At 43.8% G+C, this 57,671-nt stretch carries 37 protein-coding genes and 1 pseudogene (1 of these 38 running past the window's edge); 15 read left to right on the top strand and 23 right to left on the bottom strand.

Annotation, left to right across the window (positions count from 1 at the left end; all coding sequences use genetic code 11):
* Window positions 1–75 precede the first annotated feature (75 nt).
* The 3 genes from AAFP11_RS15590 to AAFP11_RS15600 all read right to left on the bottom strand — a co-directional run bounded on the left by AAFP11_RS15590 (window position 76) and on the right by AAFP11_RS15600 (window position 4,181).
* Window positions 76–891, bottom strand: coding sequence for a hypothetical protein (locus AAFP11_RS15590; RefSeq protein ID WP_341737897.1), 816 nt, complete (start codon window positions 889–891; stop codon window positions 76–78).
* A 23-nt stretch (window positions 892–914) separates the two neighbouring features.
* A complete protein-coding gene (locus AAFP11_RS15595) occupies window positions 915–1,910 on the bottom strand; it encodes a hypothetical protein (RefSeq protein WP_341737898.1) in 996 nt (331 codons plus the stop codon).
* A 333-nt stretch (window positions 1,911–2,243) separates the two neighbouring features.
* Window positions 2,244–4,181: a hypothetical protein gene (locus AAFP11_RS15600; RefSeq protein ID WP_341737938.1), complete on the bottom strand. Its 1,938-nt coding sequence runs from the start codon at window positions 4,179–4,181 to the stop codon at window positions 2,244–2,246.
* A gap of 301 nt (window positions 4,182–4,482) precedes the next feature.
* Between AAFP11_RS15600 and AAFP11_RS15605 the strand changes: the two genes are divergently transcribed.
* Window positions 4,483–5,673 carry a hypothetical protein gene (locus tag AAFP11_RS15605; protein WP_341737899.1) on the top strand — a complete coding sequence of 397 codons (1,191 nt, stop codon included), beginning with the start codon at window positions 4,483–4,485 and terminating at the stop codon, window positions 5,671–5,673.
* Between the two features lie 150 nt (window positions 5,674–5,823).
* On the opposite strand, the gene AAFP11_RS15610 is transcribed toward AAFP11_RS15605, so the two are convergent.
* Window positions 5,824–7,293, bottom strand: a complete 1,470-nt coding sequence (locus AAFP11_RS15610; protein ID WP_341737900.1) for a tetratricopeptide repeat protein — start codon at window positions 7,291–7,293, stop codon at window positions 5,824–5,826.
* Window positions 7,294–7,806: 513 nt separating this feature from the next.
* On the bottom strand, window positions 7,807–11,166 hold the full coding sequence (locus AAFP11_RS15615) for a hypothetical protein (RefSeq protein ID WP_341737901.1): 3,360 nt from the start codon (window positions 11,164–11,166) through the stop codon (window positions 7,807–7,809).
* A 189-nt stretch (window positions 11,167–11,355) separates the two neighbouring features.
* Here AAFP11_RS15615 and AAFP11_RS15620 point away from each other — a divergent pair, with 189 nt between their 5' ends.
* A complete protein-coding gene (locus tag AAFP11_RS15620) occupies window positions 11,356–11,580 on the top strand; it encodes a hypothetical protein (protein ID WP_341737902.1) in 225 nt (74 codons plus the stop codon).
* 578 nt (window positions 11,581–12,158) lie between these two features.
* Here AAFP11_RS15620 and AAFP11_RS15625 read toward each other — a convergent pair.
* On the bottom strand, window positions 12,159–12,782 hold the full coding sequence (locus AAFP11_RS15625) for a siphovirus Gp157 family protein (RefSeq protein WP_341737903.1): 624 nt from the start codon (window positions 12,780–12,782) through the stop codon (window positions 12,159–12,161).
* A gap of 2 nt (window positions 12,783–12,784) precedes the next feature.
* The gene (locus tag AAFP11_RS15630) at window positions 12,785–12,958 is read right to left on the bottom strand and encodes a hypothetical protein (RefSeq protein ID WP_341737904.1); all 174 of its coding nucleotides are present in this window, start codon (window positions 12,956–12,958) and stop codon (window positions 12,785–12,787) included.
* A gap of 65 nt (window positions 12,959–13,023) precedes the next feature.
* Between AAFP11_RS15630 and AAFP11_RS15635 the strand changes: the two genes are divergently transcribed.
* Both AAFP11_RS15635 and AAFP11_RS15640 read left to right on the top strand, forming a co-directional pair.
* Window positions 13,024–14,169: a hypothetical protein gene (locus AAFP11_RS15635; protein WP_341737905.1), complete on the top strand. Its 1,146-nt coding sequence runs from the start codon at window positions 13,024–13,026 to the stop codon at window positions 14,167–14,169.
* Between the two features lie 74 nt (window positions 14,170–14,243).
* A complete protein-coding gene (locus AAFP11_RS15640) occupies window positions 14,244–15,290 on the top strand; it encodes a Fic family protein (RefSeq protein WP_341737906.1) in 1,047 nt (348 codons plus the stop codon).
* A 640-nt stretch (window positions 15,291–15,930) separates the two neighbouring features.
* Here AAFP11_RS15640 and AAFP11_RS15645 read toward each other — a convergent pair.
* From AAFP11_RS15645 to AAFP11_RS15660, 4 genes are all read right to left on the bottom strand, one after another.
* On the bottom strand, window positions 15,931–16,269 hold the full coding sequence (locus tag AAFP11_RS15645; protein ID WP_341737907.1) for a hypothetical protein: 339 nt from the start codon (window positions 16,267–16,269) through the stop codon (window positions 15,931–15,933).
* 287 nt (window positions 16,270–16,556) lie between these two features.
* Window positions 16,557–18,146 carry a relaxase/mobilization nuclease domain-containing protein gene (locus AAFP11_RS15650; RefSeq protein ID WP_341737908.1) on the bottom strand — a complete coding sequence of 530 codons (1,590 nt, stop codon included), beginning with the start codon at window positions 18,144–18,146 and terminating at the stop codon, window positions 16,557–16,559.
* 65 nt (window positions 18,147–18,211) lie between these two features.
* Window positions 18,212–18,613 (bottom strand): plasmid mobilization relaxosome protein MobC, encoded by a 402-nt coding sequence (mobC, locus tag AAFP11_RS15655; RefSeq protein ID WP_341737909.1) that lies wholly within the window; start codon window positions 18,611–18,613, stop codon window positions 18,212–18,214.
* Window positions 18,614–18,864: 251 nt separating this feature from the next.
* Window positions 18,865–19,011: a hypothetical protein gene (locus AAFP11_RS15660; protein ID WP_341737910.1), complete on the bottom strand. Its 147-nt coding sequence runs from the start codon at window positions 19,009–19,011 to the stop codon at window positions 18,865–18,867.
* Window positions 19,012–20,270: 1,259 nt separating this feature from the next.
* Here AAFP11_RS15660 and AAFP11_RS15665 point away from each other — a divergent pair.
* The gene (locus AAFP11_RS15665; protein ID WP_341737911.1) at window positions 20,271–20,687 is read left to right on the top strand and encodes a hypothetical protein; all 417 of its coding nucleotides are present in this window, start codon (window positions 20,271–20,273) and stop codon (window positions 20,685–20,687) included.
* Between the two features lie 312 nt (window positions 20,688–20,999).
* The gene (locus AAFP11_RS15670) at window positions 21,000–21,227 is read left to right on the top strand and encodes a hypothetical protein (protein ID WP_341737912.1); all 228 of its coding nucleotides are present in this window, start codon (window positions 21,000–21,002) and stop codon (window positions 21,225–21,227) included.
* 1,421 nt (window positions 21,228–22,648) lie between these two features.
* Here AAFP11_RS15670 and AAFP11_RS15675 read toward each other — a convergent pair.
* The 3 genes from AAFP11_RS15675 to AAFP11_RS15685 form a co-directional block, all read right to left on the bottom strand.
* Entirely contained in the window at window positions 22,649–24,487 is a 1,839-nt protein-coding gene (locus AAFP11_RS15675) for a DUF1998 domain-containing protein (protein ID WP_341737913.1), read from the bottom strand.
* Window positions 24,488–24,731: 244 nt separating this feature from the next.
* A complete protein-coding gene (gene drmA, locus AAFP11_RS15680; protein ID WP_341737914.1) occupies window positions 24,732–28,163 on the bottom strand; it encodes a DISARM system helicase DrmA in 3,432 nt (1,143 codons plus the stop codon).
* Between the two features lie 76 nt (window positions 28,164–28,239).
* The gene (locus AAFP11_RS15685) at window positions 28,240–28,944 is read right to left on the bottom strand and encodes a hypothetical protein (protein WP_341737915.1); all 705 of its coding nucleotides are present in this window, start codon (window positions 28,942–28,944) and stop codon (window positions 28,240–28,242) included.
* A 340-nt stretch (window positions 28,945–29,284) separates the two neighbouring features.
* On the opposite strand from AAFP11_RS15685, the gene AAFP11_RS15690 reads away from it, so the two are divergent.
* Both AAFP11_RS15690 and AAFP11_RS15695 read left to right on the top strand, forming a co-directional pair.
* Window positions 29,285–29,974, top strand: a complete 690-nt coding sequence (locus AAFP11_RS15690) for a HipA family kinase (protein WP_341737916.1) — start codon at window positions 29,285–29,287, stop codon at window positions 29,972–29,974.
* Between the two features lie 29 nt (window positions 29,975–30,003).
* Complete coding sequence (locus AAFP11_RS15695) at window positions 30,004–30,834, top strand: DUF3037 domain-containing protein (protein ID WP_341737917.1); 831 nt, start codon at window positions 30,004–30,006, stop codon at window positions 30,832–30,834.
* Between the two features lie 72 nt (window positions 30,835–30,906).
* On the opposite strand, the gene AAFP11_RS15700 is transcribed toward AAFP11_RS15695, so the two are convergent.
* Window positions 30,907–35,112 carry a DNA methyltransferase gene (locus AAFP11_RS15700; protein ID WP_341737918.1) on the bottom strand — a complete coding sequence of 1,402 codons (4,206 nt, stop codon included), beginning with the start codon at window positions 35,110–35,112 and terminating at the stop codon, window positions 30,907–30,909.
* 278 nt (window positions 35,113–35,390) lie between these two features.
* On the bottom strand, window positions 35,391–38,681 hold the full coding sequence (drmD, locus tag AAFP11_RS15705; protein WP_341737919.1) for a DISARM system SNF2-like helicase DrmD: 3,291 nt from the start codon (window positions 38,679–38,681) through the stop codon (window positions 35,391–35,393).
* A 321-nt stretch (window positions 38,682–39,002) separates the two neighbouring features.
* Here drmD and AAFP11_RS15710 point away from each other — a divergent pair, with 321 nt between their 5' ends.
* The gene (locus AAFP11_RS15710; protein ID WP_341737920.1) at window positions 39,003–39,650 is read left to right on the top strand and encodes an AAA family ATPase; all 648 of its coding nucleotides are present in this window, start codon (window positions 39,003–39,005) and stop codon (window positions 39,648–39,650) included.
* Window positions 39,647–40,078: a hypothetical protein gene (locus AAFP11_RS15715; RefSeq protein ID WP_333275274.1), complete on the top strand. Its 432-nt coding sequence runs from the start codon at window positions 39,647–39,649 to the stop codon at window positions 40,076–40,078. The genes AAFP11_RS15710 and AAFP11_RS15715 overlap by 4 nt, the downstream gene beginning before the upstream one ends.
* Window positions 40,079–40,090: 12 nt before the next feature.
* Here AAFP11_RS15715 and AAFP11_RS15720 read toward each other — a convergent pair whose 3' ends face one another.
* Entirely contained in the window at window positions 40,091–41,038 is a 948-nt protein-coding gene (locus AAFP11_RS15720; protein WP_333275272.1) for a patatin-like phospholipase family protein, read from the bottom strand.
* A gap of 236 nt (window positions 41,039–41,274) precedes the next feature.
* On the opposite strand from AAFP11_RS15720, the gene AAFP11_RS15725 reads away from it, so the two are divergent.
* Both AAFP11_RS15725 and AAFP11_RS15730 read left to right on the top strand, forming a co-directional pair.
* Entirely contained in the window at window positions 41,275–43,041 is a 1,767-nt protein-coding gene (locus AAFP11_RS15725) for a hypothetical protein (RefSeq protein ID WP_341737921.1), read from the top strand.
* Window positions 43,028–44,716, top strand: a complete 1,689-nt coding sequence (locus AAFP11_RS15730) for a hypothetical protein (RefSeq protein ID WP_341737922.1) — start codon at window positions 43,028–43,030, stop codon at window positions 44,714–44,716. The genes AAFP11_RS15725 and AAFP11_RS15730 overlap by 14 nt, the downstream gene beginning before the upstream one ends.
* 1,370 nt (window positions 44,717–46,086) lie before the next feature.
* On the opposite strand, the pseudogene AAFP11_RS15735 reads toward AAFP11_RS15730, so the two are convergent.
* The 5 genes and pseudogenes from AAFP11_RS15735 to AAFP11_RS15755 form a co-directional block, all read right to left on the bottom strand.
* Window positions 46,087–46,362: pseudogene (locus AAFP11_RS15735) on the bottom strand (pirin-like C-terminal cupin domain-containing protein); the annotation flags it as partial.
* 180 nt (window positions 46,363–46,542) lie between these two features.
* Window positions 46,543–48,027: a hypothetical protein gene (locus AAFP11_RS15740; protein WP_341737923.1), complete on the bottom strand. Its 1,485-nt coding sequence runs from the start codon at window positions 48,025–48,027 to the stop codon at window positions 46,543–46,545.
* Window positions 48,024–50,381, bottom strand: a complete 2,358-nt coding sequence (locus tag AAFP11_RS15745; protein WP_341737924.1) for a Piwi domain-containing protein — start codon at window positions 50,379–50,381, stop codon at window positions 48,024–48,026. The genes AAFP11_RS15740 and AAFP11_RS15745 overlap by 4 nt, the downstream gene beginning before the upstream one ends.
* Window positions 50,382–50,953: 572 nt before the next feature.
* Window positions 50,954–51,169, bottom strand: coding sequence for a hypothetical protein (locus AAFP11_RS15750; protein ID WP_341737925.1), 216 nt, complete (start codon window positions 51,167–51,169; stop codon window positions 50,954–50,956).
* Between the two features lie 701 nt (window positions 51,170–51,870).
* On the bottom strand, window positions 51,871–52,821 hold the full coding sequence (locus AAFP11_RS15755) for a tyrosine-type recombinase/integrase (RefSeq protein WP_341737926.1): 951 nt from the start codon (window positions 52,819–52,821) through the stop codon (window positions 51,871–51,873).
* Window positions 52,822–53,051: 230 nt separating this feature from the next.
* On the opposite strand from AAFP11_RS15755, the gene AAFP11_RS15760 reads away from it, so the two are divergent.
* The 3 genes from AAFP11_RS15760 to AAFP11_RS15770 all read left to right on the top strand — a co-directional run bounded on the left by AAFP11_RS15760 (window position 53,052) and on the right by AAFP11_RS15770 (window position 55,884).
* Window positions 53,052–53,987 (top strand): GIY-YIG nuclease family protein, encoded by a 936-nt coding sequence (locus AAFP11_RS15760; protein WP_341737927.1) that lies wholly within the window; start codon window positions 53,052–53,054, stop codon window positions 53,985–53,987.
* A gap of 432 nt (window positions 53,988–54,419) precedes the next feature.
* Window positions 54,420–54,704: a hypothetical protein gene (locus AAFP11_RS15765; RefSeq protein ID WP_341737928.1), complete on the top strand. Its 285-nt coding sequence runs from the start codon at window positions 54,420–54,422 to the stop codon at window positions 54,702–54,704.
* 319 nt (window positions 54,705–55,023) lie between these two features.
* A complete protein-coding gene (locus tag AAFP11_RS15770; protein ID WP_341737929.1) occupies window positions 55,024–55,884 on the top strand; it encodes a DUF1614 domain-containing protein in 861 nt (286 codons plus the stop codon).
* Between the two features lie 424 nt (window positions 55,885–56,308).
* Here AAFP11_RS15770 and AAFP11_RS15775 read toward each other — a convergent pair whose 3' ends face one another.
* Window positions 56,309–57,671, bottom strand: the 3' portion of a protein-coding gene (locus AAFP11_RS15775; RefSeq protein ID WP_341737930.1) for a hypothetical protein. It continues 2,819 nt past the right edge of the window; 1,363 of the gene's 4,182 nt are visible here — the last part of the coding sequence; its start codon lies off the right edge, out of view; it ends in the stop codon at window positions 56,309–56,311.

Here is a 57,671-nt window from a genome sequence, read left to right on the forward strand (position 1 = left end):
CACTCTTTGAGTCTCGGATGGATGTTTTTCAAGATATTCTCGGAGCTGGCTCATGTTTTTTGAGGTAAAATTCCATTATAATTTAAGAGCGATCGGCAAACTATTTCTTTTTGGGAGATGTCTAATCGGCCCGAATAGAGCTGTTAGCAACAATGCTGCTTCTAAAATATTGACAAATGCCCACTGTACTGATCTAAGAATTAAGCGAATGATGGGCAAGATAGTAGACCTAAAAACTTGTCCTGCAAAATCGCCATTTCCTATATCCTGAAGATTGGCAACATTGCCTAAGTTTTCGACAAATCGCTGCAAGCTTTTGAGAGGTCCTCCATTTTGCTGTTCGGCTGCCTGAAGTATTTGTTGAGCTGGCTGTTTTTTGCTGTTCCAGCATTCCACTAAAGCTGCTCCAACTTTGCCCTGACATTCGCTGTAGAGTTTTTCAATCTCTTCTTTGCCAGCACTGGTAAGGTTAACGTCGCTCAGGGCCGTTCTGAAGGTCATTTCTCCGACTTGAATCTTCATAATTTCTTGAACTTGAGTGCTGCCTACAGCTTTGATGAATTTGACGCTTTCAGCTAAGACTTTACCGTTGTTGCTGAGAAATACTACAATTACGAGTGGCCAGATAAACATGGCTACTAGCTCTGACCAAGACTGTTTTTCGATGATTTCTTTGCCACTGGTGACAGCGAGGTAAGTAACAGATATTCCCGCCAGAATTAGTCCGAGCTTAACTAAGGCAATCCAGAGAGAAGATTCTTGAGTATTGAAGGTGTTAAACCAAACTAAATTCCAAGATTCGATGGTTTTTTGAGAGACTTCTATGGCATCAGAAAGAGTGTCCAGGGCTTGTCCTGCTGTGCTAGTTTGGGCAATAAATTGTGTCAGCATCGCGGTGTCTCCTCGTTGTAATTTCAGTCTTCGCTTGCCCCCAGGGTGATGCCTCCCGGCATTTGAAACAGTCCGGCTTGAGTAGAAGAAGCGGTAGCAGCCGCAGCATCCTGCCGTCTCTGGGCTGTGTTAATTTCGTTAAGTTCTTCAGCCTGTTGAGCGTTGAGAATGTTGGCAAAACTGCGATCGATTTGAGCTTGCTGAGCCTGCATGACTAAAGCACTTTGATTTTCTGCTGATAAGGCTGCTTGCTTAGCTGCGATCGCACTTTGTTGAGATATGTTTCTCATAATGTTCTGTGTGACATCTTGACCTTCTGAATCAGCACCCAATTCCATTGAATTTTGGCTCTCGCGATTAGTTTGCTCTACGTTTTGCTGGACAATTTCTTTCATCTGAGCTTGCTTTTGTTGAGCATATGAGCTGAGAGTGGCTTTATTGGCTTCACTGACAGCACTTTCTCTTTCTGCGAGTTCTGCGGTATTCTCTTTGAGGCTGTAAGAATCTTGCGGTCTCTTCTCTAAAGCAGCGGATAGTTTTGTCCCTTCGCTTTCGGAGGTGTTGCCGTCCATTATGCTTTTAACTGCTTCTTTTAGGTCTGGAACTTTCAATTCTCCCAGGAATGAAGAGAGGGTTGACTCTATTTCACTGCTAAATTTTTCGACTTTATTTAACAAATTGTCCCAGATGCCTGAGATGCTGTCGGAGATGGTGGAGATGGTATCTGAAATTTCGCCTGTTATGCCGTTAATTGTGTTTTCTATACCTCCTATTTCTTTCGGGTTGCTCAAGAAGTTATTAGCTGATTGTTGGATTTGGCTTTCTATTTGTTGATTGGGAACTGTGAAGCTGGAGCGGCTGAAAGTGCTGCTGTTAGGATTGTTTGAGGTGGGAAGCTGTGTTGCAGTCGGATTGCTGTCAGAGGTTTGAGCTTTTGCTTCAACAGAATTCAGTATTAAGCTCAGCCAAATTGCAGGAATACTGAGGGCAAGTTTGACAAGAAATTTCGGTGATTTCATCGGTTTTTCTCCGTTATGCGTGCAGTGATTCGAGGAGTGGTAATTAGTAATTGAGTTAAGGAACGATAAGGGAAAGGCAATTATTGCTCCTATTTCGATTTAAAAACAGCACTCAGTTATCAGTTATAAACCCCTTTTTATCTCTCTCTTTTCATACTCTGTGTCCTCTGTGCCCTCTGTGGTTCAAAAAAAAATGTTCATAAATCTTCGCTCTGATTGCCATAGCTGGTTTCATTAGTCAGGTTTGAGCAAAAATTGTCATCACTTTAATTCAACCAATTCCCACAGAATTTAAATGGCAAAAATCAACTCACTTTTCAATCCCCAAACGTTCTAGCTAGCCATGAGGTCTTGAGGGAATTTGTGTTCCTTGATATCGGTGACTGCATTCTTGCCAATATTGGCTAATGAACGTCCTTCTTTAACGGCTTGTACATATTCAGAGGCAAATTGTTTGAGTGCTAGCAGTTGCCCTTTTAACGTATTGGGATATTGAGCCATCACTCGTGCGCGAGCCATCAATTCAGCTTGATTGTTAGCCACACTTGCTAATATCATTTCGCCGGGATAGTATCGGCTTTGCCAGAAACGACCTCCTTTTTCAATTAGCCAATTGGAATAAAGGTCGGCAGCTCGGGGAAGGAAAGCTTCTGTGGCATTTTGGCTAATAATTTCAGCCGGATATCCCAAACGTTTGATCCAAGAAGTTGCTCCGTTTGATGTCAATCTTCCGGTAATTCGATACACCATGTTTTGCATAATCATAGTTCCCGCACTACAGTCACAAATACTGTCGATATCTTGGGCTAGCAAGAGCACTGAAATGCCATTCTTTCTACCCACTGCACAGAGTTCGCCTACTACTTCAGCAAATCCATCTTTTTTAAACAAAATCGAAAGTTCGTCTCCGATAAATAGGCTTTTAGGGTGAGAAAGTGCGTTGCGGATGCAAGCAGCGTGGGCGTTAATGGCCATTAAATACTGGTCTTGTTCGTTGCCCAGACCGCTAAGAGCAAAAAACTTAACAGCGGGTTCGGGTGAAAATGTACTCGGTCTGCCAATTGCTTTCCCTAAAGGTGAGGCGAGTAATGCGTTGCATTGAGTGATAATTTGGTTGATGGCAATGCGGTCGAAGTCGGTAAAGTTTTGTAGGTTTAGTTGCTCTTTTGTGCAGAATTTCAGGAGGTTTGTGAGGGTTGGCATTTCTTGCCACGCGGTCGATTTCCAGCCTTTTTCAAATGCCGTATTGTAGCGCTCGATAATGTCTGGGTCTTCCAGAAATTTTTTCAGAGTTAGCAGCAAAATGGCATCGACTCGCTGCGCTAATTTTGGGTCGCGGACTTTACCCATGCTGATAATAGTCAGCGCTTTTCTGATAAACTCTTTCCATTGGTCTAGTCGGCGCGATCGCTCTTCTCGATCAAAACGCCTCAAATCGGGTATTTCGAGTAGATTCGAGCTGCCAGAGGTGATGTCGTAGTACGCACCGTCGTCGCCTAACAGTTTCACTGCTGTCTCAAAGGTACTGCCGCTTCCTGCTGAGATATCCATGCCGACTACTGGGATATTAGCGGCTAAAGCATCGACCGCAAATCGCCATCCTACAACGCTTTTACCGCAACCGGATTCACCTGTTATAACGGCGCGGCTAGTTTGGTTGTGCATGAGGTCAACGTACACGGGTTTGCCGCCTTTGGTGATGAATTCAACTCCTTTTGAGTCGATGTCCCTTACAGCAGTTAAGGGCAAAATACCGGGGACAGTTTCGGTGTCTAAGGTGAGGCGGCGTTCGTTAATTAGCGAACTGCTGTGCAACAGCCAGCTTACAGTAATGGGCAAAGTTTCTAGCCACAGTTGCCAAGCAATGTTGCGCTCTATTAATACCTTGGCAGAGCCGAAGCTGTGGGAGAGCATTTGGCAAGCGTGTGTTAGTTGCTCCGGCGTTGGTCGGTAAACTAAGAAGGTGACAGCAGCGTGAATTGCTCTTGCACCTTTGTACATTTTTTTCTGGGCTTCAAAGGATTCTTCCTGTTTGACTTCGGCTCCTACATCGCGACCTTGACCTTTTTCTAAAGCGCGTTTTTTGGCAGTTTTAGATTGTTTAGCTTGCCTTGCTAAGTTGTCTTGAATAATAAAGTTGGGAGCGGCGCTAATTTCGACAACGGCTTCAGTATCGCGGACGTAGCTGTTGCTCATAATTTTCCAGAGCCATTGCAAAAGAATTTTCAATCCCCCAATGGCTGCGGACTGATTCACCAAGCTTTTGAGCATTATTTGGTAAACTACTAACGAACTCTGATTAAATGTTTGGTAGGTCCTCAATAATTATTCTCCAATATACCAGCAATACTTCGGACAGTTTTTTAACGGCCCTGTAAGCTTTACGGAGGAAGCCCTGCCATTTTTAACGGATTTTCTGAAACTTAGCGCTGAACTTAAACCTTGAAAAAATAGTCCAGCATATAGCCAGCAAGGGTTTAGGACACTAGACTAGATCTAAAACTGTCCGAATTATTGATACCAGGTTATGCTAACATAAGATTTAGATGCGTTCGCCCTGGAGGCAAGAATTGTGGTTACAGAAAGGGAACTTATTTGTCAGTTGAATTACGGAACTGAAACTGTTATGGCGGATGTGGTTATTTCCCAGTCCGACGACTGCTCTGTTATTGCCACCATAACTCCGCATCAACAGATTAGTTTGATTTCTTCAAACGTAGATTGTTTTATAGAAAGTATTCCTAATGGTTTATCTTCACTTTTGCTCAAAAAAACACCCATTACAATTTCAGAACAAAATATCCAGTTAGAAGCGAAGTTAGGTTTAGCAGAGCTTGAATTGCAGAATCTTCCCCAAGATAGAGAAATAGTTTCAGTCCGAATGTATTTAACTAACCTCTTTGATCCATATTATTACAAAAATAATATCAAATTTGATATTAATATTCCAGGGCAGCCACAAGTTGTATTATCTGCTCACACAGAAGGAACAATATCGCATATTGCTGAAGTTTCTCAAATCCCATACTCTGATTTAGAGAAGATCAAAAAGTTGGTTGATTCAATATGCTGGCTTTGTTCTTTCGCGTCTGGACGGCTTTCCGCAGTTGCCAGAATGGAGGTACTACGTAACGAAGAACTTATCTACCAGGAACTTACATCTGTTGATCCCACACTAAACAAAGGGCCTAAAGTCATCTTTGATGTAGACGATCTAACCCAGTTCATTGAACACAGCTATAAATACTATCAGCAGATTGCTACTACATACAATCTGAAGAATTTAATTAACTTAGGTCTTCTGGCTAAGCATACACCTTATACAGAGGTTCAAACTCTATTAATGTGTAACTTTCTGGAAGTCTTGCGTTATAATTATGCACTAAAAGTTGGCTGTCCATCTGGAGTTTTTCGTCATCGTCAAACTCAGGATGATTTTTATTGGGATCGTAATTTAAGTAAGAGCGGTAAAGCTTTTTTTGAGGATATCCTGACACACTTCGTTGAAGCCAATATGCTCAGTGGTTGGAGTAGTGATTTCAAAAATATTCGCAATGAGATCGTACATACTGGGAATATAACTGCCTCAGATCATCGGGAAAAAATCCAAAAATATCAAGACTTACACCATTTCTGCGATCGAGTGATACTTGCTCTTCTTCAATGGGATTTAGTCTCAGGTCACTACATACCCAGAAATAGCCCTACGAATCCGAATCCAGAAGTAATTGTAGGAGTTAATCGGGTGCTATTTACTAAATAAGGCAAGAAGTTTACAAACGAGTTATGGGCAGCGAGGAGTTACATAAATGTAGAGCGGAAAAGTTGTATGAAAGTAGGAAAAGCAGAAAATTGCATATTTCACAATAGAAGTGTTAACTCTATTGGAAAGCAGGTTTTGCCTGATGTAATTTCAGATACTCTGCCATAAAAAACAAGCTAATCCGAGACAAATTAGAGCTATAAACCAGATTCCAGAAAGTAAGAGAACTGCGCCTAAAGATCCAACCCCTAAAGCAATCAGTTTCTTAACTTTGTTTTCACTACTATAGTCGGATAGATTTTCAAAATTCGTTAAGCTTGAACTACTGGAGGGATTGGATTCGAGGGTTTTCTCTTGTTCTACCTCTACTATAAGTATAATTTTCTTGTCCAGTTCTAGCCAACATTTATTAGGATCAACTTCTACTCCTTTACACTCAACATCCCACTGATTCTCCATTGAGTAAAACACAGCCATATAATTACTAGCTAACCAAGGATCGCTTGATGCTGAACGTACATTTGGATAGGTTCCATTTAATTTTTTATAAGCAGCAAGACAAGCTTTCGTGCAAATAATAAACTCCTCTAAATGCTTTTTTACAAGTTCATAACTTGCAGGTTTTGATGACAAGCTTTTGTCAGTGGAGTCAACCATTGGAAGGAGACACCAGATATTTTTAGACGGGGTATCTAAATCTTTTTCCAATTGTGTCCCGATAGAGAGATTGTTTCCTACTGGCATACACTGTAGCAAAGCACCATCTTCTGGAAAAATTTGTGTTATACACCTTGCTTTAGAGATTCTTTTGCCACTTTTTTTTAGCTGATCAATTAAATCATCTTGACTTTTGAAAGAATCGTACACAGATTCTAACCTTGGTTGCTCAACTAGATCGTAATCTCTACAACCGAGAAGATTCAGAAAAGCATTTGCTCGAAGGGCTGACTGCCTATTGTTCTGGTTAAGAAAAAGATTTTGGGTAATCTTGCCATCCTGTACAGCCTTTTGAATATCCCCCAATTGATAAAAGGTAGTAGCCCTATTCATATAAGCATCCGCGTAATCAGCTTTAAGTTGAATAGCACGGGTGTAGTCTTCCAGAGCACTATTATGTTCACCTAGCTCATTTTTCATATAGCCTCGGCTGTAGTAAGCTTCAGCATAATTAGAATCTAGCTGGATTGCTGCACTTAAGTTTTTTATTGCTGCCCTTAAATCACCCCTCTGAAAATCAAGACTAGCTCGGTTAAAGTAATCCTTTGAATCAGTGCTAGAAATTTTAAGATTTGCGGTAACTAGAACACTTTGACCACAGCCAGAAAAAGCCACAAGAATTTGCTCCGATGGATCTGTTATTTCATCCATCTTTGCTTCTACCAGGCGAATAATCTCCCTATCGTTATTAGCAAATTTAGGTAAGTCGCTTCTCGGAACATAAGCCAACTCTGATATGTCAATGTCAATACAGTTTTTTTCATCTAGATGCACAGCCACGAAAATTAGACCAATTCCATGATCGTGATAGCCTTTTTGAGCAATTTTCGTAAAGCTATCCTTCGCACCATAAACCATCGTCTGGGCGTATTGTTCTAACTGCTCTTTAGATACAAGAGACATATTGACACCTCAATCTCCTAGAGTGTTTTGTTTGATTGTCTTATTAACTCAGCTAAATATCTAACCTGAACTTAAGGTAGTATTACATGAGTAAACCAATCCTATCAAAGCACCAATACCCAACGTTGTCAACAGGATACCCCCCGCCCGCGTTCATAAGTCGCCAGAGTCTTATTAATCCGTCCCACCCACTGATCGCACGCTAACTCAAAATCCTCTGGTTTCGGACTCTCTTGAATCAGCATCTCCAATCGACCAGTAGCCAACAAAATCAAAAAGATCGGGTCAGTTGGCTCAATTTTTCCCTTAAAAGCCAACTACAAAACTTTGCGCCTGTACTCCTCAGATTGCCCCTCTAAAGCAAGATCAAGCAAAGATTTAGTATCAACAACACCATAACTCATGGCAACATCCCCATAGTTTCAAATGCTTCGTAAGCCGACAACATAAACGACTTAATTCGCTGCCGTCCCAGCACACCGAGTTCTTGGCTATTCCTTGCCAAATTAAAAGTTATTCCCTGACAAGGATTTTAGTTGCTCCAGTTTGGTTATATGCTTCAGAAATCGCATCTTTCAGCAATTGTGAGAGGTGGGCGGGGCTGGCAGTAATGTCTTCGGGTTGAGACGGCGATCGCTTTTGGGTAGAGGTTGGGGATACGGATTGCGATCGCTCTTGACAAGGGGTTGGGGATACGGATTGCGATCGCTTTTGAGTAGGGGTTGGCGATACAGATTGCGATCGCTCTTGACAAGGGGTTGGCGCGACTTCTGAAAGTTCCTCAACTGATTCAATTAGTCGCACAGAGCTAGGGTTGATGTTTAAGATCAGAGCACTGCCTTTAGGCGAGGGTTCAATAGTGGCCTCAAAGGTACTGCCGATCGGCAATTTAGGTGAATTAGCAGAAAACATAGCTAATTCTTGTCCGTCAAGGAGGACAATAGGGCTGCCGTCGCGCCTCGAACCGCTACCGCTAACAGAACCCACCTCAAAAGTCAATGTTTTCTGCCTCCATTTGGGAGCGCTAAAGTCAACATCTTTCAAGTCGTTGTACTTCTGCCCAATCAGTTCAGCTCTGTCAAACTGAAAGGTTTGCAATTGCTGGCAAATTTCATCCGTAAACAAATTGAGAACCAATGCTGCTTTAGGTGTTTGGTTTTGGGACTCAAGCCAAGTATAATCAGCAGGAGCTACAATGCGGGAACTGACATCTTTGGTGCGGCCAAGACCATCGCGGTAGGTTAAGTCTAAACCGTCGATGTCGTTGACATTCCCGCCAAACTTCTTTTCAAGAATTCCCACCAGTTTGTCGCTGGGTTCAATAAAGGCAAAATTGACCATTGGCAGGCTCGGATGCAAAGTTGCTTCATATTTAATACCTTTGCTGTCTAACAATTCTTTCCAATGTCCAGCTAAGTCTTTGCCAACTGGCTGTCGCTTCTTATCCCTGACAGTTTTACCGTTATTGTCCCGTTCCAATTCCTCGAAAGGGACGCTCAGAACGTAAGTGTCTTTTGGCACTGCTTCGTGCAGTCGCTCGTACTCAGGTTCAAGGTTGAATTCAATCACCAGTTGGCGAGAAAGTTCCTTACAAGCTTTGCGAGGAACTTCTAAGTTGGGATTTGTGGTTTCGACGTGCCACATAGCACTAGCAGCTAAAAACCGTTCTTCAGGGTCAGTCCAAGCTTCAGTTACATCGGCTCTTAAGCTCTCGTATAACTTGCTGACTGCTTCTTTAATTGCCTTAGAATCGCCGCCGCACTCCAAGTGAATTTCACCCATCCTTTCTCGATAGCGTTCCTTAATATCTTGCGCCCACCTGACATAATGTTTCTCCCATTTTTCTCGCTCATCTAAGTCCGAAGGAGACTCAAACAAGTAGCGAAATTCGTCGCGGTGGCGGCTTTTTAAACGAGTCGGTTCCCACTCTGGGTTAACAGCCTCCCTAGCAATGCAATTGATAGCGGTGCCGTCTCCTATAGGTAATGGCACGGTTTTGTAAAGCCTGGGGTCGTCTTTGTAATCAAATAGGTAGCTTGGGTGCTGTTCTGACCACTGCTTAGCCTTGGACAATAAGGTGGGGTGGTGGTCTTCGGTACGAGTAGCACTTTTGGGACTGTCCACTTCAATTTGCAGGGCATCAAATAGCTTTCCAAGAAGCTGCCGCTTCTGTTGATTGAATAAACTTTCTGGCTGTCCCGGTTCTGCTGCTGACGATTGCACTCTCCCGATTAAGGTAGCCACCCAGCCGATTTTATTTTGGGCGATCGCTACGGCAATTTGCCGCAATTTGGTATACTTGCGATCGCCATCACTATCGGTAGCTTTAGTGTAGTCAACTTTCTCTCGCTTCTCAACTGCATCGTACTCATTCTCTTGATTAGCGTGCCTGGTTTCAGAGGCAATATTCGGCATCCGAGAAGCAGGCGTAACTACCAGTTGGTCGCCGTCAAAATCGCACTGGTGGTGCTGCATGGCTTGGTCAGAGCGAATGAAAACGCACCCTTTGTACTGCGTTAATTCAGGATGGCTTTTGTTGTCTACTGTGTAGCGACGGATGTTATCTTTACTGACAATTGGGTATCGGGTAACGATAACTTCTGTGCCGTGTCGCAAGTGAGGCGCAACAATTGTACCGGGTTGGAGGTTTTCACAAGGTTGAGCCATTGCTGAACCGTGATGAATTGCTCCCTTAATTGCTAAGTCTTTCCACTTTTTAGCCAGTTGTTCTTGCATGAAATCGACGACTTTGGGAAAGTCGAGGAGTTGACCGAGTTTGTCGTTCCTCAAAATTGAAATTAGCCGGGATTCGTTGCGCTGGGCTTTTTCATCTGCTTCGCCTTCTAACCCGATGCTGTCTTCGTGAAGGCTAGATTGAAAAGCAGCTTTTTTGTCGTGTTGCTCTACTAAGTATTTGGCAAGTTGCAGCCGGTTATTTTGCAAGTCAGCTAGCTTTTGGGCTTCAATTTTGGTCGGTGTGGCTATGTCAGCCCCAATAGCTGCTTCGGAATACCAAATCGAAAATTGCCAGGAATTTTCGTATTCAGTTACTTTGGCGTTGCCTCGATTTCCCAGTATAGCTTTGGGAAATTCGTAGTCACCACAGGGGATAAGTTCCGCTAATTGCTCTTTAGCAACTCCTTTGATAGAGGAGCGATCCATAATGATATCATAACCCAACTCGGAGGTTAAATTAGCATCAGGCAACAGCGTTCCTTTGGCAAGAAAGCTAATTTCAGGAGTGTGGTAGTCTTCTTGTCCCCATTCCTGCATCCAGGCAAATCTGAATTGAAAAGGTCGGTTGTAATTCCCTCCTAATTGTTGGGCTAGTGCCGGTGAAATTTTACCGTGACAGTCTCCGGTTTGCCACTTATGAGCTTTCGCTTTTTCACTTGGGTCATCGCTTTGAGAATCAACAATTTTGAGTCGCAAGGTTTCGCCTTCTTGGGAGTTATCTAACAATTTGGCTCCTTGGTTGCAACTGCTAACTAGCAGTGAGCCGTAGCGACAGGCGTGGTCGGGTTGAGTTTTGAATACGCTCAACAGTTTGGTTGAGAGTTCTTTGTCTGCAAAGTACACATTTTTGCCTGAGCTGAAAGCAACTCTTCTGGCAATACCATCTCCGAAGTCGATGTTTTTGAGAGGGTCGAAACTGCTATCATCTGGGTCTGGTTTAACGATGGTTAGGGATGCTAATTCTTCAGGTTCAAAAAGCAGTTCAAGCAGGGAGTTACGCAGCACTTCTGATTCAGCTTGATACCGCCCCTTTGCTCTACCATCAGTCAAGGACATATCAAAGACTGGGATTTTTAGTCCTTCCCCAGCTACCCATTCTGTGGAGCGATATTCTGGGGTAAGTTTTCTTCTGCTCATTGATTAGCTCCTGAATCCTAGTTTTTACATTTTTAGGACTTACGCACAGCAATAGTCCAGATTTTGACAAGGTTGTTCCTTCAACACTTCCTGCTACTGAGTGATAGTCACCCCCTCCAAGTGGAGGGTTTTAGAATAGAAAAGTAGCGTGTTACAATGAGATTGACAATCCCAATGTGGAGAAAAAAAGTGAAAGTAGTTCGCACAACTACGGCTATGGAAAGCCAGCGAGATTATTTCTCTGATAGCGATAGCGATACACTTGCCCGCGTTGCTTTTGGAGAAGGTGAAAACAGGCAGCAGTTTGGAGGTTTAAGTTTTGATGCTGACGGGGTTATTAAAGCTAGAGCGTCAAAGTTGTTCAATGTCACTGAAGAACAAGTTGAAAACCCTCAATACTGGATTGATTTGTAATAGATATGGCAATTTTCAGTATCATGAGGTACGCTTCGGGTCCTCCTGAGTTTTGAATGCGTGAATTTTGAGTTGTGAGTTAAAGAAAACGGGTGCATCTCAATTTTGCAAGGGCGAAGTATTCCGGCAGACAATTTATTAGTGAAAATCAGAGATTTACTGCCGGAATACTTCGCCCATACGAAGATATTTGTAAAAATGAGATCCACCCAAGAAAACTCTTAAAACTCAAAACTCAAAACTCAAAATTCATAACTCCCAAGGTCGGTAATAGGTAATCGGTAATCGGTAATAGTTAGTTTTAGGATTGGTAATTTTCGATCGTGTTAGCTACCAGCCAGGCATGGACGATTCATGCTCCCTTACCATGCCTCATTACGCATTACTTTGTACCAATTACGTTGTACCAATTACCTAGCTAACTGAAAAAGGCTATATCGAGAGAAATTAAGTTTTCGCTCTTACAAAACAAGCGTTTCACATTCTTTTTCGGAGGGGTCTAATTTGGAGGGTCTAATTCGGAGATGTCTAATAATTCAGGTGTCAGATTAAGGCATTGCTGACACCTGAAAAGATGACTAACGCCGTTTTTTGGACTGCGTTTTATCCGAAGAACGACTCTCAAGCGTCTGGTTGGCTTGAAGAGAGTGCAAATTGTTACCGGGAAGCAAGCGGTAAACCACTTTGCGCTTGCGGAAAACCCTAGTACCATCTACAGGCATTCCTTGTTTCCAAGCGTCTGCAATCGCCTTTTTGTCGGCAGAAATTACGGTTTTGGTTTCGACTCGGCGATAGGGTTCTGGTAGTTGAGATGGGTCAATCAAAACTTCACAGGTAGGCGGATTTTCCTTAACAGTAATGCGGCGGTGTTTGCCGATAATTTCTGAAGTTAACACGCCACACTCGTTGAAGTATAGAACGGTTTGGTCTAACCGCTCTCTCCACCCCTGGAGTTTGTTGATAGCTCTTGAATGCAGTTCTATCAAATACTGCATCCGGGCTGTAATTCCTGCAATTTCGGCATCAATTTGGTCGGCTAAGTCGGCATGGGCATCAACAGCAAGTTCCTGGGTTTCTTGGGTTTGCCAAAGGGATTGCAGCAGTTGGTCAATTTCTTCTGAGCTTTCTGCTGATTCTAGTTGATGCCAAACTTGAGCCGCAGTTATTGAACTTTGAGCAAGCGTCGCTGTGGCTAAATTCATGCTTAGTATCCTCCGTTGATGCAGGTGTGATAATAATCGCGGTGTTCTTCGATTTGAGTAAGCGCAGCCATTGTTGCCGCGTCGGATTTAAGAGAGATTTGTTTGTCCTTTTGAATTTGGCTAACTGGTTGAGAATGAGTTAAATTTTGTGATTTTGACTGGGTAATTTTTTGCATACAATTCAAAAAAATTTCTTAAAAATAGCGCGACCGCGCTCTTAAAAAAAGGAGTATTTAAAGTTATGAACTATCCTATAGTTTTTTACCCAAAAGTGGTAATCCAGTTCTGCCATCAATATCCTTTGCCAGAGGCAACTTCTAGTTGTGCCACCTCATCCCAACTTCAAGAAACTCAACAATTCGGGAAACCTGTTGTTTTGCTGACTCCGCCTCAACCACCTGTGGTGTTACCTGTCAAGTTGCTGTGGTTAATTTGGGTGTTTTGGCTCTATGGTGCGATCGCACTTCCGCTGTTAGCTATTTCCTGGGGTTGGCTGTGGTGGGAAATGCTGTTGGTAGTAGCTGCTTATTCATGTTTAATTGCGGCTGCTTATAGTTATGTGTTTGGCTGCCGTCAAAAACTGCTATCCAGGTATAAGCAGCAAGTTCTTGAGTACAATCAACAAGAGATGTTATCCCAACAAGAGATATTATCCCAACAAAAAAGATTATCCCAACAAGAGACGTTATCCCAACAAAAAAGATTATCCCAACAAGAGACGTTATCAAACAAACAGCAGGAATTTTCTAGTTTTAAGCTAGGAAAAGAAGGGTTGCAGACAGTTTTTAAAAGTGTAAAAATTGACTTACATCACAGAAATAGATCGCTCAAGGATTTGATGTCACTTCGGGTTAGTTCTAATGGCATATCTCAAGCTCAGCAAGGAGTGAGCGAAGAGCGCTTTTTGCAATATTTGCAGCGATATTTCGAGGAAGTTGTCCAAGCAGCAGAGTTTAAAATTCCGTCATCTCAGAGGAGCTATTCAGCAGATTTTACTGTAATTCACACTCCATCTGGACTCGGAATTGATGTCGAGATTGATGAACCTTATGCTGGCAAATCTAAGAAGCCCACTCACTGCTGCGATGCTGACAGCGATATGCGCCGCAATCAATTATTCTTAGAGTGGAATTGGATTGTGGTTAGGTTTACTGAAAAGCAGGTGGTTCAGGCTCCTTTGAGCTGTTGCAAGTTCCTGGCTCAGGCGATCGCCTTTGTAACGGGCGATCGCTCTTATTTAAAGCAACTGGAAACTGAACCCGATTTGCTGAGCGTCAAACCTTGGACAACAACAGAGGCAAGGGCTATGGCTAAAAGCAACTATCGCCTTACTTATTTACCTGGATTTGGTGTCGGTTCTGCTTGCGATCGGCTTTCAAAGTTTTGATGCGAGCGCACGCAATATCCGACTTATTGACTGCAATAAATGTTTATAATTAATACAAAGGAGATAAAATAGATATGCTGTCATTTGAAGAGGGGTTCATTGAAAGTCAACAGCTCAACCAAAGACTTTTGCAAACGATTCGCTTAGTTGGAGAATACAAGGGAAAGCAGGAGTTATTCAAGCAACAAGCGCCACAAGTTTTAGGCACTTTGCGCCAAGCTGCGGTTATTCAGAGTACCGAATCTTCTAACCGCATTGAAGGCATTACTGTGCCACTAGAACGGATTAAGAAATTAGTAACAGAAAAAACAACGCCGCGCGATCGTTCAGAACAAGAAATTGCGGGTTATCGGGACGTGCTAACTACAATTCACACCAGTTATACCCACATTCCTTTTAGTACAGGTGTCATTTTACAACTGCACCGTGACCTTTACCAATTTGCTGTTAATACAGGCGGGCGCTGGAAAACAGTGGATAATGAAATTAGCGCTACTTATCCTGACGGGACTAAAGTGGTGAGGTTTCAACCTACTCCCGCTTATGCTACTCCTGCGGCAATGGAACGCCTGCAAGAACGGTTTAATCGCCTCTGGGAATCGGGCGAGATAGAACCTTTATTGCTGATTCCAACTTATATTTTGGATTTCTTGTGCATTCATCCATTTTTAGATGGAAACGGGCGGATGGCAAGGTTGCTCACTTTGTTGCTGCTATACAAAGCCGGTTATGAGGTGGGGCGATTTATTAGTTTGGAACGGATTGTGGAGAGAACTAAGGAAAGCTATTATGATACGCTTTACCAATCTTCCCAAGGATGGCATGAAGAGCAGCACAACCTATTACCTTGGTGGGAGTATTTCTTGGGAGTCATGCTGCTGTCAGCTTATCGGGAGTTTGAGCAGCGGGTAGGATATGTTACTTCTGCAAAAGGAACTAAAACGGCGATCGTATTGGATGCAATTAACAATTTGCCTCAAGAATTCTCCATTAGGGAATTGCAGGAACGGTGTCCAACAGTGGGAATTGATTTGATTCGCCGTCTATTGCGCCGGGAGAGGGATGCGGGGCGTTTGCAATGTCGGGGACGAGGGGTAGATGCGTATTGGCGAAAGCAATAGATATCTCCCAAAAAGACAGTTCAGAACAGGCCCAACGGCCTGTTCCACAATCATTATGGGAGATGTCTAATAGATACAGGAATTACGGACAAACAACTGGGTGTTGAGTTTAAGTACGAAACTTAACACCCAGTTGCAACTATTTATGCAAGCTCATGAAAGCGGTGTAGACCGGAAAATTGGCTTCTTGGTAATGGGAAAAAGGTAATCAATCAACTGTATCTCACAATGTTAGAAAACTGTTATATTTCCTCCTATTGGAATTGCATTTCCTACAAAAAAGCTGATTTGTCCTTTCAATTTTTGCACAGAGGGCAAAAACGTTTGTGGTTTTTTTGCCTTTTGATTCTCCTCTCAAAACTTTTGTCTGCAACCCAGCATTCTGCCAAGACAAAGTTTATTCCGCGTTTTCGGGCAGCGGCGCAAAATTTAGCACCTCTGCCTTTTTTATGTTTCCAAAGCCTTTCGTCCAAATCTTTTGTCCAGCCGACGTAGTGTTGGGCTGGATGAGTTGAACATATCGGCTTTTCAAAGTGCAGAAGATACACGTATCCTGCCATGAAAGTTTGCCATTTTTGAATGTGGTGAAAGATGTTTGCGGCTGCCGGAGAAACAAACTTGTCTCTCCGGCATAATTGAATTACCAGTCGATTTTTAGCTCGCAGTTTTTGCTGCTACCATGGCTGCTACCATTGCTATTACCATTGTTGGTGTCGTTGTTGCTACGGTTGCTGCTTTCGAGAGGGAATTGGAAGTTTAAGGCCAGCAGCTCTTGCTCGATAATTGACTTTCTGTCTAGGACTTTTTTGTCTCTTAAAAGTCGTAGAGCGTGGATTATTTTGTCGAGCGTTTGATAGCTTGTTTGTTGAAAATTTAAGACCAGTGTTGTTTGCCTTCCCATAATGTACAGTTGGTTTTCTGTTTGGTGGATCAAGGTTAAATTATTGAAGTAGTAGGTGTTGGTTTGCGATACTTCCATTTTTTATCTCCGATACTTTATTTTTTGGCGCGACAGCGCTCATTTTATTTGTACTAATTTTTAGGATAAAACGTATAAATAATTTATTATTAGCAAGGTCGGCTTACAAAAAAAAATGAGCAAGCGTCGTCTCAATTGAATTAGCAAATTAAGAAAAAATAGTTGATAAATCTATTCACAAATTTGTAATACTTAGTGGCAGCACTATCAGTAATTTAGGTCGTAAGCTGGAAATTTGTTAAGTAGCGTTTTTATTAAACACTACTCACTTTTTTAGGGAACCATAACTAATCCAGTTCAATGTCTTGGATGCGCTGTTTATACTGTTGGTTATTTTGTTTGTGAGTTTGCTGTTCTTGCTCGATTAATTGTATCCAGATATCATTCCAACTTGACTGTGGACTGACAATTTCTGCATTCGGTAGCAGCGCGAGCGCATTTCGAGCGAGCATATAATCTGCTGCCATCGCTATAATAACGCTATCGAGTTCTTGTAAGAATTGTGCAGGCAGTTGTGAAGCTCGTTCAATTCCTAGGTAAAGTGTCGCTGGTGTTGTTGTAGAGTTATCCTGTTCAATAAGCAAAATTGAAAGGGCTTCTATTGGGTTACAAGCAATCACAGCTCGCTCAATTTCTCCAGTAGTAGCTACCCAGAAAGCAGCTTCAGATGGCAGGGGATGGGTTGTAGTAAAGTTACCTCTTTCATCGAGAACAAAAGCGAACCGGGCTTCCCCCTCAAGCGTCCGTCCTGTAAAGACAGCCTTTTCTGAGCCGGCATACAACCAAGAATGAGAGTGCAATTTTTCAAGCAATTCTAAAGGTAAACTGTACTCGACTGCTAGATGCGATCGCACTTTTTGCCACTGAGTTTCATTCCTTTCAGGCAGGATTGACAGTTGTAACTCTAACTCATTTGCTGTTGCAGGAGTTGCAGGTGCGGTTGTTTCTAGCTCAGATTGTGACAACTCTAACTCATTTGCTGTTGCAGATAGGGTTGCTGCTAGCTCGGCTTCTGACGACTCTAACTCATTTTCCTCTGCCTCACTGGGGGCGATAGCTAAGTGTTGTGGCTGCATTAAAGCCTCAATTAGGGCGTTATCTCGCCCTTTGTCATAGCTAACGCCTCGATGCTTCTGCAATCCACAAAAAGTGTAGGCTTTACCCAACTGAGTGCCACTTAAAGCGACCCCATCTAAATTGTAAGAAATGCCTTTACTGAAGCCAGTTCGAGTTCGAGTCAATCCGACTTGCACCTCTACACCTTGTTGCTGCAACCGCTCAACGAATTCTGGCATACTTGGGTTGTCTTGGGTAACTTCATCAATTAGGTCTTGCAATTGCACCCTGACACTTTTGTTTCCCTTGCTTTTTAATTGCCTGTGTTCTCCTGTAGTCTGAGCTCGCTTGTCTGTTTCCCAACTGGGTATAACAGTTTCTAGGTTGTAACTCCGTTCGAGCTGGCGAATAGTTTCTTGGCTTTTGTAATAATCCCAGCTATCGTCAACAACACCTCCATCTAGGCAAATGCGACTGGCGACGATGTGGATGTGGTCGTGTTCTGTATCGCTGTGCTTGACAACTGCGTACTGGTTGTTGTCAAATTCCATCGCTTTCATGTAGTTGGCTGCAATAGCCAGCCAGCGTTGGTCATTTTCTTCAGAATCTTCGAGTTTTTCGGTGCTATCGACAGATAAAGTGGCGTGAAAAACTGCTACTTTCAGGTTAGGTCTTAGTTGTCGGGCGATGCCAAATTCAGCAGCGAGTTCTTCAGGAGTTTGTCCGCACATAGTACCGCCAATTAGAGCAGCGTGTTTTTTGCCCAGCACGTAGTTTAGACAGCCCCGAAAGCCTGTACCTTTGATTTGTTTGCCAATCATAACCGAAAAGCCGTCAGTTGCACAGAATCGATTGCTCAGGCGGTAAAGCCCAGGCTTGTTAATAATTAGCGTACTGTAGATTTGGCGAGGTTTGCAACTATAGTTTTAATTGCCTTTCCGTTTTCTCGAATGAGTTGCTGTACGCTTTCTAAGAGTCCTGTATTGACAACAACTGGTTCTCCCAATGCCACAGCACTATTGCAAGCTTTAGTAATTTGATTGAGGTTGTTTCCTGCAATTCTCAATTGGGCATCAATCTTGCATAACACTTGATAGGCTTTTAAGTCAAATGCAGCTAGAGGGCGCGGCATGGTTCTCCTCAAAGCTGCACGGCGCATGAAGTCGCTCATGCTTAAATTTACTTGCTCTGCTCTGGCTTTAATTTGATTGTAGTCAGAGTCAGTTAGGCGAATGTGAATATGGTTGGATAGCAGCTCTCTAGGTTGGACTTCCGATAAAGTTTTCATAGTTTTTAATCAGTAAAAACCTCTTGCCAAGATACAAGTTAACAACTGTAATTAAAAACCGCTAGTCAGGTGATTTTATACCCTCCAATTGGAGAGGGCTATTAGAGGGTTTATCAAAGTGAGACTGACCCCTACCCAACTCTAACTTAATTTAATTTGTTTGTATAAATTATACCGAGTGAGGCGATCGCACTGGAAGGACGATTAAACGTCTGATGGTGAGGGCTGGTTAACAAGAGAGCGATGGCTGGTTAACAAGAGAGCGAGCAATGCGATCGATCGCTACCCAGGTGCGATGGAAAAATTGCGGCAATTGATGCCTGTGCTGCCACAAAAGCCGCCACAACAGCAGGAGCAATGTGAGCAGCCGGCACAGTCGAAGAGCGGGTAAAAATCAAGCGCCTTGATACCTAAGATTCCCCATTCATAAGGGAGCCTTATTTTTTGCCAGCACTAATTAGTCAGGGTTTGCGATCGCAAAACCATTGCTTGCTACTGAGAGAGAACAGCCATAACCGACCTCAATAGACAAATGCACGCTCGACACAGAAAAGCAGTAATTTGACCGAAAAAGTCAGGCATTTGCAGGATATTTTCAGGTAAATGCAGGTAAAGTGCACCCCCTGCAAATACCTGCACTTGCCTGACTTTATACTGCACTTGCCTGACTTTATACTGCACTTGCCTGACTTTAGCTGACGCAACAATTAGCTAATTTTTTAGCGTTTTTAACAAAATCCGAATTGATTTAATAGTCAAGTTACGATACCTGAGTTGAATAAAAAATCAATTTAAGCAAGTGTGAGAAAATTGGCAACACAGTAGCCGTTATCTAAATTGAATAAAAAATCAAATAAGGAGTATGAGAAAATTGGCAACACAGCAGCCGTTATGTCAGCCTTGACAGTTGCATAAATTGCTGTTGTTGGGCCCGCGCTTTGCAATCGGCTAAACTGTTGGTATGAAGGCAGGTTAAGAGCAGACCCTAATACGGTGTCTTAAGGGCGAGAGCGTCTGTGATCGTTGCAACGTCGGTCAAGTAATGAGCCTTTCCCGGTCTAACTTTCAGGAAACTTTTGCCCTGTCACGTCGCAAGTTAAAAGCTTGGCTGAGTGCTGGCAATGGGTCCTAATACAAAAAGGGTGATCAGAATTCTTGCGCTCACGCTGCACTTAAACAAGGCAGGCTAGAATCACCCGACAATTAGAACAAGACCTGAAAGTCTATAATTCATAGCTGGTATACGCTTTAGACGTTTAGCCCGGTTTGGCTATGGCTGTTGACTACAACAGTTATAGTCAACTTTGTTTTGCTGGGGTGATAGGTCAAAAAGAAATACTGACTAGAAACAGCGAAAACGTTTTTAAAAACTTGACATAAAATCAAAACTCCTGCTATCATTTTTTTTAGCAGGTTAAAGCTCGTCTATATCTCGCTTCTATTTCTAAGACAAATACTGTAATGCTTTAACTTATAAAAGATAGGCATTTTGTAGTGGCTGTTTGGAAGAAAAGCCTTATGGTTGAGCTTTAATAATTAAAACAAAAAAAGACTACCTAAACGCCAATTTAGGTAGCACTTTTGTTCAAATTAAAAACTCCTGGCGGTTTAACTTCTATATCTCGCCTCCAGAAAAAATTAGAGGAGTTTATACCCTATGCCTTACTGTACCTCATCATGGGTTCCTTTGTGCAACGAATTTTTCTGTGTTAAGAAAACTCTTTCTAGAGCAGAAAGAAGGATTCGGATTTTAGCACAGTCTAATACCCACTTGCTTAAAAAAGATAAAGCTTGGGTCGAAGCTCATAAAATTTTGCTCGAAAAATTTGAAGCAAAAGACAAGGCTCTTCAATACTGTGAAGAACAACTTTCTTTGCTGAAAAATAGCTACGCAATCTTAAAAAACCAAAACTCCGTACTAGAAGGCAAAATAACCACCCTGGTTGAGGAAAAGTATATCCTTAACCAAAAAATCGACGATTTGACTGATACAAATCTTGAATTACGCTCGCTTACTACCCCTTTTTCGTGCGAAGGAGCTTCAGCAGAAGATTACCTAGACTCAGAGTGGTAGTTTTATTCTCTGTTGTGATTGAGTCATAACAGTTTGAAGTTCTAGGCTGGGAAATTGTAGTATCGCCGCCTATCCGTTTATAGAAATGGTGGCTTCCTTATTCGCTATCGATTTACCGGGGAATCAACCAGGAGCAATCAGGCTGCCCAACAAGCCGATCGCTCCTGGTTTCTCCGTGGTCAGCAAGGAAAAATCAAAGAGCGGCACACCTAGGAAAACTTTCAGCAATATACGTTTTTATGAGATCGCCCATCACCTTTTAGCTGCTTAAACTCTTCAAATTGCGTCTTGCCGACGATCGCCAAAACATCGGTGGATGCAAGAAAGGCCCGCGTCGATTGCCGCCACAAAATCCTCCTCAATAGCTCAAGCTACGGCGCGAGATGGGTAGCCGATCGGCTGTTTGATTCTATGAGCTCCGTCATGGGCGATCGAGCTGTCACTCAAGCCGCTCGCTGGCTACCCAAGTGCGATGGGAAAGTTGTGGCAATTGATGCCTGTGCTGCCACAAAAGCCGCCACAACAGCAGGAGCAATGTGAGCAGCCGGCACAGTCGAATATCGGGTAAAAATCAAGCTACTTGACACTTAGGATGCCGCATTCATGAGGGTGCATTGTTTTTGTTTCAGCACGTAAAAGTCCGGTTTGTGATCACAAAACCATTGCTTGCTACCAAAACTAAACCGCCATAACCAGCCTCAACAAGCAAATGTACGCTCGACACAAAAAAGCAGTAATTTGGCATAAAATTGCAGGCATTTGCAGGATATTTACAGGCATTTGCAGGTAAAGTGCAGCCCCTGCAAATGCCTGTAATCTCACTGATTTTATACTGCAAACCCCTGACTTTATACTGCAAACCCCTGACTTTAGCTGACGCAACAATTAGCTAATTTTTTAGCCTTTTTAACAACAAGTGAATTGACTTAATAGTCAACTTACAGTATCTAAGTTGAATTAAAAATCAAATTTCACAAGTGTGAGAAAATTGGTAACACAGTAGCCGTTATACCAGCCTTGACAGTCGCGTAAATTGCTGTTGTCGGACTCGCGCTTTGCAATCGGCACCTGTCCTTCCCCCGTGGCTTGACTATCCATAGTGAATTATTTCGCAGGATAGTTGTGTCTAAAAATAGGGGTTAGTATGAAGAAGGAACTGCATAAGTTGGTTGTAGAGGCAATTAGAGCTGGTCGCGTTTGGGTTTCAATCCATGCTGTTGAGGGCATGGAGAATTGTGATCTTGCTTTGGAAAGCATCCTTGATTTAGCGGTGCGTGCCAGTACAATTGAAGTTGAAGAAAATTTTTCTTATAAGCGCTATAGATATCCTACCTGCTCGATCAACTGCATGACCAAGAGCGGTCTTATTGTATGTAGTGTTTGGGCATATAATAAAGAAACAAAGTGGGTTAAACTATCTAGTGTGTACTTTCGTAAACTGTGGTTTAGGTACCGCATAAGGAGTTAGCCTTTGTTACCCTTTGAGAGCTGCCCCGATTGTACGGGGCAGATAATTGAACAAGAAGTTAATCATCAGGTTAAAGGTGGCGGAAAGGTAGTAGTGCTTAAAGTTCGCGCCTATGTTTGTAGTGGGTGTGGAGAACGACTGTACTCGCTTGATAGTGTTAAAAAGTTTGAAAGGATTAAAGCCCAACTTGAATCCTTCGGATAAAAAAATATAATGAGCTAGTTTTGTAGAAACCCCCCAAAACAGTGAAACTGCCACCAGTCGCAAGGTACCACCTCCATCTCTGGCGGGTTTGTTACAAAAATAATCTACAAAAATCATCAAATTTCTCTGGATTTTTTTCTTTTAATTCATACAAAACAACAGATAGCCTTATTTCATAAGGATATTGTGATGTTGTAGTCTCATCTGAACGGTGATAGGGACTTATTTGTTACGTTTCTTAATATCACGTCCTCGGAATGCAGGTATCTCGGCTGTACCCCCTTAGAGGTCACAATTCATCGGGGAAAAAAGCAGCACTGTTACCACTAACTGTGTTTACGACCAAAGCCCGATCGAGAAAATCGTTGCGCCGTTCGCAAGAAGTCTCAGCAATCAGCAAACATCCATGACAAGCAGCCCCATGTAAGAAACGGTCTTCGGCATCATTTTCCGGCCCGTGTTGAGCACACACAGGGTCGTTAGAGCAAAGCCTTCCTAACTCCAATGCGCTGATTAACAGTAATTCAATGCGCTTGCCAATTTGCACCAGTCCCCCCAAAGTTCCATCATTACCAGAGGTGCCGGTATAGAGCAAAATACCGTAGCCTGAATCCCCAGCATAAATGCGTTCCCGGATGGCACTAGCCCCGTAGCCACATTCCAGAGAAACAGCAGTAATTAATAAGTGAGAGAGGGAGTGCAACATAATGTAAGGCAACCCCGGAAACTTGGCTTTGTCCTGCGGAATCCCTCTAGTGTTACACCATTTCTGGAAGCCCCTATGCAACTCTTCCCCTCTTTCTCGAACAGCTTTTTGCTTCAGCCATTGGTCAATTGCCTGTTTTTTAAAGGCGATAAATACTCCTTCACCCCTATTTTCAATCGCCGGTACCCACGTCGGATCAATGTCAAGAGCTGCCCGTCGCACGTTAATATCTAATTCACCCTCAATGTCCGGCATAGCTGCTTCAAAACGAGTAAATCCGACTTGCGCCACGACTTCTCGAAGCCGATGCACTAGAATAATGCGTTCAATACGAGCTGTTGCGAGAGGATTTAACCCCTCTAACTTGCGAGCGCGGGCATAAAAATCTCCTTCGGACACATCTTCCCCAACTTCATCAGGACTAGCAAGTAAAGTTTCAATCTCCACTTGCTTAATGCTCTTTTTTATATTAGAAAATCCTGCCTTTCTTCGCTGTATTTCTGCCCAAACTGCTTCGTTGCTTAAACCTGCTAAAGCATTAAAAACTTTTTGTTTCTTTCGCTCTTTTCTGATATCATTTAAGTCTTCAGCATATTGTAAAAAATCTTCGTAAACTTGGTTGACGGCTTCCCTGAGTTTGGTGTCGGAGTCCGGCAGAGAAATCACGCTAAGGACTTGGGCAAAATAAGCATTACTCGCCGATCGCACTAACAGTCGATTATACAACGGGCGATCGCCCTCTCTAGAAAGGCAAGGTTCTTTTGCAACCGGGCCGAGCCAAGGCCGCTCTCCCAAGCACCTGCCGAGCACTTTAGAATACGGGACAGTGGCATCAGAAAGGGGACGACGGGCTTTGCAAGCTTCGCACCGGACGAAGATTTCAGCGAAATCATTGCCAGAACCGCTTTCATCAAGCCACAATTGTCCTCGGCATGGAGCGTCCAAATTATTGTGGGCGAAAGCATACCAATTGATATCGCTGATATGTCCGTTGGCGCAAGCTTGCACGAAGCGCACCGGAACAACAGGCCTTTTCTTCCTCTCAGCATTCAGATATTTTCCCTTAACTAAACTCCCCCAACGAATTAAAGGTCTGGTGCGGTATTCTTTGCCGTTGGGAGCTTTCCAAGTGCTATCCTCTTGCGCTACAAACCAAGTGGGAAATGTGAAGGCGGTGATGCCTGTGCGAGGGGCACTGGGGTCTTGTTCATCTACAGGGGGAGCGTACAGGGCAACGCGGGCCAGGCCGAGAATTTCGGCAACTCGCTCTTCCAGGCGCTCTTCGTGGATGCGCGATTTATCGCCCCGCCAGTGGTTTAACCCGCCAATAATAATCGAATAGTTGGGCAAATCGACCATTGCCCCCGGCCCGAAGGTGGTTAAAATTTGACTTTGGCGAATTTGTCCTGATGGGATTTTCATATTGATTTTAGTTAGTTTGTAGTTTGTAGTTTGTCGGGTGCGTCAGCCGGAAATTTGCTTGCAGTTAGTAGGGTGCGTCAGTGAGAAATCTTCGGCTCGGCAAATATTTTTTTTCTGACGCACCCTACTGAGTTTATTGGTAGGCTGTGTCAGAGAGAAATTTGATCGCAATTAAATAATCTTTTTTTCTGACGCACCCTAAGTGAGTTAATCTTGATGCTCAATCTGACGCGACGTGGGCGAATTAATCCTCCTCATCAATCTCTAAGCCATCTGGATTTTTCACCCACAAATTGACAACAGGTTCCACATCTCTCAAACTGCGCTGCGCTTTAAATTTTTTAGCGGGTTGCGGTTGCCTCTGCAAGTCTGGGTCAAGGGGGTCAAATAATAAAGGCGGTGCAACTCCCACTTCTTGCTGATATTGCAAACTGCCTTTTTCCGAAGCTATATATTGCCAAGTATCGAGCAAATTATTGACTCGCTCTTTTAGTTTCAGACGCAATTCTTCGGTTTCTTCAGCGTCTCGGTCTTGGTCGTGGATTTCAGAACGCTGGGCAATGATATCAGCAACAAAATCTAAGTTTGAGCGCTGTTCTGTAATTTTAATTGCATTTAAAGGTGCGGTCATTTCTGGATTACCTAGACGCGCTAAAGCCACGGTAATAGCCGCAATCCCCCGGTCAATGGCACGGGGAGAAAAAGGCGTGACGCTGGTTGCTTCGACTGCCCGGTAAAAAGTATTGTGCCACGCACCGAAACGTTCGTAGTGAGAGCGATCGCGCGGTCTGTGTACATTTAATAATGTTACCACTAATCCCGGCCGCTGTTCGTCTCGCCCTACCCGCGAGGTTGCTTGAATGTACTCGGCGGCTGTTTTTGGCTGTCCTAATACGACCATTAATCCGAGGCGAGTAATATCTAAACCCACAGAAATCATATTAGTTGCTAGTGCAGCGTCCACCCGGTGTGCGTCTGAAAAAGCTAAGGCTAAACAGCGCTTTGCTTCTGAAACTTGGCTAGTGCTAACGCGAGAAGTTAATTCTAGAGGTTCATCGTTAATTCGGCGGTTAGCAAAACATCCTGACGGCTCATTTTCCCGTTTTCTCTGGCTATATCCTAACAATCTAGATTTGACTTCATCTTCAACAATGCGCCGACTTCCCCCCAGTTCTCGCAGGGAGTTAAAATAACCCAATAAGGTCATGTAAGAGTCAGCAGGATTATTTTTATTTCTTGCACCGCCGTTGGCATCCCAATGTTTTTGAGCCGCCCCTAATACAGCTAGATAAGTCCGCAGCAAGATGACTTTTAAGCTGCGACCTTGAGCGGCAATGCCGATATAAGTGCGGGGGTTTTGTTCCGTAGCGGGGACAGTTTTGGCGAAGAATGAATCGCGGCGGTCTGGGCCAGGAGGCGGAAAAACATCGACTTCGGTGCGACCAAATAAGGCGCGAATTTGTTTGGTTGCTCGCCGCACGGTTGCAGTTGAAGCAACTATTTTAGGATAGATTTTTTTGCCATTTTTGTCAATAGCTGATAAGGCGTCAATAGCCGTTTCATAAAGTCCGACCATCGTGCCTAACGGCCCGGAAATTAGGTGCAATTCATCTTGTATAATTAAATCTGGTGGTAGGAGAGGTTTTTCTAGTGTCCGACCGATGCCAATAGTAGCCGGGCCGTAAAATCCGTTGTCATCATAGCGATCGACTTTTCCGAATAAAGCCCCAGTTTCTCCGACCCAAGGTAGGTTGGCAAATTTATCAACTGTGGCGATGATAAAGCAGGGGACACGGCGATAGATGGGGTCATCAACCGCAACAATGGGCAAAGGATTATTTGCTTTAAAAGTACATTGCGGTTGGTTATTGGCAAGGCGTTTACGGTTGGTGCAGAGAATTCTTAAATCCGTGGGATTTTCTGCGTTGGGGAATAATGTAAAGGAGTTGCGGGTAAATTTTTCACCGCACCAAGGGCAGTTTTCTAAGGGAATGGGTGAGGGTTTATTACGATCGTCGTTTTGATAGGCAATGGTGCGGGTACGGGCACTTTCTGGGTTGTTGTCCCCTTTGCGTCCCATGCGGTTTGGCGTGGCTGCTTGTCCGACCCACAACCCGATTTCAAAAGGCCAAGTGCCAAGTTTTTGAACATCGTTTTGCCGTTCTAATTCTAAAGCGCAGATCAGAGTGGCGGCGCGACTCAGTTGGTCTAAGGTTAACAGGCGTAAAGTGTAGCGCATTAAGACACTAACCCCGGCCCCGCTAAGCCCTGGATTTCGCAACCGTCGCAGAATTAAAGTAAATGCAGCTAACCCTAAATATGCTTCGGTTTTGCCGCCGCCGGTGGGGAAAAATAGCAAATCTACGATTTCCCGATCGCCCATTTCTGGATCGGCAATTCCAGTTAAGTTCATCAGCAGGAATGCTAGCTGAAACGGCCGCCATTTGGGGGCGTGGATTTCTGCGGGGGTTTTCTCACTGTCATGGGTAGCCCGTTGACGGATGGATCTGGCGATCGCGAAATTGGCAATTCTAAAGGCCTCGAACACTTCGGGGTCATTCATAGCGTCGAGGCCCGCAGCGATGCGATCGCGCGCGACTTGGGCGCGGTTGAGCAACTTTTGGGCAATTTGAGCTCGGTTGAGATCGAGGGGGAATTTGTGCCGCTGGTCTGCAATCCAATCGCCGTAAGCTGTTACCATTGGCTCTAGCATTGACCGCAAAGCTGCGGGACTGGGTGCTGCAGCGATCGCTTCCATTTCTAGTTCAGTTCCGGGTACAACGGCCGCGATGACTTTTTCTACGTCAGCGGTGGGTATCCAGGCGGTGCGAATTTCCTTGCAAATCGAGTCGGAGTGGACGAGGGCGATCGCCGAAATGTTGTGGCCAACAGCAAATTCGCAGTCTTCCCGATACTGCAAGTCTGCCACCTTTTCATCCCAATCATCATCGGTTTGTCCCCGCAAATTCGGGCGGGGGACGAGGGAGTAGGGGGTGTGAATAGTTAAAGTTGCTTGGAAGATGTAAGTGGTATCTCGCAAGGAGTCGTCGGTGGTGGGGGTGCGGTAGTTGACAAGGAAAGCGGAGACGGAACGGGTACCGGGGGGTAACTTAATCTGGGACAAGACGGGGCGAACGGAAATGACGAGTTTTAAGCCGCCGCTGTCGGGAATGTCCAAGGTGTAGGGCGCGGTGCTGCTTTTGATGGGAACATCTAGTTCTACCTGTTGAGGTTTCCGCAGCCAATCACCGGAGACGAGACTTTGCAGTTTGGTTTCTGCTTTTTCCTCTTCTGTGGGAATGGGCGAGTAGTCGCCCCAAGATGCGATCGCCCGGAAGTGAGTTGCTTCTTTGGGAACCAGGAAACTCAGCCCCATTGAAGAGGGAAAAAATGCTCTGCGGGCGGAGGATTTTTCCGGGGGGTTTTCGTCGTCGCCGGCACTGGCGCCCCTGTGTTCGTCGAGTTCGTCATTGCTGGTGTCGTCGCTACGTTGTTCGAGGCGGGCCCCGTAGGGTACGAGAAAACCGCTGAGATACCAGCGGGAAGGGGGTTGGTTGATGATTTCTGCGGCGTGGGCTTCGTCGTCGGGGATGGGGCCGATCAGGTCGAGTTGTAAGGCGTCGATTAGGTGTTGGCGGACTTCGGCGGGGGTTGTCGGGGTTGCATTGATATTCATTAATATGTCTTTACCTTTAATTAGATTGTTTAATAATTAGTCCAAACTTTAATCCCTAAATGATTCCTTACTTGTATCAAAGGAATCTTTTTTTTTGAGTCGTAGCTTGCACGGCTGTATGAAGGTTTCCTAATTGAATCTTTGTTTTTTTTCCAATAAAACGCTGACCTGTAGTAGTCACTGTATAAGGTTTGACCGTCAGCACTTGAGTGCTAGTGTTATACGACTTCATCAATTCTTCATAAGCAGTGACAAGATTAAGTGTTCGCAGGTATCCTGGCTCTTCAAGCGACAGTTCTTTTTCTTTTTTTATATTTTTATAAGCTTCTTCTAAGTTAGAAAATAAAATTTGAGCTATCCCTATAGATTGTGGATTCACTGTACCGGGAAGGGCTACCCATTCCAGACTTCCCATTATTTCCTTTTCATATCCTTTTAATATAGGAAATGTCCAAGGCATATCTACAACATTAATATCGTTCTTACCTGGCACCGCAATTCCTATTTCATTAATTATTACATCCTTATAACCTTTGTTTACAACTTCAATTAATAAATAATTTCTTAATGGCTGTTGTATCGCTGGTAAACTAACACTATCTCGCTTAAGTTTAATGGTTATTTTAATTTTATCTTTATTCCAATCATAAATAACTTTACTTACATTAACCACTCCAAAAAAAATAGTGATTAATCCAAAAAGAATATAGAATAATGGTTGATATGTTTGGAGTTGAGTCGGCGTTAAAGATGATAGCCACGATTTTAAAGCATCAAACATTATGTAACACCTCATCGAAGTTTAATTAATTTACCGAGATGGGCAAAATATTCTCAGCCCCCCCAGATAGCATCTCGAAAATCGGGGGATTTATAAAGTTTCACTTTCCTTGCCAATCCTTTGTATAACGCAGGTTCCTCTTTATTATCTTAAACTCTGGGTATTACGTCAAGTTTTTTCGTTAAATAAATTGACAAAGCAGATAGCAATAGGATAATTTAGGAGGATATACCTAAATTTTATACTTTTTTTTGTGGGCAAAAGCGAAAATACAGAAAACGCGAGGGAACACTGGAAGCAAAAGCTAAACGATGCGCTTTCACAACCTGAAATACCCATCATGGCAACAACTTTTCGCAGAGGATGGAGGACGAAAGCAGAACCAGTTTTGCTTAAGTGTAATGATGGTAGAGAGTATGTGGTTAAAGGTCAGCAAGCAGGGCGACAAATTGTAAATGACCAGATTACTGCAAGGCTTGGCTTTGCAATTGGCGCACCCGTTGGCGAACCTAAGATTGTTGAATTGTCGGCTAAACTTATTGCGATTGAACCTCGTCTCTCTCATATTCCTTCAGGCACAGCACACGCTACTCTCTTTATACCAGATTGCTTTGATAGTTGGGAGTTGATTGCAACTAGCGAACCTGAAAATAGATCCAGGTTTGTTTTGCTTGCTGTGTTGTACGGATGGGTCTATGCTAACGACATCCAGTTTATTTTCCAGAAGAATCCACCGCGATTAGTTTACTCGGTGGATCATGGTCACTTCTTTCCCGGTGGCCCCAATTGGACAGAGCGCGATCTGATACAAGCACCCCAAGGTGAACTAAACTCATATTTGTGTGAAAATTGCAACTTTACCCTAGATGAGATTAGCTCGGCACTCCGGGGGCTTGAAAGCGTCAGTGAAGCAACAATCATTCAAGCAGTGGCGGCTCCGCCTAGCGAGTGGGGGCTAACTCTTGACGAGCGTGTTACTCTAGTAGAATACTTAACTAGACAGCAACAACAATTATTAACTTTTTTGTAAGCACTTTCTTATAGAGGGAGTCAAAAGCAATGACAAGCAGATATAGTATCGTTCAATATGTCCCCAATCCCATCACTGATGAACGGATTAATATTGGTGTTGTTGCTTTTGATGACAATGATGTGCGCGTACAATTTTTGAATAATTGGAGTCGAGTGCAGGCTTTTGGTCGCGAAGATATTCATTTTCTCAGAGACTTTGCAAAACGAATGAACTTCGCCGCCAGTGAGGGTTTGCTTTTTCCCGGAGATGAGCCAGATGGCACTCCTAAACATGAGCGATTAAAAAAAATTGCACGGGGTTGGATTAACAGTATTCAATTCACAGAACCTCACGGCTCTTTAGATAATGTCGAGAATTTATTAGAAGATATCGCGCAGACTTACCTGGTTAATGTAGTTCCTACAAAAACTAAGCGAAATCGCCAAGATGCTGCGAGAATTACAACTTCTATAATTAGAAAAACTCTTATATCCTATGATGATAAACCTGCTTTAAAAGAAATGCTAAAAAATGATTTTCCTGTAAAAGGAAGTCATAAAGAACACAAGTTTGATGCGGTTGTTGCTAACGGTAAACCTTACTTTGCGGCGCACGGAATATCCTTTGAGGTTCACATTCCTGAAAGTCTCCAAGATTCTATTTCTTGGATGATTTCAGATGTCAAAGAATCTAATCCTAAATTGCCTATAGGAATTGTTGCACTTCCCCCAAAACAAGAGTGGCAGGATTATGAAAAACTAAACAAATTGTATAAAACAACTATCTCAACTTACAGGAGTTTGGGGGCGGAAGTTTTGCAAGAAAATGAAGTACAACCTTGGGCATCTTACACCCTTGATAAGTTAGTTGCAATGTAATGAGTAGTAATGAGTAGGGTGCGTCAGGTGTCAATTCTTGGCTAATAGCGATAAATCTTCCCCTGACGCACCCTACAGACTATCAGGAAAACCGGGAATACTAGGCGGCTTATCTGAAACTTTTTTGCGAGATTTAGAAGCTGTCTTTTTACCTCCTTTCGCTTTCCCCTCGGCCGCTTTCCCTCCCAGAATTTCCTCTTGATGGCGTTTCAGATTCAAGTCAAGCAACCTCGCTAACACTTCATCGTGTATTTCTTCGGGCCATCGATACCGCCAAGGTTTTTTCTTCTGGCGTTTGCTACTTTCTTCCCCTTCCTCCTCTTCTTCGTAGTCGAGGATGAATTCGCAGTCGGTGGGGATGTCTGTCCAGCCGTAAGCATCGAGAACCGCCCTATCCATTTGTTGATGCAGTTGGCGCAGTTTCAGGATGTCGGGATGCCGTTCGTCGGGGTTGTGGAAGCGGTTGTAGGTTTCGGTGAGTCCCTGGCTGTTGCGTATCATTAAGGCTGCGCGGTATTCGTAGTAGGTTTTACCTATTTCTTCTAGGGTGAGGTTAATTTCCCAGTTTTCGGGGAAGGGGAAGGTTTGAAAGCAGTCTGAGGGATTATAACGCGATAAATCCATTGCTGTACCACTAAAAAACCTAGCCCAAATTTCATGTATGCGAGATTGAAGTGTGCAAAAACCTGAATAGGTTTGTACAACTAAAACGGCAAGTGCATGAGAAAAAACTCGGTTGGATGGTTGAAATGCTAAAGCAAAATGAGTATAAGCTTGAGCACTAATAACCAACACACGATCGCACTTGACGAGCGCTTTAAACAAAGCTGGTGTATATCTTCCCCAAAGCCACCAATTATTTTTACGCTTTTTAGCATCTGGGTTATCGCCTAACTTTAATCTCTCAGGCTTAACCTTTTCTTCTACAATTTTCATCAAGTCTGGATAGTCCCACGCCTCCGTCTCGCACATTTCCCCCAAATTAATCACATAGCGATTATGGGCATGACTCGGACTCGAATTAACCTCTTCACCGCCGATATAAGGAAAAATGCGGTCGGCATTTTTAGGATTTTGTTCGATTAAACGGTGCATTTCTGTAATGGTTGTAGCATCGGGGTTAGTATCATCAAATGTAAACCCCATACCTAGCACATAGCTACCTATAAAACTTTTATCAGCATTTGCTAATAAAGTTTGAGGATTTTCATTACCCCCCGCATGAAACAAAAATGCAGAAATTAGCGGAACTTGTCGCCCATCGAGTATAGGGTGTGCCGCTGCGAGTTGCGTAGGGTACGTTGCTGCGGGAGGTATTCGAGATGAATCGAGAATATCTGTAGCGACGCACCTTACTGTATCTACTCTTTGGACGTTCACAATACTGACTACAACTGCGGCCGAACCAATCCACTTAAACCGTTTTGTTGCATTGTAAATTATGCCACCATTCTGACAGATATATCTTAAACCAGTGCTGCGCGTGTCACCTTGGGCAATGGTATTTGTCGCAATTAAACCAAAACAACCACCTTTTCGCAGAATCGTAAACCCTCGTCTAAAAAAGTGCGCTACTATATCAGCATTTCCGTGCGATTCGGGATGAATTACCTTTAACCAATCCATATATCCAGGCGCGGTAGCATTAATTGCTGTATTCTTACCAGCAAACGGTGGATTTCCAATAATCGCATCAAAACCAGGATTTTTCCTGTCAAACACCTCGGGAAATTCTATCTCCCAATTAAACGGCTTAATGGGCTTTTCTAACCTCTGCAAACTTTCAGCAATACCTTCTATTTGCTTGACATTAACAACCCCTGAACGCCAAGCATTAATTTTTTGCGAAAATTCGATTCTTTTTTCCTTGCGTTCCTTATCTTTTTCTCCAGCAAAGAAAGCCGCGACAGCAATATTTCCCGTTAACCTAGCTTCCTCTAATTCCTGTTCTGCCTTTTGGAAACGTTCCCGTTTTTCCTCATCTTGATTATCAGCTAACTTACCAATCTCATCTCGATAAATCTTAGCTTGGTCTACCCGATTTTTCAGCAACGATAACAAAGGCGCATTATAAATATCAGTTGCTTTAACAAATTCCCCAATTTCTGCACGAGTCAACCCCACCAAAGAATCACCACATTTCAACGCATGATCTAAAAAAGTAAACGAATGTTCTTTCGCCAAAGTCACCAACCATAGTGACAGCTTCGCCAAATTAGTTGCAAACGGATTTTTATCCACCCCATACAAACATCGTTGCGCTACCAACCGCCGCGCATACAACAAAGGATATTCATCAAGGGGAATTTCCGGCAAAGAATTGTGTTTGTTCCAAGCTTCCACTAACCTTTCTGCTAACTGGCGGCAAGTTTCCACCAAAAACGCCCCGGAACCCATCGCCAAATCGCAAATTTTTAACTCTAAAATTTCTTCTGGCGTGGCATCTTCTCCCAATGCTGCTAAAATCGGTCTGAGAGTTTCCTTAACAATTGGTTCCGTCATCGCGCGCGGGGTATAGTGGGAACCGCTGCGCCGCCGTTCTTCGCCCGGTTGCAAATAAAGAGAACCCGCAGGCATTAAAGTGGGAGTTTGCGGTGATACTTTCCGCCCTAACGCCGCGACTATATCATCAGCGGTTTTCGCTTCCTTTAACTCTTTGAGGGAATTACCAGTAATTTCGCATCCCGCCACTTCTTTTAAATATTTAGCGCGGTCATTTGCCTTAGTTTTGAGAATTTCCTCGACGCTAACCACAACCGTAACTGAGACTTTTGAACTTTTAGGTTTACTCCACACTCCTATAGATGGACTCTGGGCTCGTTCGACTTCGTAACCCATCACCGCTTCGTAAACCGAACCAATTTGTTCGACATCAAGAGCACGGTAAGAAAGTCTGTCTCCGTCCAAAATCAACAACCGATTTAATACCCGAAAAATCACCCCATCGGAAATACGCGGCACTTTTGTAAGATGCGTTGCTGTTTCTAAGTTTGTTTGGTGCGTCGCTGTTTGAGTTGTTTGGTGCGTCGCTTGTTCAGTTTTTGACATTTCACCGGGATTTTCGGCGGCGACGCACCCTACTGAGTTTGTTTGGTGCGTCGCTTGTTCAGTTTTTGACATTTCACCGGGATTTTCGGCGGCGACGCACCCTACTTTTTTACCTAGTAAAAACGGGTATTCATCCGGGTCAAATAACTGACCGTGACGGGCCGGTAAATACTGAGGTAAATGACCGCCCCCCTCATAAACCAACCCAAATAAACTTAACAGCCACGCCCAAGCGCCATACCGCTGATCCATCGTATCGGGATAATTTCCCGCATCAATTTGCAAGCGTTCATACAGTCCAGTCACCGCATAATTCCGCGCATACACCGAATCTTGCGGCATCAACCCCTCATCTTCGGCGTACAACAAAAACACCAACCGCATTAAAGTTGTAATCAATCCCCCATAAATATGCTGCGGTTCTGTTTGAGCAATTTCACTCAATAACTTACCATTACTCGCCTCATCCGCTGTCTGAAATCCTCGCAATAATTCCCAGAGGGCCTCTAAAACCTGTTCGGCTAATTTTGTCGAAACTTCACTTTGATATTTGCGGCTTTCCTGCAACAAAGCTGGTAAACGGCGTTCCGGTGGCGCAACAAAAATGCGATCCGAACCTAACAGCATTACCATCGCACTTAAAATTGGGCGACCGGCCACTTCGCACATTGCCACCACCGGAAACGTCAAATACCCCGACGATTCGCCACGCGGCGCATAAACCAAGCGCAATAGCGAACCATTGCACAATAACCCCACGTTAACGCTCGTTTCGCGCAATAAGCGTTCAAATTTTGCTTGTGGCGAAGCATTCCACTGACCTGCTTTTTCTGATTCTAAATCTAATTCATCAAAAGGGCGATTATTTTCTATAATTTGGACTAATATACAGGGGCGAACTGCTTCTGGATCTAGAACTGTATAAGTTGGTTTTAAAGTCTCGCCGTAGTCAGGAAGTGGCACCGTGAATTCTGCTGCAATTTCTGCCACTAAATCATAGGGTTCCCACCCCAAAACTTCGGCAACAAAGGCGGGAAAATCTGAAATTAATGCTTGACTTTCGTCGCTATTTGTGGTAATAACTTCTTGCAAAGCTTGCTGCAATTCAACGATATTGCGATTCGGCACGCACTGAAATTTTACTAAGGCGGGAGGCGACACAACAAGTCCCACTGGTTGCAGGAATCCCAACCATTCTTTATGTCTGATTAATTCTGGATCTTGTGCCATTGTTCCTCCTGACTTTAGCTTTTCCCTAAATTGTATAATTGTAAGGTGCGTCAGCTTTAAAATACTCAACTATAACTATGAATAACCGCCTGACGCACCCTACTCTCCTAAATTGTAGGGTGCGTCAGCTTTAAAATACTCAACTATAACTATGAATAACCGCCTGACGCACCCTACTTTCCTAAATTGTAGGGTGCGTCAGCTTTAAAATACCCAACTATAACTATGAATAATCACCTGACGCACCCTACCTAGACTCTGACGCACCCTACCCAAACTCAACCCGACACCGGATATAAATACATTAACCCCACTGGTTCAATTCGCACCGCTTTTACCTGATAAATCGCTTCAATTCGAGCCGGTTCTTTCACTAATTCCTCAGACAAACTTAGCAGACGTTTCTGCCAATAACGCCTATCAGCATCCACTTGTCGCTGTTCCTCTTCTGGAAAAAGAGATAACTGAATCGCTTGAGTTTCTTGTTGCCGTGCTAAAATGCGCTGTTGCTGCTGTTCTAAAATTTTCTTCATCTCAGTTGCTTCTTTCAAACCGCGCTCATTTAACTTCCGCTTTGCCCTTTGGGCTAATACTTCTGCCCGACTTTCCAGATTCGGAATTAACTCCTCAACATCCTGAGACGCACTTTCCTTTAGGCGAATCTTTACCCCTTCAGAAACCTCTCGCAATCGCGGATTTGCCAAAGAATTTTCTAGCAATTCCAATACATTTTCTTTCTCTCCCTCTCCCAAAGGCTTCAGTTTTTTCCGCCCCCTATTTGCCGGATCTATCCACTCCGCAGCAACGGCAATTACTTCATCATGAAGTCGGGTAGCACCTTCTCCATAAAGTGACAATCTCCCCAAAGCAATAACTTTAGGAATCGGGTCATCGGTGAGACAAATACAAGCGCGAGTTAATTCATCATGCAGAAATCCTTGGGCTAAAAATCGTCCCAATAATCGCTGCACAATTTTGTGTTCTAAATGCAAGTGTACCACTTCGCCATCCAGAGAACCAGGGTCACGAAAAACTACTGGTCGGATGGGAGATTCCCTACGCCAATCCCACACTTGTTGACTTCTTTGGCGAGGTTTTCTCAAGGTATCCAGCGTCACTGTCCAAGTTGGATCTGCCCCGACTCGTTGGTTAAGTGCAGGGATTTCCCATTTCGCTGTTTCTGGATTGTGGTTTGCTGCGATTACGTCAATGGGTTTGAGTTGCTGTGCACCTAAAATTTCCAAGGAAGCTGAGATTGCATCCCGGAAATGGCGGTCATCTAAACCTAACCAATCCCGCGATTTCTTGAGCATTTCTTGGAGTTCGGAAATCTGTTTAGTGAGGTCTTGTTTGCGAAGGCGAATTTCTTCTAATTCTTCGCCAATGGCGGTGGATGTGTTAGGATTAATTGTTTCTGAGTTTATTGTGTAGGGTGCGTCTGTATTAAATGTTTCTAACTGCCCACTTGAATTAGGACTGACGCACCTTACAGATATTTGTTCAAGGGATTGAGTAATTTTTCCCAGTTCTTTGTGAATAATCCCATTATGCAGCAAACGAGACATACTTTTTTCAACAACAGGTGTCAAAGTTCCCAACTCTGCTTGAATGGTTTTTGTCTTCTGAATTAAAACCTCTAAAACTCGATCTTCAATTCGCTGCGGCAATACAAAATAATGGCAATTAACAACAGGCGAACGCTGAAGCTTCCTATCAAGGCGACCGTTGCGTTGTTCCATGCGACTGGGATTCCAAGGTATGTCAAAATGGAATAAATCAGCACAATAATTTTGTAAGTTTATCCCTTCTCGTGCTGCATCTGTGGCAATCAGAATGCGGAGGGGATTGCTGGCAGGGTCACTGTTAAATGCCTGTTTAATAGCCTCGCGCCGTTCCTCGCCAATGCCACCGTGAAAAACGCCGATTCGTTGGTGCTCTAAGTGAGAATTAGCGAAGGCAGAGCGCAATTGTTCTTCTAAGTAACGTTTGGTATCCGTATATTCTGTGAAAATCAAGACGCGCCGCTCTAACCATTGAGCATTCGGCTGCCCTAAATCAGGACACAGATTTTCTCTAATCCACTCAATTAACTTAACAATTCTGGGGTCAGGTTGATAGCGAGCAGCATTGGCAATTTCCGCCATTTCTGACAAAATCTCTTGTTCTCGCTGGGTAATTTGTGATAAACTATTAGCAGTAGCTGCTGCCATTTGTGCGTCTTCTTCTGCCTGCACTTCTTCCTCTGGCAGTTCCGCCCGCTCATCATCACCTCCCGCCGATTCAGACAGCAGTTGTAACCGTTCTAAGCGCAAAATTGGCTGTTTGGAAACTTGCTTTTCTAAAGCTACTCGGTGAACTTTCAACGTGCGACTAAAGGCTTCGATAGATGACAACAAGCGCTTTTGCAAATTGGTAATTACTAACATCGCCGCTGCTTGGTTGCTGCGAGATTCACCTTGCAATCGCTCTTCTCGCAATTCTCGATAGTGTTGCAGCAAGCGCGAAAGTTGGAGTTCGGGTGCAGTTTCAGGCAGGTTGTCGATCGAGATCGCAATCACTTCCCTTCTCGGAAAATCATCGCCAATTTCCCGCAAGTCTCGCTTGAGACGCCGCACCATTACCGAGTCGAGTAATTTGCGATCGCGCACGGGGACACCCCGGCAAAACCGCTGCGGATCTAAAATTTCTAACAACGCTGCAAAACTATTAGAATGGCCGTTGTGAGGCGTTGCTGAGAGAAATAACTTATGTTCAAAACGAGGCGCTAAATCTCGCACAGTGCGAGTTAGCTGGGAATCAACGGCATATTTAGCACCGCTGGCAGGGGCGGCATTGTGCGCTTCATCTAAAATCAGCATCGATGCGGCTGCAAATTCGCCCAGCCAATCTCGCAGTGGGCCGGTGTAGGTTTCATCTCTGAGCAGAGCATGGGAGATGATGAAGCGAGTGTGAGTTGTCCAGGGGTTGATGCCGTACCCGCGATCGCGCCGGCAGGTGGCCACAAAGGAGCGATCGCAAATTATGAAACTGAGCCCGAAGCGGCTTTCCATTTCTTCTTGCCACTGCCGCACGACAGTAGGGGGGCAAGAAATCACAACTCGTCGCACTTTCTGGCGGATCAGCATTTCCCGCAAAATCAGTCCCGCCTCGATCGTTTTGCCCAAGCCTACGTCGTCGGCAATAAATAACCCAACTCTCGGCATGAGTAAGGCTTTGCGGAGAGGTTCTAACTGGTAAGCTTTGACTTCGATGCCTGCTCGGTAGGGGGATTGAAATAGCTTGGGTTCGGTTGAAGTAACGCAGTTCCAGCGCAGGGTGTGCAGGTAAGCTGAGAAGAGTTTAGGATTGTCGAATCCCCGCTTCGCGACGGAATCCCAAGAGTTATTGCCGATCGCTACGGCGTCAACTTCTCGCTCCCACAGGACTTCGAGGCTTTCTCCCAAGGCATCATCTTCTAAGCACGACAGTCGCACTAAGGTGTCTGTATCCTCCGAGAATTTGGGTGCGACTTCTTCGACGAGGTATTGGCGCGATCGCACCTTGACAATTTGCCCAGTTTTTAGTTGCATTTTGCTACTGTACTTGCGATCGTTTTTTCTGTAAATATTTTTAATGATATTTTTCGACTATCCCCAGCTCGCTTGCTGGTTTAATTGGGTCAATACTTCTGGCTCATAAACAAGTCAGGGGGAGCATCTTCAACATCAAAGAAGCGTAACCCTTTGTACGGAAAGTCCCCATCTGGGGGTAGGAATAAAAAATTGGGTTCTTCCGTATTTAGTATGCTAAATGCCACAGATGCTCTCACTCATTACCTATTACTCCTACTCTCTCTTATCTATCCACTTCAGTAGTATTTCAGTAATGCAGTAAATAATGCAGTAAGTAATATGGTAGCCATTGTTGCTTTCGTAAATCAGAAAGGCGGATGTGCCAAAAGCACTACAGCCGTGCATTACGCCCATTGGCTCGTGCAACAGGGCAAGCAAGTCTTGATAGTAGATGCCGATGCTCAGCGCTCTAGTTCCCAATGGTGCAGCAGGATGGAACCGAGCATCGCCACTCAGGTACTGCAAAGCCCGGATGACCTCTTAGACCAGTTGACTGACTTAGCTGCTACCGTTGACTACCTGGTAGTAGACGGCCCTGCTGGTTTGAGTGAGGCAACCAGGGCAATCTTGATGAGAGCTGACTTAGCGGTGGTGCCAGTGCAACCGAGCGGTATCGATATCCAATCAGCCGCCGATGTGGTGAGACTTATCAAACAAGCTCAATCGGTGAGACAAGGCCCGCCCCAAGCGGTAATGTTTCTCAGCCGTGCCGTGAAGGGGACAAAGCTCAAAGCCGAAGCAATGGAGTTGTTGGGGAAACTTGCGCCCACTATCAAAGTGCTCAAATCAGTTGTTCACCAAAAACAAGTGATCGCCGATTCTTCTGGCCAAGCAGCTACGGTATGGGATTTGGGCGGTCAACCTGCCAAAGATTCTGGCAAAGAGTACAGCCGACTGTTTAAGGAAATCATGGGAGCGTTGAAATGAGTACCAAGAAACGCAAACCGCTAGGCAGCGCGATGGAAGAGTTTGTCTTCGGTACGAAGGAAGCTGCACCACCACCAACACCAGACGTTGTATCACCAGCACCAACACCCACAGCATCGGTAACACCAGAAGAGGTATTGCCAGCATCAATACCTCTGACAACACCACCACCGTTCGTTGCATTGCCAGTCGCTACACCACCGAAGCCGGCAGTATCAGCACCAGAACCAGTTTCCATTCAATCAAAGGAGCCTAGCCTGATGAGCAAACTGCAAGCACCCAATAAAGAAGCCACGGTCAGGTTTACCGTGGATATGTCCGAATCTCTGCACCGCAAACTGTCGATGTTGGCCGCAAAAACTGGGCGCAAGAAAGTGGATATAGTGCGGATGCTGCTGGAGGATGGATTGAAGGAGGTGGATGGGTAGGGGCGATTACTCCTATAGAGGCGGTTCGTTTAGTATAAGTGTGTTGTTTGGAAAGATTGGGCAGTCAACGGTGCCAAGGGTGGTCAAGCTTACTATAGGGGAAAAGTAAGCTTGTGTCCTGTCGTAACCAGCTTTGTAAAGCTGTTCCTTTTTATCAACTGATATTTCAAAATCGGTTGTCTTTACTCCTAATGTCGGTAAATTTATGATGTAAAGGTCTTGTATGTTAGCAATTTGCAACATAGTCTGAGTTCTGATTGTGGTATCAATTGCAGATCCTCCCAGTGTAAGCGGTCCATTAATTTCTGTGGAATATAGATCATCTGGTTCGAGACGCAGCCCTAAAATTGGCAACCGAGCTAAATTCTCTTCTTTTTGAAAAATCCATGCTGGAAAGTTGCTTATTAAACCGCCGTCTACCACTAATGAGGAACCAAATCTTACTGGACGAAAGAAGTACGGAATGCTCATGGACATACGCACTGCATCAGCAACGGGTAGCTCAGGGAAGTTATTTTTGCTAAACACTATTTCTCTTTTGTTATGAAGATCGGTTGCGATAACAGTCAGTGGTATCGGCAAATCTTTGAAACTAGGGGAACAATTACGTTTACCCGTTATCTTAAGTGAAATTTTTTCGCGTATCCAGCGGTAAAATTCATCTCCTTTGTAGAACCCCATTTGTCGCCAAGCAATTAAGTGTCTTAGCCCGGGAATCCGAGTGACAGGATCTTTAAAATCTTGAAAATCCTTGTCGAGCATCATATTTAGCAATTCGCTAGCGCTATAACCTGCCGCTAGGAGCGAAGCTACAATCGCACCTGCTGAAGTCCCTGCAACAGCTCGAAAAGTAATATTCTGCTTTTCAAGCGCAGCTACCCCGCCGACTAAGGCTGGACCTCGCGCGCCCCCTCCCTCAAAAACCCCATAGACAGCCTTGGTCGTTTCTTTCTTAAACATGACTTTTTTAGCTCCCAAATAGACGAAAAGTTAGATGAGTAGGGCATCCTGGCTTGGTCGCATCTTAGGTTATGACATTTTCGCGATCGGTCTGACATCGGGTTACTGAGTGCTGTAGTAACTCTCGATTCCCACACGCAGGTCTCTAGATATGTATTTCCCATAAGCTCAGCGCAACTTAGTTATACCTTAGCATAGACTAAGTTAAAACTAAGGTACAATAGAAATAAGCAAAAGTGTCTGTAAAATTTATGGAACCCAAGGAAGCACTTGAACTCGCTGATACATTAGTCTTTGACAAAACGGGGAGTTATCTCAGTGAAGCCCAAAAAGCCGTGCTTTCAGGCGCTTGGCAGGGGCAGACTTATCACAGAATTGCAGAGGAGCATGGTTTTAGTAGTGCCTATCTAAACCAAGAGGTCGGTCCTAGTCTGTGGAAGCTTCTTTCTGAGGCTTGTGGTCAGAAAGTCAGTAAAAAAAATTTACATTCAGTCCTAGAACAGCAAGGTACCATCCGCGTCGGCGATCGCATTCATCTCAATGCTAATCCCGAAGTCTTGAAGGTAGCAGTTAATGCCTTATTGGAAGAATCTCAACCTTCCAAGACAGCCGAGATTACAGTTTCTGGTGATTTGAGTGCCATTGTGGATCGAATTGCATCTGGTTCGCACACTGAGACAGATGCGGCAACTCTTCGTCAGCTATTAAGTGGTGGTGATCGCCAAATTGCAGCGCAATTCGGCAAATATAACGTTAATCTTGGGCAAGGGCACGATATTCACATTGGCGATCGTACCTACCTAGGACTGAGCGAAGAAGCAATACAAGCCCTTATCCGCGCCATCCAAAAACCATCAACTGTTCTCAGTCAATTTCAGTCGCTCATTCAAGATAAAACAGAAGGCTTCGTTGGACGCGAGTACGTGTTTGATGCCATCCAAACCTTCATACAAGAAAACAAAAAGGGCTACTTCACTATTATTGGCGACCCTGGACAGGGCAAAAGCGCAATCCTGGCGAAGTATGTGCAGGATACAGGGTGTATAGCTCATTTCAACATCGAACTACAAGGGCCAAATCGGGCAGACCAATTCTTGGAAAGTGTCTGCAACCAACTGGTTGCCCGTTACCAACTGCCTTATGACCCTTTACCATCCAATGCGACGCGAGATGGAGAGTTTCTAGGGCATTTGTTAGATGAAGTAGCCCCAAAAAGGAATGGTCAACCTGTAGTAATTGCTGTTGATGCTTTAGATGAGGTTGACTCAGGCAGTTATAGGGATGCAAATATCTTATACCTGCCACCTCATTTGCCTGACGGGGTGTATTTCATCATGACTAGGCGACGGGGTGTGGAAGTGCCTTTTACAACCTACGCACCCAATCAGATTATCAGTCTGCTAGACTATGAAATTGATAGCCAGCGTGATGTGCGCCTGTATATCCAAAAGCGAGTTGATGGCAGTGAGAAGCTGCGGCAGCAGATTGACGAACGCCAAGAAACAACTATTGTATTCACTGATAAAATAGCCGATAAAAGTGAAAACAATTTTATCTACTTGCGCTACGTTCTGCAAGATATTGAAAAGGGATTATATAAGGACTTGAGTCTTGAAAGCTTTCCTCAAGGTCTGCAAGGCTACTATGATTTCCACTGGAGGCGCATGGGGATGAGAGCTAATCCAGTGCCCGATGCTAAAATTAAAATTGTTTACATTCTAGGAGAGGTGAAACAGCCTGTTTCCCGTCAACAAATTTGTGATTTTTCGGGAGAAGATCCCTATATAGTGCAAACTGTATTGAATGAGTGGGAACAGTTTTTACACAAGTTCCTTAAAGATAATCAAAAGCGATATAGGGTATACCACCCCAGTTTCCGGGATTTTCTGCATCGTAAGGACATTCTAGAGCAAATTGGGCTGACAATTCCAGGTATTCATCTACTAATTGCTAAAGACCAGTTGAATAAATGGGAGAATCGTCGTGGCCGTGAGCGAGTTTGATAATCGTTCACCTGAAGATGTGGAATATGGCTTGTATTTACCTTATCACCTAGCTAGAGCTGGTATGGTTGACGATTTGTGCGATTTACTAACTGACTTCGAGTTTATTGAATACAAACTTTCACTTTTACTATCCCAGTCGCTCATTGAAGATTATGATTTAGCTTTGCAGTCTGAAATTCAGATTTCTGAAGATAAAAAAGATTGTCTGAAAGCTATTCAAGGAGCAATTCGATTATCAGCGCATATTTTGGATAGGGACAAGACCCAACTAGCTGGGCAACTATTGGGTCGCTTGCTATTTCATGACTCCCCTGAAATCCAGGCAATGTTGGAACAGGCTAAGCAATGGGATTCCACTCCTTGGTTACGACCTTTGACAGCCAGCTTAACGCCACCTGGAGGATCGTTGTTTCGTACTCTAACCGGTCACACTGCCGAAGTCACTGCTGTAGCAGTAACACCGGATGAACGATTCATTATTTCTGCATCACAAGACAAAACTCTCAACGTTTGGAACCTAGAGACTGGATCACAATTGTTCACTCTACGTAGTCATCAGGACTGGGTTACAGCAGTAGCAGTAACCCCGGATGGGCAGTGTGTTATTTCTGCGTCACAAGACAAAACCCTCAAACTCTGGAACCTAATGACTGGACGGGAAATTTACACTCTAGTCGGTCATCAAGATGGGGTTATAGCAGTAGCTGTCACTCCAAATGGACGGTCTGCTGTCTCTGCATCACAAGACAAAACTCTCAAAGTTTGGGACCTAAAGACTGGATTAGAATTGTTCACTCTAGTTGGTCATCAGGACGGGGTTACAGCAGTAGCAGTAACCCCGGATGGGCAGTGTGTTATTTCTGCGTCAAGTTCTTTAGAACAGAATCTTAAAGTATGGAATCTAGAAAGCAGAGTCGAATTATTAGTTCTACAAGGTCATACTGGCCCTGTACGTGCAATTGCCGTGACTCCAGATAATAAAAGGGTTGTCTCTGCGTCAGCCGATAAAACCCTCAAAGTTTGGGATCTTAGTAGTGGGGCAGAGCTGTTCACATTATTGAACAACCATACTAGAGAAATTTATGCTGTAGCAGTGACGCCTGATGGACGACAGGCGGTCTCTGCATCGCTTGATCATACATTAAAAATTTGGAATTTGGAAAGCGGAGTAGAATTAACAACCCTACATGGTCATAGTGCAGCCGTAACTTCAGTAGCTATGGTACCAAATGGTAAATGGCTTGTCTCCGCCTCTGTCGATAAAACCATTAAAATTTGGGACTTAAAAAGTAAGCCGGAACAAATTAGTCTATCTAGGCGCAAAAATCAAATGACTTCGGTATTGGAGATATCGGACAAACAATTTGCTGTCTTGGACTCTCAGAACAAAATACCTAAAGTTGGGGATTTAACGAGTGGAGCAAAATTCGATATCCTACATGGTCAGACTGACTCTATAACAGCAGTAGCGGTGACGCCGGATGGGCGACTCGCTGTATCAGCTTCACAAGATGCAATACTTAAACTTTGGGACTTAGAGAGTGGCATTGTTCTTGCTAGCTTTAATGGGGACGGATGGTTTCGTGCTTGTGCTTTTGCTCAAGATGGGATGACCATAATTGCAAGTGACAAATTAGAACAAACACATTTTTTGCATATTGAAGGCGTGTAGAGTATTCCTTTAAGTGTAAGTCTGCCCAATACTTAACAAAAAAGCGAGCGCATCCCTATTTGAAAACTGTCCGGAGCCTTGCAATAAGTGACACCTCCTTAAGTTGGAAATGCGAGTTATTTTAAACTTGCAACCTGAAGAGGTAACAAGAGAGCTACGAGGTAGAGCCGATAATGGTTTTCGCTTTTATACCTCGCAGATAAAAGCGACGATGATGGGGGAATTTACTGGTTAAATCTGCGGCTTATTGGTGATATTTTCCAAGTTTTTCATCCAGTTTTTTTCCATCTAAACCCAGACAAAATGTACTGCGTCTTCGATAAATTTTCCCGGCTTTTTTTGGACGACAGACATATTTTTGTCCCTGATGCCTGTTGATTTCATTCCCTTGCAGAGTTGACTTTAAATAAGCCAGAGACATGACCAAAATCATTGAGTTCAATCGGTTTCTTCTTAATTCAGTGCCTTCTCGATTATAGCCCCCATTTTTACAGTCTCGGAACATTTATTCAATCCCCATTCTTCTTTTATACGCTTGGATGGCGATAGTTAAATTTTCCAAATTCGTCAAGATATACCAAGGCTATTTTGTGGTTTGATTGCGGTAGTCTCTTTTCCATTTAGCTACCAGAAAAAATCCTGAAACTGGTCGGGTTTTACGGATTCTCTTCCCGGGATAATATAAAGCGACTCCCGGTTTAATCGGTAACTCATCTAATCGCTGCCAAATTTAATTTTCGACTTCCAGACAAGTCGCTTTTTTCAACCTTAAACAAAATCCGGCATTACGCAGCCTGGAGCCAGGTGGCTAAATCTAGGGAACAACATTCGCGGTCTCCTAGCACCACTATTTGATAATTTTTGAATCTTGCTAAAACTGAGGAGAGTACACTTTCTTGTTCCTCCTGGTTACTATTGCCTATGTGCGGCAGTAATCTCCAGGCTAAGGGAATGGCTCTTCTTGACCAAATCATGCTGACCATTAGCAAGTTGAGATTTTTCCACTGGCTGCGGTCAATCGCTAGGTATAACTCCTGTTTCGATTTTTTTTGTCCCGAGTTCTAAGGCCAATAACTGATAATAGGCCACAATAAGCTACTAATCGTTAAGCTGGGTAAATCCAAGAATCTTTGTAACTTTCTGCGTCTGACTTCACAAGTTATCTAGATTGGAAAGACTCTTGCTATTGTTTCTAGTTTGACTTTTTTTTCTGCTTGAATGATGTTGATCCAGAAGCAGCAACTTTGTTGAACTGGGCGCGGCCCAATTGCTTTTCTAGATGCTCGTGACTAAATTGCATTAGTATTTTTTTTATTTGTGGGTTTGCTTGTCACTATAGCAGACCCATCTTTTTTTGGGTAACTCAGCTCTCATCCCTTCTGTGTCAAGGTTTCAGCTTCCTTGTTACCCCCCAGGGCTTGCTCAATGCGCGAATGGCGACTCGAAACAAAATTCCACCACTTATGCCGCTCACCCACAGGTTCACCGCCAATCACAATACAGCGAGCCGTGCCCGATGCAGAAATGTTTACTTCAATGCCTGAAGTTAGAACCGCCAACCGATGCTGTTCTAAAGGCACTCCATCAATAAGAAGTCTCTCTGTTACGCTGTAAACCGCCTCTTCGCTGTAATGACCCGGTAAGGTAAATTGTTTGGCAGGCTAATGCGGAAGCGGCTTGCAGCCGTTTCCGGAGATCTCAAATGGGTTCTATACGGCTCTAAACAAGATGGCTCGTGCCTTCAATATTGTGATCGAAGACTTAGTTGAGATTTTGGAAGAGTAGGCGATCGCTAAAACTAGGAAGTAGAGTGATAGCTTGGCTGATTAGGGTACTGATGGAGGTAATTGCGGGGTTGACTGTGGGTGACTTAACTCGATTGAAACTCCTAGTTTCTCAGAAAGTTCCAGAACATTATTGCTAAAGTCAGCCGCTCCAGCTAGAACTCCAGCACTCATCGTAGCAAATGTGAACAGGGCAACTAAGCGGGTTTTAATTCTCTGGGGTTTTCGCTTGTCAGGAGTATTGATGTCCTCTTGCAAGTCATCCAGATGAACCAATGCTTCTTCACGTTCGGCTTCGGGGAATTCTTGAGCCATATCGCGGAGAGAATTGATTAGCCTAGTAATTTCATCAACATTCTGTCCAATATTTTGGGAGAAACTGGAAACACTACCACTGCCACTCTGAATAAAACCAATACTTGAATTTGGAGCGTGGATTCTTGTTTCGTTAGTAATAGATTCATTTTGATTGTGAGTCATAGTAACATTGCTTCCTGTGATTATGGTACCTTTATTATTACCTATGTATAGGCTAGAGTGTATCCTGATGTGTTCAGAAATTTCTACTTCTAGAATGTTAGTATCTGAACGCAATATAGACAAAGCTTGTAAAAGCATCTGCATATTGTGTTTATTAGATGCTCCAATATCAGATTGCCTAGCAAGTTGAGCTTGCAGGTGCTGAGTGACTGTATGAACATTGTCGCAGGTAGTCTGGAGCCATTCTACAGATTTCTGGGGATTATCACAGATTTGTTCGCACTCATTCCATATTAACTGAAGAGTTTGAGCGATCGTTCTTTTTAGGGCAAAGAAGAGGAGAGCTGCTCGTGCGCTATCCTGTAAGGAGTTAGAAAATTCAATACAGTGTTCCAATAATGCTTTATCGAGCGATAGTTCTAATTGAGCTAATCCGAGAGTTTTGGCAAGAGTGGGTTTTATACTACAAAGCCATTTGGCTAAGGCAAGTTCATCAACAGTCATCTCCTTGACTAAAGGCCAACTTCTTGCTCTCCAAGTCACTGAGAGGATGCTTGCAGTATAAGCACTGAGCAAAAATGTCCAAATATCGCTATTTATTAATCGTTGTTCTCCTTCGGTGAGGATATCTTGCAACCATTTTGAATGATCGGGCTGACTTTTGTAGTAGTGGCTAATGCCTAAAGTAATACCAAGCAATTCTGTAGGACGATAGAAAAACGATGTCCGATCTGGGGGAAAATGATTCCGACCAGATAATCTAGTTAATCCCTTTGCCCAGCTTTCGAGAAAATCTTCACTAAATTGTCTGCCACAGGCAAGACTATAGCCTACGGCTGCCAGAACAGGTGCTTCACTAAAGCGGTTGGGTGATAGTTTTGTTATGTCTATATCATTGGCTACTTCAAAGGAAATATGACTGTTTGTTTGATGAAAAACATAGTTACCAAAACCGCTTTCGGGTGATTCACTGTGATAGTTCGCCTGTAAATACTGTGCAATGCTTTTTAACTGAGAATTGAAACAGTTCCTAATTACATCTATCATAGGAACCATTTACTTGCACGAAGTTTGATATTGAGCATTGCAGGCGACCATCCCCGAACATTCTGTAGACGAGCGAGTAAACCCGCAATCAGCTCAGAGTAATAGATAGTTACAGGATCGGATGCGGGTAATAATGATTTCCAAGACAACGAAGTAAACTTCAGCACTTGTTCGCTGAGATAGGTCAGGTCGCGGTAAGTCGATTGAGGATGAAGATTAATGAGTAACGGCGTCGGTAGAGGTGTGCTGGATCGCTTAATCAGCTTCGATCCCTTTGTACTTAGCAAGCGAGTGTAGCGCCCAAGTTGCAGAATAGTACCTCGTTCTGGTGCATAAATACCTTTGCGCTCGCCTTCTTTTACCTTAACACCCTGTTGAGACTTATCGAGCATTGTGAATGGGTGGTCGTGGGAGATCGTTAAAAACGCGAATTCAACATTTTGTTCGTTACCAACTTGAGCGACACACTCAGCAATAATATTAGCAACGTCAACATCTTTAAGTGGTCTCGCAGCGTGAAATACCAGTCTTACCGTATCATTTGGTTGCCAGCCGTTGCGATTCTTTATTTCCTGCAAGATTGAGAGAGTGGAATTCCTTAATACACTAGGATATTCATCATAAGTACAGTCTTTAGACAAATTCCCCAAAAGGTAATTACCATCCCCTCGAAACACTGTGGTAATTCCCACAAATCGCTGTCGTTCCGTAAATCTACTACCGGATAATTCGCAGGTGCCAACACCAATAACCAGTTCATCATGAATAGTCAGATCGTGATCTACAGTCCAAGGTACACCATTCATTTTGGCATAAAGTGCAACCGTCAAATTTTGTAAAGTGTATTGCAGCTCATTTTTCGATTGATTAATTGTGGCTAAACGAACCTCTTGAACGGGAATACCTGCCATTAATAGAAGTGATTTGGAGTGGAGGTAGGGATTCTCGGAATCTGGTAGCCGTGTATGGTTATCCAGAAGCACCACCATTGCGGCATCAGGCATAATCTCTCGACTAGCTAAAGTTCCTTCAATTGTTTCCCTATAAACAATGGCGGGTGGATTGTGTGTATTTTTCAACCACGAAAGGGGTTCTAATGTAAATTTCGGATTAAAAAGACCAAATATTTTTGCCAATCCACCAGTGTACCGGGATGTTTCTTGCCACTCTACATTTCCATCCTCATCAATTTTTTTATTCTTAATGCTGATACCGTCACGTAAGCTAACGAGAAAGTTTTCAACTGCACCTTGTGCTGTATCTGGGAAAAAGACAATTATTTCTGGAGTTTTTTTAGAAAAAGTTTGACGGCTGAATGGTCCATATTGATCGATGCCAACCCAAGGATAAAGCGATTTTTTAGTCCGTGCCGCATCAAAGCAATACTCAACTGATGATGCTGCAATTACAGACTGATATTCTTTCGTATTTATAGCTTCAATGCGAGCGCCAATTGTTGCTTGTAGATCGGGTGCGATGTTCAAAGTCGCTTTATTGGCAAGAAACTTATGGGCTTTATTAGTAAGAAAACTATGCATTTCAGTCAGAGTTGCATCAACTGCCGGTCCAATCAATAGCTTACTATGCTCGTCATTAAGCGCCGATTCAAAATTTTTGTACTTGTCGCCAAGTATTGCTTTCAGACAACTACTAAACGAGGCTTTAGAACCTTCTAGCCAAACTTCTTCCTCATGAATAGAATCTATTTTGTCAAAGGATTCAGAAAGATAAACAATTTGTGTTGAAAGACTATCTATCCGCCCAACTAAGCGTCGCTGACCCGGAGCGCATTGACGGCGAACCACATATAAATCCCGAAGCTCAACACCCTCATTTTGAAGTGTGCTTAGGGAGGCATGAATTTGCCAATTAGTTTTGAGACGAAGAAATAATCCAATACCAGATTCATCGTTCTGAATCTCAAAAGTTTTTGCTTCAAGAATGTATTTTGGAAAGACCTTGAAACTAGAAATAATGTCTGGTAAATTTTTGACAGCGCTAATAACTTCACGGATAAGTTCTTTTTTTTGAGCAAGGAAAGTAAAAGGTTTGCGCTTTAAAGGATTATATTCTAAGAAAATATCTGGTAGTAAATAGCTTATCCTACTGATTATAAGTTGTAAATGTTCCTTACAGCTCAAATCCTCCAGTTGACCAAAAGACTTCTGGGGATTTGTGACCTTGGGAATACCGTACAGTTTACCTTTTCGCCAGTGAAAAAACCACTCATCTCCCAGTAATTCTATAAAACTTTTAAATTCCTGGCTATTCGGTAGGTTTTGCACATATCCTTTGAAGGTTGGTGCAGAGAGTGCTACCTTGAAACCGTTGAGTTGAATATCCAATTTACTCATAAATATACTTATATTTAAATAGAAATTTTAGGATTAGTATTATAGGTGATTGCTCAATAACATGAACGTGATAAAATTTGCATTCTTGAAAATAATATTAGATTTTAAGTTGGTATTTTTATACTATAAAATGAGTCCTGTATATTATTTTAACCTTGAAAATTTATAGGTATCCTACATGGATAAAGTAGTGATTACCGTACTTGGCTTTAGTGCGATTACCCATCGTTGTAGTAGTGCAGTTAGTCTAAGCCGAAATAATTTAGAGCTGCATGGTAAGCTCATCTAATTTGGTATAAATTGTATTTGACAAAAAGGGCAAGATATAAAGGAACATCCTGTCAATAGCGGTTCTTTTGAACCCATTTGAGATATTTTGACGATGCACAGACACCGAGCGATGGACAGACAACGGATGATCGACAGACAACGGGTGATCGACTCGCAGCCTCAAAGATGTCAAATGGGTTCTATACAAATAGCTATCTCTAGAGAGTTGTATAGCGTGACTTGTTTAAACTTCCCCAACGGAAAGCCGCTGTAGAGTGTCGAGTTCTCAACGAGCTTTCTGCTTACGAGAGGATGGAGATTTCATCAGTGATTTGAATCCGACCTTTGACCAGGGAGCGAATCAGGCGGTCGAGCGAGCCGCGTTCTTCTTCGCTGATGGACTCATCGAGAATGGCGGCCATCATGCCGTAGCGGTCAGCTTTAGTGAGGCGGTGAGTATCGGTGACAGTGGCGATTAATTCGTTGATAGCGCCGGGGAGAAGGTTGAGTGGAAACATGGGATTGCTTTGAACTCGACACCTTAATCATCGCCTTGTTTCCCTTAAGAGCAAGTGATAGTGCTGCTATTTTTCCGTGATAATACCGAAGGTGTTGGGTAAGCCACGTCCGTGTTACCAGTGATGGAAATCACAGTAACCTAGTGGAAGTGTGGAGCAACTAGAACTTTTAGCGCTGCTGAATTTAGGTACGATTGAGGCGGTGAGCAATTCATAAAAACCAATTCAACTCAAGTCGTATTCAGCAATATTCGCCTCGCGCGATCGCATCCATCCTACCTCGCTCCAGCAACGCCCGATGAAAGCTTAGCCCCTAAAGTGTTGGAAAAACTCACACCCTGCGTTTTTCCACACACTTGCCTGTACCTCCTTTCCCTCATCGCTACAGACAGCCAATAATGCTTCGGCTGCTGCGCCTGCATTTATGCGGATGCCGATGCAGCGATCGCGCTGTATAATGCTCAGCGAAGGAACGGGCTAATTTTGTCCAGTCCCGTCTTGAACCAAGCGACGGATGCTGTATATTCTACGTCCGCCCTCCGTGAGCTGGACTACCACGTTAAGAAATACCCCCGACCGATACAGTATCTCCGTCAATATGCCAGACTCTCAGACGTGGACACAATCGCGCTTATTATGAAAATAGAAGGCACGGCCTAGCATTGCTCAAGAAAATCTGCGAAGAGCTCTCCACCCTCAAATCAAAACCCTAAATGCTGCACAGCCCGTCGCTTCGTTTCTTCGCCCCGGCGATCGTACTTAGCTGTGGTCACGGGGGAGGCGTGACCTGCTAACTTCTGCACAGTCACGATATCGACTCCAGCATCGAGGAGGTCTGAGCAAAACGTCCGCCTGAAATCGTGAGGCGAGAAAGAATCCACTCCAGCGAGGAACGCCCGTCGCTGCAAAATCTTCAAAACACCATCGTCCGTCATCCGCCGAAATTGAATTTCTCCTCCCTTACGGATGGGAAAAAGCAGCGGCCCTGGCGCTTCTCCCCTCAACTTGAGCCACTGTTCCACCAACGCCATCGCTGCCTCTGGGAGATAAACCATCCTGTTTTTCTTCCCCTTCCCAAATCGAATTTCCAATGCTCCCGTAGAGCGGTTGAAATCCTCCAAATTAAGGCTGACTGCTTCAGCGCGGCGGATGCCTCCCCCCCGCAAGATAGCAATCAAGGCTGCATCTCGAACATCAAGGGTACTCTCGCCAGAGCAGCTTTGCACCAGCGCTGCAATTTCATCCGGGGATAGCGCCCGCCCCCTTGGTTTTCCCGATTGCTTGACGCTTCTGACATCTACCGCCTTGCTGTAATCTTGAGAGTCTATTAAATCTAACCGCAGAGCCTCCTTCAACACTCGCCTCAAGGCGCACAGCATTTGATTGACCGATGCTGGCGCGTACTTTTTCTCCAGCGCCGAGCGCAGCGCTGCCGTGTGCCTGTAGCGCAATGCTGCCCAATTCAAAGTCATCGCACCGCACTCCCCATTAGTGAGCAGCTTCGCCATGATGTCGAGTCCTGCCACCATCGTTGCCTTCGAGCGATCGCTCCCCAAACTATCGAGGTACACCGCTGCTGGATGCTTCGCCAGCGGCACCGGTGCGTGCAACTTCAAGGTTTCCGGTTGTTGCTCTTCAAGTAAGTTGAGCATTTACTCTTTATAAGTGTCGTTATAAATATTAATTTAGACTAAAGAAGACTTCCTATTTAGACTAAGGAAGACTTGCCTTTATCCAAAATTAACCTCTCAAAAGAGTCGCCCTCAGCAGCACCTGGAGGTTGGTTCTCCCCCGAGGCAGAGGCTATTAACACGCAATATTGTTACAATCCTTCATCTAGCGGGTGCATCTTCAAACCTGCATTGAGGAGAATTGAAGGGCGATGTGGCTAAAATTTGGTGTTGCTCCCAGCGGTGAGTTGGCGGGCATCGATGATGTTGGGCGCGGAAAAACTAACCTCGCTTGCCTTTACTGCGGTGGCTCCCTCACAGCAAAAAAGGGCTCGGTGAAAGAACACCACTTCGCGCACACCGGGAAAACTTGCAAGCCGGTCTCGCTGCGGGTTAAAACCAAAGCTTTCCCCGCGCTGCCGCTCTACGATAACTTCACCATCGAACTCAAGGGTGATGAATTAGAACAATTAAAAGTGCTGTGGAAAGAGTACGGCGCACAGGGCTACGTCATTCCCAAAGACTTGGTGAACTTTCGGTGGGAGTTGAAAGGGTTGCTAGAGTCGGAGGGCGATCGCTCGTACCGGTTCACCAATCTCGGTAAAATCCCCGTCGGCGCTCTTCCCCTGGCGTTGTTCAACAAAGTCCAGGAACCCCTGCTGCTGTCGGAGTTAATGAAGTTAGAAGGCTCTGTAGAAATTGCTTTATCTGCGGGGTTATCTTGCTTGGAAGAACGGCGGGCTGATTTGCAGATTTATCGAGCGCAACTTCGTCGGATTCTGGTGAACTCGCTCTATTTTTTAGAGGTGAAAGCTGATGGCAACATTTTCTACAAAATTGGCGTCACTACCCGTCAGATTGAGCAGCGCATCACCGAAGTGCAGCGGGATGTAAGAGCACATTACTCGGATGTCGCTGTTAACCTGCTGGGATTGTGGGAACACCGGGGGAATGTTGAGCTGTATTTCAAACACCGATATCAACCTTTTAATTACCGGATTGGGAGACTGACCGAGTATTTTTGCTTTCCCGATGTCAAACCTATTTTGAATGATTTATATGAGATGGAACCCAAACTGCTGAGTGAGATTGAGGTGGGTGTACTCAATCGCGAACAATCAGATTCCGCTGGCAATCAGTCAACCTAGGCGAACGCACGGGCTTTGCAAACCTGTCCCGTAATTGAGTTAAGGGATTGTTCGAGCTGCTTGTCCCACCAAATCCAGAAAATCAGTCTTTGTTCGCTCGAAGCGATCGACACTCTCAAACTGTGATTTTTGCGTTGTGTTTAAGGCGAGCGGGGCATAATGTAGGGTTAGACCCCTCGTTCTGCCCCGATCGCTTCGAGCGTTTGAACGACACACTCAAACCATTGATTTTGCGTTGTGTTTTTAGTGTTCAGGGCATATTAGGGGGTGTGACTCCTCGCTGTACCCCGATCGCTTTCCAGAACGCTCGACACCCTCAAACTGCGATTTTTGCGTTATATATTTAGCGATGGGGCATAATGCCGGGTATGATCCCTCGTTGTATCCCGATCGCTTTGAAGAAGATTTAGAATAATCAGGGGAACAAATTCAATGGCAAAAAAAGCAAAAAAGCTCTGGCTTGCTTCTTCTCCCAAACAGTCTAAACCTACAGTTCCTGATAGTGAGAAACAATTAATCGAACAAAAATGTAATGAGTTAATTCAAACAGAATTTAAGCCCAAATATATCGAATCTCCACCCACAGACCATGATTTTAACTATCGAACGGATATCTTTGGCAAGTGTATCGCAACTATTTTTACTTCTGCTCAACGTATAACTGTCCGAGTCCGAGGGCGATTTCCCCGTCTTTTGAGTCTCGCTCCGTCCGTTTAGAATATGTAGGGCCAGATTGTTTTAATGTTGCCTACATGAGACATACGGGGCAATGGTGGGAAATTCTGCATGGTTTGTCTTTAGAAGAATGTTTATCGGAAATTAGAAACAATCCCCTGTTACATCCTTAAATGTTAACTAATTTCAAATCAAGCATTCTTTACCCAAAACTAAAGTGAATCTCAAATTATCAAAATCGCCCAACTAGATTTCCATTGTAAATATGATTTATGAATAAAAACGTCGGTCTAAATCCGTATTTTTAGCAGCATAAGAGCTTGAACAAAAGAATGTAACATCTACTATACTAATCTTGGCGATGTATTTCTTAAAGCAACAATTTATCCGCTGGTTTAACGATAATGTTTACGTCATTAGAGAAGGGCATTCGAGCTGGGTTTTTTATCCAAAATCAGGTCTAGGATGCCTTATATTTTTCCTACTTTTTGTGGTTTCCCTAATAATTAGTTTGGGAGTCACAAGTATTATGATTTTCAAAATCTATCCAATTGTGTTTTCAACCCTAATTACTCGACTGGGCATGGCCCCAGGGTTAGGTTTACCTCTCCTTATTGCATTTTTTTTGGGGTACTTTATCAATTTACCACTTTTTCTATTGACAGCAAAGTGCCAATCAAAACAGCAAGTCAGCTTTGAACTACTTCCGCTTTTATTGTTCAAGCGTTGCTTACCTTCATACAAAGCCCCATCTAAAATTTATGGTTATATTGGTTTAAATGTATCAGGAGGGTTGATTCCCATTATTTTGGCGCTTTACCAATTCCATCGCGTTCAACAAGAAGCAATTTTGATAGTAACGGCGGTCGTTGGGTTAATAAGTTACTTCTTAGTGACAATCATACCAGGAATAGCTATTGTTACTAAAACATCGAAGTTTTGGTTGATCACGATTGTTGCAGTTTTGTCAGCAATGGCATTGGTTGGTGACGGAGTGAATCGCTATGATGTGTCAGTTGCTTTTGCTGGGGGAGTATTGGGAACGACGATTGGAGCTGATTTACTACACCTAAAAGATGTTCGCCCCGAAATTGCTGCAACTCCCCTTAGTATCGGAGGTGCAGGATTGGATGATGGGATAGCGCAATGCGGTTTGTGCGCTTTAATAATAGCTGAATGGCTTCCTGCTACAATGGCTTGGTTATCTACTTATTTTCGGTAGATTCTTCTAGCATAATCGGCCATAATTTAGAGGAGTTGCAGCCGTAGGGCATACCGCCTATGACGCTTGCCTGCAAGTAAATTCGCTCTCCATCCCTGTGAAACAAGAATCCCTTCACATTAACGGCAGGGGTTTGTTAAATCGGGCGGTACATACCAGCCCCCGGTCAAAGACCACCAGCTTTCGCCGCATTGATTAAACCTGTAGAACTCTGTTATTCTGCTTTCTGCGGTAGCGGCGGATCTAAGTTCTAGTTTCGATGGGCGATCGCACTTTTCTAATTCCCACCGGATTTGACCGCTGCGATCGCCTTCGCCTAAAACTCCGGTATAAAAAGAGCGATTCAGAACTAATTAAATTTACATTGATTCAGGTTTGATACAGGGATTTTCAATAAACTCAATCAACTGATTTCCTAATTCCGTTATGTGATGAATGACTGCGAATTGAACCAGGCATTAATCACTCTTTGAACTTCTTGCTGTTGCAAAGGAATTACATGAAATCTTTCTTGAATAGCCCGTTCAAGTTCTTGGACCAAAATTGTTGCTGAACGTTTTTCTGTGAGTATCTTCAGCATCTCGAAAACTAAAGCATCACGAGGGTCAATCAACTGAGTATGTGTTATAACAACGTCAAGATAAAGTTGACGGAGAAAATCCGCTGCGACGGACACTGCATATTCCAGAGTAGTATTTTTATCAGCAAGTGCTTTTAACGCTGAAGCATAAATTGGCTGTAATTTCCATTCGGTGAGTCTGACTGCCTCCATCAAAATTTTAGCATCAATGATTGTGTATCTGTAACCCAGATTTGCAAGTCCTAGTGTTGCTTTACTGTAAAGAGATTCGTTAGTATTTTGCTGTATTAAACAGTATCTCAAAACAACTTGCGTCCAAACTCCCGGTACACTCGAATCTGCACCTGCATACCAGCGTAACCACTGATCGTCAGAATATAGAATACGTCCAGGCTCTCCAGCAATTAGCATTGTATCAATAAACACTGCATCTATCGACTCATATAGTTTGGTTCGCTCGTCATGGTTGATATCCAGTTTTCTCTGGCAAGGTAAAACAAAACAATTCTCTCTAACCCAATTAATAATTTGTCCAAAAAAAGTTTTTTCTCGAGCAATCTGTTCTGAAGTAACCTCTTGTTTGATACCTTGCCCATCCTCTACTCCAAAAGTTGTAAATCCCTCACCCTGTAAACCTTGTGCTGTGTCGAGCTTTGCTTGAAACAGGTCGATTGTTGACTGGGCAATTCCAAATTTTCCGAGAAGTCTCACAACATCATCTGCGACCCCTAAATGGTGAAGAGTAACTAATGAGATAGGATCGATAACGATAAGTCCACCCTTTTGAAGAGTGATTAAAGCATCTTCAAACTTCTCCTGTTGGTAGTTAGACCATGCATGAATGAAAGGTGACGATCCAAATGTCAAAATCTGCCAAAGTTCTATTGGATTGCGATTCACCAAAATAGCAACAGTACCAAGAGGAAACTTACCTGAAACATATTCAGATTTGATGAGATTAAAATCCTCTTGATATTGTTGTAATCCTTTAATAAACTGTTGCACCCAATTAGAAGAGGGACTATCTCCCTCCATTGGAACAGCAACCATCCTAAAATCCTTGATATTAATCTGATTTTCTAATACAGAGAAGCTTTGCTTACCTGCCGCACAGTATTTATCTGTGATAGCTAAAATTTTGAAAGCATTACGTCCGAAGTTATCTTCTACTAGAACAATTTCTTCTCCAATATTCTTACCAATCAAG

The organism is Microcoleus sp. CAWBG640 (genome assembly GCF_020883015.1).
Classification (GTDB): Bacteria; Cyanobacteriota; Cyanobacteriia; order Cyanobacteriales; family Microcoleaceae; genus Microcoleus; species Microcoleus anatoxicus.

What these genes read in the sequence shown, in the direction of transcription:
- mobC (WP_341737909.1), bottom strand. Translation starts at nt 18,613, where the DNA reads ATGAAAACTTTATCGGAAGTCCAACCTAGAGAGCTGCTATCCAACCAT.
- AAFP11_RS15590 (WP_341737897.1), bottom strand. Translation starts at nt 891, where the DNA reads ATGCTGACACAATTTATTGCCCAAACTAGCACAGCAGGACAAGCCCTG.
- AAFP11_RS15675 (WP_341737913.1), bottom strand. Translation starts at nt 24,487, where the DNA reads ATGAAAATCCCATCAGGACAAATTCGCCAAAGTCAAATTTTAACCACC.
- AAFP11_RS15715 (WP_333275274.1), top strand. Translation starts at nt 39,647, where the DNA reads ATGAGTACCAAGAAACGCAAACCGCTAGGCAGCGCGATGGAAGAGTTT.
- AAFP11_RS15720 (WP_333275272.1), bottom strand. Translation starts at nt 41,038, where the DNA reads ATGTTTAAGAAAGAAACGACCAAGGCTGTCTATGGGGTTTTTGAGGGA.
- AAFP11_RS15740 (WP_341737923.1), bottom strand. Translation starts at nt 48,027, where the DNA reads ATGATAGATGTAATTAGGAACTGTTTCAATTCTCAGTTAAAAAGCATT.
- AAFP11_RS15640 (WP_341737906.1), top strand. Translation starts at nt 14,244, where the DNA reads ATGCTGTCATTTGAAGAGGGGTTCATTGAAAGTCAACAGCTCAACCAA.
- AAFP11_RS15625 (WP_341737903.1), bottom strand. Translation starts at nt 12,782, where the DNA reads ATGAATTTAGCCACAGCGACGCTTGCTCAAAGTTCAATAACTGCGGCT.
- AAFP11_RS15770 (WP_341737929.1), top strand. Translation starts at nt 55,024, where the DNA reads ATGTATTTCTTAAAGCAACAATTTATCCGCTGGTTTAACGATAATGTT.
- AAFP11_RS15630 (WP_341737904.1), bottom strand. Translation starts at nt 12,958, where the DNA reads ATGCAAAAAATTACCCAGTCAAAATCACAAAATTTAACTCATTCTCAA.
- AAFP11_RS15690 (WP_341737916.1), top strand. Translation starts at nt 29,285, where the DNA reads ATGGCAACAACTTTTCGCAGAGGATGGAGGACGAAAGCAGAACCAGTT.
- AAFP11_RS15600 (WP_341737938.1), bottom strand. Translation starts at nt 4,181, where the DNA reads ATGCTCAAAAGCTTGGTGAATCAGTCCGCAGCCATTGGGGGATTGAAA.
- AAFP11_RS15710 (WP_341737920.1), top strand. Translation starts at nt 39,003, where the DNA reads ATGGTAGCCATTGTTGCTTTCGTAAATCAGAAAGGCGGATGTGCCAAA.
- AAFP11_RS15695 (WP_341737917.1), top strand. Translation starts at nt 30,004, where the DNA reads ATGACAAGCAGATATAGTATCGTTCAATATGTCCCCAATCCCATCACT.
- AAFP11_RS15635 (WP_341737905.1), top strand. Translation starts at nt 13,024, where the DNA reads ATGAACTATCCTATAGTTTTTTACCCAAAAGTGGTAATCCAGTTCTGC.
- AAFP11_RS15665 (WP_341737911.1), top strand. Translation starts at nt 20,271, where the DNA reads ATGCCTTACTGTACCTCATCATGGGTTCCTTTGTGCAACGAATTTTTC.
- AAFP11_RS15595 (WP_341737898.1), bottom strand. Translation starts at nt 1,910, where the DNA reads ATGAAATCACCGAAATTTCTTGTCAAACTTGCCCTCAGTATTCCTGCA.
- AAFP11_RS15645 (WP_341737907.1), bottom strand. Translation starts at nt 16,269, where the DNA reads ATGGAAGTATCGCAAACCAACACCTACTACTTCAATAATTTAACCTTG.
- AAFP11_RS15750 (WP_341737925.1), bottom strand. Translation starts at nt 51,169, where the DNA reads ATGTTTCCACTCAACCTTCTCCCCGGCGCTATCAACGAATTAATCGCC.
- AAFP11_RS15610 (WP_341737900.1), bottom strand. Translation starts at nt 7,293, where the DNA reads ATGTCTCTTGTATCTAAAGAGCAGTTAGAACAATACGCCCAGACGATG.
- AAFP11_RS15650 (WP_341737908.1), bottom strand. Translation starts at nt 18,146, where the DNA reads ATGATTGGCAAACAAATCAAAGGTACAGGCTTTCGGGGCTGTCTAAAC.
- AAFP11_RS15615 (WP_341737901.1), bottom strand. Translation starts at nt 11,166, where the DNA reads ATGAGCAGAAGAAAACTTACCCCAGAATATCGCTCCACAGAATGGGTA.
- AAFP11_RS15760 (WP_341737927.1), top strand. Translation starts at nt 53,052, where the DNA reads ATGTGGCTAAAATTTGGTGTTGCTCCCAGCGGTGAGTTGGCGGGCATC.
- AAFP11_RS15700 (WP_341737918.1), bottom strand. Translation starts at nt 35,112, where the DNA reads ATGGCACAAGATCCAGAATTAATCAGACATAAAGAATGGTTGGGATTC.
- drmD (WP_341737919.1), bottom strand. Translation starts at nt 38,681, where the DNA reads ATGCAACTAAAAACTGGGCAAATTGTCAAGGTGCGATCGCGCCAATAC.
- AAFP11_RS15765 (WP_341737928.1), top strand. Translation starts at nt 54,420, where the DNA reads ATGGCAAAAAAAGCAAAAAAGCTCTGGCTTGCTTCTTCTCCCAAACAG.
- drmA (WP_341737914.1), bottom strand. Translation starts at nt 28,163, where the DNA reads ATGAATATCAATGCAACCCCGACAACCCCCGCCGAAGTCCGCCAACAC.
- AAFP11_RS15685 (WP_341737915.1), bottom strand. Translation starts at nt 28,944, where the DNA reads ATGTTTGATGCTTTAAAATCGTGGCTATCATCTTTAACGCCGACTCAA.
- AAFP11_RS15755 (WP_341737926.1), bottom strand. Translation starts at nt 52,821, where the DNA reads ATGCTCAACTTACTTGAAGAGCAACAACCGGAAACCTTGAAGTTGCAC.
- AAFP11_RS15745 (WP_341737924.1), bottom strand. Translation starts at nt 50,381, where the DNA reads ATGAGTAAATTGGATATTCAACTCAACGGTTTCAAGGTAGCACTCTCT.